Origin of the sequence: Azospirillum sp. INR13, assembly GCF_015390205.1 — a bacterium.
Classification (GTDB): Bacteria; Pseudomonadota; Alphaproteobacteria; order Azospirillales; family Azospirillaceae; genus Azospirillum.
This window is the reverse complement of record NZ_VUOI01000026.1, coordinates 1-51472: the sequence shown is the minus strand read 5'-3', so window position 1 is coordinate 51472 and position 51472 is coordinate 1. Positions and strand designations below refer to the sequence as shown.

Below are 51472 nucleotides of genomic sequence, written 5' to 3'. Positions count from 1 at the left end.
GCCGTCCGGGGACAGCTGCACGGCACCGGTGACCACCACGCCGATCCGCCGCACCTCCGCCAAGGTGGCGAAGGCCTCGGTGTTGGGCCAGGTCGCGGCGACCGCAGCGGCAAGCTCCCGCCGGAGGGCATCCAGCGAGAGCCCTGCGCGGTGACCGGACGCAGGTCGTCCACCACCAGCTGGCCGTTGCGATCGATGGCGAATCGCTTGGTGAAGGACTTCTGGCCGCGGAGGGTCACCGTCACTGCATCGCCGGTGTTCAGTACATAGTCGCCCTGAACCGCACCGGGTGCGCTCTCGTCGGTCGCCACCGACTCTCGTGCCGGAGCGAACAGGTCGTAGCCGAACTGACGCAGCGGTTCGGCGGCGCGTGCGGAAAAGGCGGCTTCCAGAGGTGAGGTGGAAGGCGGCAAAAAGAGCATCGCTTCGCGTCGGCCCGGCGGCCAACACGGCGCACGCCCACAGCAAAGGCACCGCCCCCGGTGCCAAACGGGCGAATATCCTGCACGCAGCAGTCAACATCGATGTCAAATATCCCGTCATTCACCCGCCCTAAGCGAGCAAAAACCGATGAACACTATCGAATGCATTCAACCGGAAGGCAATGCCCTGCATCCGAGGCGCCATGCAAAAGGGCGGCATCCGTGCGCTTGCGGGTGAGGCTATCATGCGCCGTCCGCCCGTCGCGCTGCCGCGACGGCACCGCGGAGCGGCAAAGCATCGGCAGATGGCCGGAAAACACAAGGATGCCAGTGGCGTGATCGTCATCCACAGCGAAGAGCACCGGCTGCAGGCCGGCCGGTCCGAACTCAACGACGGCCAACTCGTCCCCTGCTACGAGAAACCGGCGCGTGCCGACATCGTGCGGGCGCGGATCGAAGTGGTGGGGCTCGGGCCCATCGTCGAACCCACCCGTCACGGCCTCGCCCCGTTGGAGCGGGTGCATGACGCCGGCTACCTCGGCTTCCTCCAGACCGCCTGGGACGAGTGGGTGAAGGAGCATGGCGCCGACATCGACGCGCTGCCGCTCAACTGGGTGGCGCCGGGCATGTCGCGGCGGCGAGTGCCGCGGTCCATCGACGGGCGACTCGGCTTCTATTCCTTCGATGCCGGGACGCCGATCACCGCCGGCACCTGGAGGGCGGCGACCGCAGCGGCCGACAGCGCGCTGACCGGCGCCGACCGGCTGCGGGCCGGCGACCGCAGCGCCTTCGCCCTCTGCCGGCCGCCGGGCCACCATGCCGGGCATGCGTTCTACGGCGGCTACTGCTTCCTGAACAATGCGGCCATCGCGGCGCAGTGTTTGCACGACGGCGGGGCCGCGCGGGTGGCGGTGCTGGACGTCGATTACCATCACGGCAACGGCACGCAGGAGATCTTCTGGGAACGCGGCGATGTGCTGTTCGTGTCGATCCATGCCGATCCGATCGACGAGTTCCCGTATTTCTGCGGTCATGCCGACGAGACCGGCGCCGGGGCGGGCGAGGGGGCGAACCTGAACCTGACGCTGCCCTGGGGCACCGACTGGACCGGCTACGCCCAGGCGCTGGCCGCCGCCGCGGCGCGGATCCGGGAATTCGGGGCGGACGCCCTGGTCCTGTCGCTGGGGGCGGATACCTATGGCGGCGATCCGATCTCCCGCTTCCGGCTGCTGTCCGAGGATTTCCTGCGCATGGGGGCCGCCATCGCGGGATCGGCCTGCCGACGCTGTTCGTGATGGAGGGCGGCTATGCCGTCGACGATCTGGGCGTGAACGTCGCCAATGTGCTGACCGGCTTCGAGCAGGGTTGAGCGGAGCCGGCGGGGACGAACCGGCCTTGCCGTTGCCGTTGCCGGTGAGGCCGTTTCGTCCTAATTTGAACGGAGAACCGGACCCTTCTTGAGGATGTGGACGGTGGCCGCCGACCTTTCCATCTCCAGCCTGTCCATCGGGACCCACGCCACCCCGCGCAACCAGTCGCCTCGGGGCCAGCAGGCGCGGGACCAGGGGACGGGTGCGTCCGGCGCGAAGGACGGTGGTTCCGCCGGGGCGACCGACACGGTCACCCTGTCCGACGCGGCCCGGCAGCAAGTCCAGAAGCTCAAGCAGGTCGACGCCAACGTCCGCCAGCACGAGGCGGCGCATCAGGCGGCCGGCGGCAGCCATGCCGGCGGCGCGTCCTTCACCTACACGCGCGGGCCGGACGGCAAGAACTACGCCACCGCCGGCGAGGTGCCGATCGACGTCAGCGCCGAATCGGATCCGGCCGACACCGTCGCAAAGATGGAGCAGGTGAAGGCCGCCGCCCTCGCTCCCGCCGATCCGTCGCCGCAGGACATGCGCGTCGCCGCCCAAGCCGATGCGGCGAAGCTGCAGGCGCAGGCTGAGCAGCGCCGGCAGGGCGGGGACGCTGCGGCCGGACGCGCCGCCGCGGCCTATGGGGCGGCGCAGTCCCTGGGTTATGGCCAAGCCGGAAGGGGGCTGACGGTCTGAAGCGGTGCGGCAATGAGGCCGCCCGTGACGCTCCGCCCGTGATGCTCAGCGCCGCGGCGTGGTCTCTCCATCCAGCGTCAGCAAGGCGCCGTACAGTTCCGGACGGCGGTCACGGAAGACCCCCCAGGAGGCGCGCTGGGCGGCGATTCGGTCGAGATCGAAGGTCGCGGTCAGGACCGTGCGGCTTTCGCGGTCGGCCTGTGCCACGATCTCGCCCTGCGGCCCGGCGATGAAGGACGAGCCGTAGAAGGTCAGCGCGCAGCTTTCCCCCGGCTCCACCCCGACTCTGTTGGACGCGACGAGCGGCATCAGGTTGGCGCCGGCATGACCCTGCATCACCCGGGTCCAATGGCCCTGGCTGTCGATGGAGGAGTCCTGCGGCTCCGACCCGATGGCAGTCGGGTAGAGAAGGATTTCCGCCCCCTTCAACGCCATGACGCGGGCGGTTTCCGGGAACCACTGGTCCCAGCAGATGGCGCAGCCGACGGTGGCGTAGCGGGTCTTGAACACCGGGATGCCGGTGTCGCCGGGGCTGAAATAGAATTTCTCCTGATAGCCCGGTCCGTCGGGAATGTGGGACTTGCGGTAGATGCCCAGCAGGCTGCCGTCCGCATCGACCATGGCCATGGAGTTGTAATAGGCGTTGCGCGCCTTTTCGAAGAAGCTGACGGGGATCACCACCGACAGCTCGCGCGCCAGCGACCGCATGCGCTCGATCACCGGATGGCCTTCGGCCGGGGCGGCGAGTTCGAACAGCGACTGCTTCTGGTCCTTGCAGAAATAGGGGGTCTCGAACAGTTCCTGCGGCAGGATGATCTGCGCGCCCTTTGCAGCCGCCTCGCGAATCAGCGATTCGACGCCGTCGACGTTGGCGGCACGGTCCCAACTGCAAGCCATCTGAGTGGCGGCGACGGTGACGGTACGGGACGAGGGGACGGTCGGCGAAACGGTCATTGCGGTCGCTGGCTCCTGTTGCGGCGAGTGACTGTGGCGACTGACGTCTGTGTGACCAAAGGTCGCGTCGGATACAAGCGGCAGTGCGGGACTCTGCGGGATTTTAGCGAAATGTTCACATTTCACCGATCCGGTGGCACGATCTGCCAAATAAAACCGATCCAAAAGGCAATCTTCGCGCCCTCCATCATATGCGGATATGGCGGCCGGCGCCCGATTTGAAAAGAACGATTCCACACAAGGCGGCTATGCACCGTATCCGAGCCGCCGTTCTGCTTAAGTTGGATGAAATTTGCCGATCCTCTGACCGGCATATCATTGCATGCCTGCGACCGACGGCTGCGCAATTGATTTGCGCTTTGCACACAGCACGTTATGATTGGATGACGCAGCCAGGACCATTCGTGTCAAGGTGGTATCACCAGGAAGGCATGGATCCGACCGACGCTATGTCGCCAGGTACCCTAACGGGCAACGGCCCGGCGCTTGCACCCGGTGGGCGGGAATGGTTGTTGGATCGGTAACGACGGCAGAGAGATTGTCGGTATGGAGGCGTCTGTCAAGGGGTGGGAGCCGGAGCGCCCCGACGGTTCAGGGGATGCGGCCGGTTCGGCCGACGGTGCGTTATCGTTCGTCGTCCGTGACGTGAACCGCGCATTCGCCCGCGCTCTGCAGACGCGCATCGCGCGGTCGGGCGTCAGCATGGGGCAATGGTTCTTCCTGCGCGCCCTGTGGGAGGAAGACGGTCTGACCCAACGCGAACTCAGCCACCGCGTCGGCATGATGGAGCCGACCACCGTCACCGCCGTCAACGTGATGGAGGGGCAGGGGCTGGTCCAGCGGGTGCGCAACAGCCACGACCGCCGCAAGATGAACATCTTCCTGACCGACAAGGGGCGGGCGCTCCGCGATTCGATGATGCCCAGCGCGTCGGAAATCGCTCAGATCGCCATTGAGGGCATCACGCCGAACGAACTGGATCTGACGCTGGACGTGCTGCGCCGCGTCGGTGCAAACCTCAACGCCGCCGCGGCGTCCGCCCGCGACGGCGAGGAGGAGTGAACCGGACGGTCTCCCGCCGCCCCTTTCCATAGATGAAAAGCAACCTCAATCGTCATCCGGGTCGGGCGGCGGCGGCAGGCTGGCGCCGGTCAGGTTTGCTCCGGTGAATTTGGCGTCGCGGATGTTCGCATCGCTCAGGATCGCGCCGGTCAGGTTGGCGTCGGCGAAATCGCAGCCCGACAGGTTGGCTCCGCGCAGATTGGTGCGGATGCAGGACGCGTTGGTCAGCCGCGCGCCGGTCAAGTTCGCCGCCCACAGCCGGCCGGTCGGCTGGCCGTCCGGCCCCTTGATGTCGACCCAGCCGATGCCGGCCCCGTCCAGCCGCACCCCGTCCATGTTGGCGCCGCGCAAGGTGGCGCCATCCAGGATCGCCCCGCCGAGGTCGGCGCCGGCCAGCACCGCTTCGGAGATGTCGCACATGATCAGCAGCGCCTCGCGCAGCTTGGCGCCGCTGAGGTTGGCCCGCTTCAGGTTCGCGCCGGACAGGTTCACGCCGGACAGGTCGATGTGGCTGAGGTCGGCGCCGGTCAGGTCGGCCCGCGCGCCCATCGAGCCGTTGGTGTTGATCCAGGTGTAATGGCTGTGCAGGGCCTGCTGGATCTGGACCGAGAAATTGTCGGCCGACCGGGCCAGATTGGCGCCGGTGGTGTCGGCTCCGGCCAGATCGGCACCTTCCAGCTTGGCACCCTGAAGGTCGGCATTGCGCAGGTTGGCGCCGGCCAGCATCGCGCCGGTCAGGTTGGCGTCGCGCAGAACCGCCCCCTGCAGGTTCACGCCGGACAGATTGCTGCCGCGCAGGTCGGCGCGGGCGAGATTGCAGCTCTTCATGCTGGCGCGCATCAGCGTGGCGCCGGTCAGCAGCGCGCCCTCGCAATCGGCGCCGTTCATCGACACGTCGGTCAGATCGGCGCCCGACAGGTTGGCGTTGGTCAGCGACGCATCGTCGAAATCGCTGCCGGCCAGATCGGAGCGGACGAAATCCAGCCCCTTGCCCCCCTTGCCGCCGCCCTGCCCGCCATAGAGAAGGGCGCCGCCGCGCAGGTCGGCCTCCTTCAGGACGGCGCGCTTCATCTTGGCGCCGCGCATGTGGGCGCCGCGCAGGTCGGCGCGGTACAGATTGCAGCCGGACAGGTCGGCCTTGGTCAGGTGGGCGGCAAACAGGTCCGCGGTGCTGAGATTGGCATTGGACAGGTCGCAATGGGACAGGTTGGCGCCGGACAGCTTGCCCTGCGCCAGGTTCACCCCGGACAGGTTCGAGCCTTCCATGTTCGCCATGGTCAGGTTGGCGCGCGAACCGCCCGACTTGTTCTTCAGCCAGCGCTCGTGCTTTTCCAGCACGGCAACCAACTCGTGCGGTGTCATCGGTCCTGTCCGGTCTGTCTGGTTGCGTGGTCCATCGATAGACCAGTGTCCCGAAATAATCTATGCCAAAGGTTAAGGCCGCTTCCAGGGCGCTTCCGGTGCATCGGCGGCTTGGCGCGGCGGCGCCCGCCCCCCATTTCCGGGGCGTCGGGCACCGGACCGCCTGTCACAGCAAGGAGTTGGGGATCATGTCGGGTGGACACACGCTTGCGGCGTTCGACACCGAATTGGCGGCGCTGCGCACCGCCATCGACCGCATGGGCGAATTGGTGGAACGGCAGGTCGGGCTTGCGCTCGATTCGCTGGCCGGTCCGGACGCCGATATCGCGGGCGAGGTGCTGAAGGGCGACGCCGAGATCGACCGGCTGGAGATGGAGGTGGAGGCGATGACCGTCCGCCTGCTGGCTCTGCGCCAGCCGATGGCCAAGGACCTGCGCGAGATCGTCGCAGCGCTGAAGATCGCCTCCAATCTGGAACGGATGGGCGATTTCGCCGGCTCGGTCGCCAAGCGGGCGGTCACGCTGGCCACCCTGCCGGTTGCGCCGCCGGTCGCCTCGCTGGTCCGGATGGGCCGCATGGTGCAGGCGATGATCGGCGACATGCGCCGCGCCTACACCGTACAGGACGCCGATCTGGCCGCTTCCGTCCGCGACTGCGACGGGGAGGTCGACGCCGCCTACACCGCGCTGTTCCGTGAATTTTTGACCTACATGATGGAAACGCCGGCCCAGATCACCGGCTGTACCCATCTGCTGTTCGCCGCCAAGTCGATCGAGCGTATCGGCGACCATGCCACCAACGTGGCGGAGAACATCAACTTCCTGGTCAAGGGCCGTCTGCCGTCGGACGAACGCCGCAAGGAGGACCTCAGCAGCTACGCCGTCGCTCCGCCGCGCGAGGGTGCGTGAACGCAGGGGCTTGACAGCCGGCGGTGGCATGTGGTGCGCTTGTCGGCATGAACATGTCCTCGCCCCTCCTGTCGCAGCATTGGTGGTGGCCCGTCTCCAACGGGCCGGCCTGGCGACGCGTGTGAACGTGGATTGACGACAAAAGGCCGCCCGGTGCATCCGGAGCGGCCTTTTTCCTGACCTGTCAGCGGGTCACCCAAGGGAAGGACGGACAGGCGGAAGCACCGTGCGGCGTCACCGACAAGACGCCCGAACCGGAGCCCCGCCGCCATGACGCCCTCCCATCTGTATCCCTCCCACATCTTCCTGGCCGATCCCGCATTGCTCGACCCGTTCTCCGCCATCACCGGCGGCGGGCTTGGGCTGCGCCGCACCGCCGAGCCGGTGGGGATCGCCGAAGCGCTCGACACGCTCGCCGCCGCCCTGGACGAGCGTCGCGGCCTGCTGCTGTCGGGCGGGGTGGAGGCGACCGGCCGTTATCGTCGCCAGGCCATGGGATTCGTCGACCCGCCCCTGTCGGTGACCGCGCGCGGCCGGACGGTGCGCATCGACGCGCTGAATCCGCGCGGCCGACTTCTGCTTCCCGCCATCGCCGGCGCGCTCGACGGGCATGAGGCGATGGTCGGGCTGGAGGTGACGGCCGCCCGCGTCACCGCGCTGGTCCGCCGGCCGACGGGCGTCTTCGCGGAGGAGGAGCGCAGCCGGCAGCCGTCGGTCTTCAGCGTGCTGCGGTCGCTGATGGCGCTGTTCGCCTGCCCGGACGAGCCGTTCCTCGGCCTCTACGGCGCCTTCGGCTACGACCTCGCCTTCCAGTTCGAACCGATCCGGCGCCGGTTGGAGCGGCCGGACGACCAGCGCGACCTAGTGCTGTATCTGCCCGACCGGCTGCTGGTGGTCGACCATGGCGCCGGGGTGGCCCGCCGCTTCGCCTACGAGTTCGTGGTGGACGGCACTTCCACCGAAGGGGGTGCCGGCGGCGGCCGGGTCCACGCCTATCGCCCGGACACCAACGCCGCCGCGGAGTGCGACCATGCGCCCGGCGAGTACCAGCAGGTGGTGCTGGCGGCGAAGGAGGCCTTCCGTCGCGGCGACCTGTTCGAGGTGGTGCCCGGCCAGACCTTTGCCGAGCCCTGCGCCGACAGCCCCTCCACCATCTTCCGCCGGCTGCGCGCCGCCAATCCGGCGCCCTACGAGGCGTTGATCAATCTGGGGGACGGCGAGTTCCTGGTCGCCGCCAGCCCCGAGATGTATGTCCGCGTCGGCACCGGCCCAACGGCGGCGCGGGTGGAGACCTGCCCGATCTCCGGCACGGTGGCGCGCGGCGCCGACGCGCTGGGCGATGCCGCGCAGATCCTGACACTGCTGAACTCCGCCAAGGACGCGGCGGAGCTCACCATGTGCACCGACGTCGACCGCAACGACAAGGCGCGGGTGTGCGAGGCCGGTTCGGTCCGCGTCGTCGGCCGGCGGATGATCGAGCTGTACTCCCGCCTGATACACACGGTGGACCATGTGGAGGGGCGGCTGCGCGACGGATTCGACGCGCTGGACGCTTTCCTCACCCACAGCTGGGCGGTCACGGTGACCGGCGCGCCGAAACTCTGGGCCATGCAGTTCCTGGAGGACACCGAACGGTCGCCGCGGCGCTGGTACGGCGGAGCCTTCGGACGAATCGGCTTCGACGGCGGGATGGACACCGGCCTGACCCTGCGCACCATCCGCATGAAGGACGGGGTCGCCTTCGTTCGCGCCGGCGCGACCCTGCTGTCCGACAGCGACCCGGAGGCGGAAGACGCCGAATGCCGCCTGAAGGCCTCCGCCTTCCTCGACGCGGTACGGGGGGAGGGGACGCCGCCGCGGCTGGCGCTGGTTGCCGCCGCGGTGTCGTCCGCCGCCGGGCGGAGCGGGGAGGGGCGGCGGGTGCTGCTGGTCGACCATGACGACAGCTTCGTCCACACGCTGGCCGACTATTTCCGGCGGACCGGGGCAGCGGTGACGACGCTGCGCCACACCCATGCGCGGACAGCGCTGCGCGACGAGCCGCCCGACCTGCTGGTGCTGTCGCCGGGACCGGGGCGCCCGGCCGATTTCGATGTCGACGGCAGCCTACGGGCGGCGCTGGGCCTCGGCGTTCCGGTGTTCGGCGTCTGTCTGGGGCTGCAGGGGATGGCCGAGAGCTTCGGCGCGACGCTCGACCGGTTGCCGGAGCCGATGCATGGCAAGGCCTCGCCCCTGATTCACCAGGGCTGCGGGCTGTTCGAGGGGCTGCCGCAGGGAATGCGGGTGGGCCGCTACCATTCGCTGGTAGCGAAGCGCGACAGCCTGCCGCCGGAACTGCGGGTGACGGCGGAGACGGAGGACGGAACGGTGATGGCGATCGAGCACCGGACGCTGCCGCTGGCCGCCGTACAGTTCCACCCCGAATCGATCCTGACGCTCGACGGCGGCCATGGGTTGGCACTGATCGACACCGTGATGGCGACGCTGGCGACGCGCGGCGGCAGGCTGCCGGAACGGGAGGAAGCGGCCTGAGAGGGGACACCGGGGGAACATGGCGCCGCCCGCTCCCCCGGTCGCACTCCGTTACACCGGCAGCCGGATCACCGCGCGCAGGCCGCCATAGGGGCTGTCGTCCAGCGTGATGTCGCCGCCATGGCTGCGCGCCACGTCGCGGGCGATGGTCAACCCCAGGCCCGAGCCGCCGGTGTCCAGATTGCGGCTGCTGTCGACGCGGAAGAAGGGCTTGAACACGTCCTCGCGGAGATAGGCGGGGATGCCGGGGCCGTCGTCGTCGACGGTGATCTCGATCACGCCTTCCTTCGGTTCGGCCTTGACCCAGGCGGTGCCGGCATGGCGGCCGGCATTGACCAGCAGGTTGGCGATGCAGCGGCGGACCGCGTTGGGACGCAGCGGCACCACCAGACCCTCCGGCGCCGTCAGCGTCACCTCCGTCCCGTCGCGCCGCGCACCGGAGGCGACCTCGTTCAGAAGGCGGGTCAGGTCGGTCGGCTGCACCGCTTCCGTCCCTTCGCCGCGGGCGAAGGCGAGATAGCCTTCGATCATCTGTTCCATTTCGGCGACGTCGGCCTTCAGCTCCTCCACCTCGGGGTCGAGGTCGGGATGCTCGATCATGTCCAGCGCCAGCTTCATCCGGGTCAGCGGGGTGCGCAGGTCGTGGCTGACGCCGGCCAGCATCTCCGTCCGCTGGTTCATCTGGCGCTGGATGCGTTCGCGCATCAGCAGGAAGGCGGAGGCGGCCTGCCGCACCTCCGTTGCCCCTTCCATCTTGAAGTTGGAGACGTCGCGGCCCTTGCCCAGAGCGTCGGCGGCGATGGCCAGCCGCTTGATCGGGCGGATCTGGTTGCGCATGAACAGGATCGCCACGGCGAACAGCACGACGGCCGACCCGACCATCCACAGGATGAAGATGTAGCTGGTCGGGGTGAACAGGCGCCGCTCCGGCGACATCACCGACAGCACGCCGTCGGCCATCTGCACCCGGATCTCGTACCATTCCCGCGCGACGCGGGTGTTGATGGCGAAGGGGCGGCCGATCCGTTCGTCCAGCGCCTTGCCGAGCGTGCGCTCCAGCAGGCCGCTCAGCCGGCGGCGTTCATCCGGCAGCACCTGCCCCGGCTCCAGCGTGACGATCAGATCGGTGGTGCGGGCGACGGTGGCCAGCGTCCAGTCGCGCCCCTCCTGCGAGGGATCGTGTTCGATCATGGCGATCACGGTGGCGATGTCGCCGGCCACGGCATAGGCCAGCCGGTTGGTCACCGTGTCCCAGTGCCGGTCGTAGAAGATCCAGGTCGCCACCGCCTGCGCCAGGATCACCGGCGTGACGATGATCAGCAGCGTCCGGCCGAACAGGGTGCGCGGCAGGAACCGCTTCAGGAACGGCGTGCGCCGCCGCCGTTCGGCCCGCCGGGCCGCGACGCTGCGGTCCGATGCCGCCGTCAAGGATCGGGCCTCAGCACATACCCCTCGCCGCGGACGGTGTGGAGGTAGCGCGGCTCGCGCGGGTCGGCCTCGATCTTGCGGCGCAGGCGGGTGACCTGCACATCCACGGTGCGGGCGTTTCCGGCGACCTTGCTGCGCTCCGTCAACTCCTCGCGCGTGAAGGTGACGCCGGGGGACGCGGCGAGGATGCGCAGCAGGCTCGCCTCCGCCGTGGTCAGGCGGATCAACTCGTCGCCATGGCGCAGTTCGTCCCGGTCGGGCAGATAGGTCAGGGGGCCGAGCCGCACGGGCACCGCAGGCGGAGCCGCCGGTTCCGGTGGACGCGCGGCCTGCCGGCGCAGGATGGAGTTGATACGCAGCAGAAGCTCGCGCGGGTTGAAGGGCTTGGCGAGATAGTCGTCGGCCCCCGCCTCCAGCCCGGCGATGCGGTCGTCCGGCTCGTCGCGGGCGGTCAGCAGCAGGATCGGCAGGTCGCGCTCGCGCCGCAGCGACTCGGTCAGCGACAGTCCGGATTCGCCGGGCATCATGATGTCGAGCACCAGCAGGTCGAAGGCCAGCCCGCTCAACTGCGCGCGGGCATCCGCGGCGTCACGCGCGGTGCTGACCAGAAAGCCGTTGCCGGCGAGGTACTTGCGCAGAAGCTCGCGCAGGCGGGTGTCGTCGTCGACGACCAGGATGTGAGGCTGATCTTCGGTCATGGCGCGACTATAACGCGTGTCGCCGCAATCGACATAGTGGCACCATGCGTGACGCATCATGGGTGCGCATGGCGGGCAGTCGTGTAAGCGGTTGGCCGTTTCGCCCTCGTTCCGTGTTACCCTCCATATGTCCTCCTCAGAGGGCCGAGAGACACAGGAGCGATCACGATGGCCTACGACCACAGGTCCAACGACCCCCGGGACCTGGACGCCCAAGACCTCGCCGAAATGACCCGCAACTTCCTGGCGAAGGGCGGCAACATCGTTCAATGTCCGCCGGGTGCTTCGGAAAACGTGGTGTACCGCAAGGGCGGCTTCCGCCGCCGCACCCCCAACGACACGAAGGCCGCGGCCGACAAGCCGGCGGACACCAACACGGCAGAGGCCGGCTCCAAGGATGCCGGGCCGGCGGCGCCGGAGACGAAGACGGAGCCTAGCACCGGCTGAGGCGGTTGCAGCGTTTCGGTTTCAGCGTTTCGCGGCAAGACGGGCAGGGGGAACGGGCGGTGCGAATTTCGCGCGGTCCCCCTCGTCCAGCATGCCCATCATCACCTTGCGGAATCCCTCCACCGCCTCCGCACCGGCCATGCGGTAGGCGCGGGCGATGCGCTGGCGCTGTGTCTCGGACAGCTGGCGCTCCAGCTCCACGCCCTTTTCCGTCAGTTCCAGCAGACGCTGCCGCCGGTCGCGGGCGCCCGTCTGCTGGTCGATGAAGCCCTGGCGCACCAGTTCGCCCAGCACGCGCGACAGACTCTGCTTGGTGATCTTCAGGATCGCCAGCAGTTCCGAAACGGTGATCTTGGGATAGCGGCCGACGAAATAGATCACGCGGTGGTGCGCGCGGCCGAAGCCGATCTCCGCCAGAATTTCGTCCGGTTCGGCGGTGAATTCGCGATAGGCATAGAAAAGCAGCTCCATTCCGGTACGGAGTTCCTCCTCGCGGAGGAAGAGCTGGTTCACGCCCGCTTTCAGGTCAGCCATGGCGACGCGGTTGGTTCGATTTATTCTAATTAGGACAGCGGCTCAGACATAAACAATCGTGCGTCCGGTTACAAGAACAAGCTCGTTCCCGGACGCGGCTTTTCCTCCGCTGCTCAGGCGCTGCCGGTTGGCCGCCTTGGCATAGGCCGGGTGCTACACGATGTCCCTGATGGTCACCATGGGTGGGTGCGCCGGTCGGGTGAGTGGAAATTCGGCGGCGGGCTTGGTATGGGCTGTGGTCACGAGAGGCAAAGAACGTTCCACAAGTTCCCATATAAAGCCGAGACAAGAAGGAAACGACCATGACCGCACGCCGGAAGCTGATCGCCGGAAACTGGAAGATGAACGGGTTGAAGGCCGACGGGCTGGATCTCGCCTCCGACCTCGCCGGGCGGCTGAAGGGCGCCGGGCCGGTCGCCTTCGACATGCTGGTCTGCCCGCCCTTCCCGCTGCTGTTCCCGGTGGGAGAGGCGATCGCCGACAGCCCGCTGGCGCTGGGCGGCCAGGACTGCGCGCCCAAGACCTCCGGCGCCCACACCGGCGACGTGGCGCCGACCATGCTGAAGGACGCCGGGTGCCGCTTCGTCATTCTCGGCCATTCGGAGCGCCGCGCCGACCATGGCGAGAGCGATGCCGTGGTCAACGCCAAGGCCGTCGCCGCCCATAAGGAAGGTCTGGTCGCCATCGTCTGCGTCGGCGAAACGGAGGCGCAACGCGATGCCGGTCAGGCCGACGCCGTGGTGTCGGCCCAGCTCGCCGGCTCCATCCCCGCCGGTGCGACTGCCGATAACACCGTCATCGCCTATGAGCCGGTCTGGGCCATCGGCACCGGCAAGACCGCGACTCCGGACGACGTGAAGGCGATGCACGCCCATATCCGGGCCGAACTGGCCGGCAAGATCGCCGATCCGGACAAGGTCCGCATCCTCTACGGCGGATCGGTCAAGCCGGGCAACGCGGCGGAACTGATGGCGGTGGACAATGTCGACGGCGCACTGGTCGGCGGTGCGTCGCTGAAGGCCGACGATTTCTGGGGAATCGCCACCGCCTGCCGCTAATGCCCCTGCCGCATGTGACATGGCACCATCCGGTGTCAGCCATGCCGCCAATGGATACGGCATAGGTATTTTGGCGCTGGCATATCGCGCGGCTCCGCGGTACAAACAGTGGGCGCGCGCCACGGGCCCTTCAGACGGCCTGTGGCGCGCTATTCGATTTTTGGGATGGGTGTGGGGTGAGCATCGCATGGAATCGGTGATTCTGGTTATTCACCTGCTGATCGCCGTAGGGCTGGTCGGCGTGATCCTGATCCAGCGGTCGGAAGGCGGCGGGCTCGGCATCGGCGGCGGCACCATGGGTGGCATGATGAGCACCCGCGGAACGGCCAATCTGCTGACGCGGACCACCGGCATCCTGGCGGCCTGCTTCTTCGCCACCAGCATCGTGCTGGCGATCCTGGCCGGCGGCCATTCGCGCCCGGCGTCGATCATCGACAGCCTGCCGGCGGCGCCTTCGCAGTCGACCGCTCCGGCGGCCCCGGCGCAGCCTGCCGCTCCGGCCCAACCCGCGCCGCCGGTGGCCCAGTAAAGGGTCCATCCCAGCAGCGCACGGGTACGAGCGAACAGCGAGGCGGCCTCCCCGAAGCCGCCTCTTTCTTTTGAGGGCCGACGTTCGCGACGCCATGTCTCGGCGGCGACCCTTCGGGGGACGTTGAACATCTCTCCCCTCCGGGGAGACGGACAATCCGCCCCTATGGGGAAGGACAATACCGTTCCCTATGGGGATCGATTACTCCGTCCCCTATGGGGATCGATTACTCTGTCCCCTATGGGGACATCGGCCATCCGTCCCCCACGGGGACATGGAACAGCTCTCAAGCTCTTCGGACGGACATGACTCGCTACATCTTCATCACCGGTGGCGTCGTTTCTTCGCTGGGCAAAGGTCTGGCGTCGGCGGCGCTTGGGGCGCTTCTCCAGGCGCGCGGCTACAAGGTGCGTCTGCGCAAGCTGGACCCGTACCTGAACGTCGATCCCGGAACGATGAGCCCCTACCAGCACGGCGAGGTCTTCGTGACCGACGACGGGGCTGAGACGGACCTGGACCTCGGCCATTACGAGCGGTTCACCGGCGTGTCGGCCCGCAAGGGCGACAACATCACCACCGGCCGCATCTATTCCACCGTGATCGCCAAGGAGCGCCGCGGCGATTACTTGGGCGGCACTGTCCAGGTCATTCCGCACATCACCGACGAGATCAAGGAATTCATCCGCGCCGACGCCACCGACGAGGACTTCGTCCTGATCGAGATCGGCGGCACGGTGGGCGATATCGAGTCGCTGCCCTTCCTGGAGGCGATCCGCCAGTTCGGCAACGAGGTCGGGCAGGAGAATGTCCTCTACATCCACCTGACCCTGCTGCCCTACATCCCGACCGCCGGCGAGTTGAAGACCAAGCCGACCCAGCATTCGGTGAAGGAGCTGCTGAGCGTCGGCATCCAGGCCAACATCCTGCTGTGCCGCGCCGACCGTCCGATCCCGGAGAACGAGCGCAAGAAGATCGCGCTGTTCTGCAACATCCGTCCGGAGCGGGTGATCGCGGCGCTGGACGTCGATTCGATCTATCAGGTGCCGATCAGCTACCACGAGGAAGGCTTCGACACCCAGGTCCTGAGCTATTTCGGCCTGCCGGTCGACAAGGAGCCGGACCTGTCGCGCTGGACCCGCATCATGGACCGGGTGCGCAAGCCGCAGGGCGAGGTCACCATCGCGGTGGTCGGCAAGTACATCAGCCTGCTCGACAGCTACAAGTCGCTGGCCGAGGCGCTGACCCACGGCGGCATCGCCAACAACGTCAAGGTCAACCTCGACTGGATCGATTCGGAGATCTTCGAGGATGACGACGCGGCGGTGAAGCGGCTGGAGAACGTCCACGGCATCCTGGTGCCGGGCGGTTTCGGCTCCCGCGGGACGGAAGGCAAGATCCGCGCGGCCCAGTTCGCCCGCGAGCGGAAGGTGCCCTATTTCGGCATCTGCTTCGGCATGCAGATGGCGGTGATCGAAGCCGCCCGCAACATGGCGAAGATCGAGGATGCCGGCTCCACCGAGCTGGGCAAGCCGGGCAACCCGGTCGTCGGCCTGATGACGGAGTGGATGCGCGGCAACACGCTGGAGCGTCGTGCTGAGGTCGGCGACCTGGGCGGCACCATGCGGCTGGGCGCCTATCCGGCCAAGCTGCTGGAAGGCAGCAAGGTCGCCGAGGTCTACGGCACCACCGACATCTCCGAACGGCACCGTCACCGCTATGAGGTGAACGTGTACTACAAGGAGCGTCTGGAGCGCTGCGGCATGAAGTTCAGCGGCCTGTCGCCCGACGGGGAACTGCCGGAGATCGTCGAGATCCCCGATCATCCCTGGTTCATCGGCGTGCAGTTCCACCCGGAACTGAAGTCCAAGCCGTTCGAACCGCACCCGCTGTTCACTGCCTTCATCAAGGCGGCCATCGACCAGAGCCGGTTGGTCTGAGGGGCAGGGGGTAACGTCCCCTGGGAGCCACATAGCCATGAAAAAGCCCCGCCCCCCAAATGCGGGGCTTTTTCATGCCCGCCACCTTCCCTATACGTCACCTTCCTTGCACCCCCGAAATCCCTGTGCGACGATCCGCTGAAAATCGCTTAAGCGAACAAATTGACCGGGGGAAGGACCATGAACCGCGCCAGGATCGCCGCGCTTGCCACCTGTCTGACCGCGCTCACCGCTGTCCCGGCTGCCGCGGCGGACTATTCCTCCACCATCTTCTTCGGCGACAGCCTGACCGACAGCGGAGCGTTTCAGTCGCTTCTGCCGGTCGGTGGCAAGTTCACCACCAATCCCGGCCCGGTGTGGGCGGAGAACCTCGCCGGTGCGCTCGGCACCTCAGCCGTCACGGCAGCGCGGGGCGGCACCGACTATGCGGTCGGCGGGGCGCGGGTGAATACCTCGGTCGGCGTGCCGGCGACCGGTCCGACGTCTCTGGCGCCCAGCGTGGCGACGCAGATCTCCGGCTATCTCGCCTCCACCGGCGGGCGGGCCGATCCGAATGCGCTCTACACCGTCTGGGGCGGTGCCAACGACATTCTCGCCTCGCTGAGCAGTCCGGCAACCGCCCAAGCGACGGTGACCCAGGCGGCGTCCGATCTGGTGACGCAGGTCGCACGGCTGCGCGCCGCCGGTGCGCGCACCATCCTGGTTCCCACCGTGCCGGACATCGGCTCGACTCCGTTCGGACAGGCGCAGGGCGCCGCCGCGGCCGGGCAGATCTCGCAATTGGTCAGCGGCTATAACCAGCTGGTCACGCTGGGACTGGCCAATGCCGGCGTCTCGGTCATCCCGATCGACACCTATTCGCTGCTGCGGGCCGCAGTGGCGAATCCGGCATCCTTCGGCTTCACCGACGTAACGGGAACCGCCTGCACCACCAGCAGTTCGCTGCTCTGCACCTCCGCCACCCTCGTGGCGCCGAACGCGGCGGAGAGCCACCTGTTCGCCGATGGCGTCCATCCGACGACCGCCGGACATCGCGCCGTGTCCGACTTCGTGCTGAATGCACTGACGGCGCCCGGCAACGTCGCCCAGCTCGCCGAATCGCCGCTGCGCACGCGCGACCGGGTGACCGCGACGATCCTCGCCCAGGCGGCGACCGGCCTGTGGAGCCGCAAGCCCGGCGAGACGGGCGCCTGGATCAGCGGCGGGGCAGGGCGCTTGACCAGCGACCGCACCGGCGATCCCGGTGCCGGCGGGCAGGCGGAGGTGCGCGGCACGCCGCTGTCGGTCAGCATCGGCATCGACCAGCGCTTCGGCGAAAACCTGCTGCTGGGCGTGGCCGGGACGGTGTCGCATTATCGCGGCAGCTTCTCCACCGGCGGCGAATACAAGCAGCGCGACTATGTGCTGAGCGGCTACGGCGTCTACCGCATGGGCGGTGCCTTCGTGAACGGCGTCGGGTCCTTCGGCTTCACCGATTACGACCTGCGCCGCGGTGTCACCATCAACGGCACCGATCATTCGACCGGCGGCAACACCGAGGGTATCAACGCCTCCATCGGTGTCGAGGGCGGCTACGACTTCACCATGGGCGGCCTGACCCACGGTCCGGTGCTTGGCCTGCGCTATCAGCATGTGGAGGTGGAAGGCTTCAGCGAGGACAGCAGCCTGTTCGGCTTCACCTACCGGTCGCAGACCCGCAACTCGCTGGTCGGCAGCGTCGGCTATCAGGCGGCCTATGATTTCGGCAGCGTCCTGCCCTATGCCAAGGTGACGCTGAACCGCGAGTTCAAGGACGACCAGCGCAGCATCACGGTGGAAAGCCGTAGCATCTCCACGCTGGCCTACGAGGTGGCTGTGGCGAAGCCGGATCGTAGCTATGTCGATCTGACGGCCGGGGCTTCCTTCCGGCTGGCGGCGTCGGTGACCGGCACGCTCGGCCTGAATGCCCGGTTGGGTGACGAGGACCGCCGCGACTATGGCGGCTTCATCGGCCTCAACGTCGGCTTCTGACCAAAGGCGGGGTGAACGGGTCCGAGTCCGCTCCATATCAGAGGCGGATTTGCCAACGGGAGGATAAGAACGCCATGTCCGAGGTGATGATCGATGCAGCCGACGGCGGCCGTTTTTCGGCTTATGTCGCCAAGCCCAAGGTGATTTCGGCCGGCGGGCTGGCCGGCGGACTGGTGGTGATCCAGGAGATCTTCGGCGTCAACGCGGTGATGCGCGAGCTGTGCGACTGGTACGCCTCGCAGGGCTTCCTGGCAGTGTGCCCCGACCTGTTCTGGCGCCAACAGCCGGGCGTGCAGCTCACGGACAAGACCGAAGCGGAGTGGAACCGGGCCTTCGCCCTGATGAACGGCATGGACCAGGACAAGGCGGTGGAGGACCTGAAGGCGGCGCTGGACTGGGTGCGGGGGCAGGAGGGCTGCACGGGCAAGGCCGGCAGCGTCGGCTACTGCCTTGGCGGCCGGCTGGCCTTCATGATGGCGACGCGGTCGGACGCCGACGCCAACGTCGGCTATTACGGCGTCGGGCTGGAAGGGCTGCTGGGCGAGGCCGGCAAGATCGCCAAGCCGCTGCTGCTGCACATCGCGGAGAACGACAAGTTCTCCAGCCCCGACAAGCGCGACGCCGTGGTGGCCGGGCTGAAGGGCAACAGGTGGGTGACCGCCAAGGTCTATCCCGGCATGGACCACGCCTTCGCCCGGCCGGGGGGCGAGCACTACGACCGGGATGCGGCCGACGAGGCGAACCGGCTGACGGTGGAGTTCTTCCGGACGCATCTGGGGTGATAGCCCCCACCCTAACCCTCCCCCGTTGGGCGGGGGAGGGGACAAGTGCTTAGGCGGGAGAGTGGCGGCAGTCCCTCCCCCGCCCAGCGGGGGAGGTTGGGAGGGGCATTCGGCAGGCGCCTAAGTGGCTTGCAGCTCTCGGCGCCGCCCGCCATTGACCGTCCCTCCATTTAATGGGATGCAAAGGTCCACGGGCGCCCTCTCGCCCGTTTTCGTTTTGGAGCACTCCGATGACCACGCCGCGCGCCGTTCAGATCGGCGACCTGACCATTGCCAACGACCGCCCCTTCGTCCTGATCGCCGGCCCCTGCCAGATGGAAAGCCGCGACCATGCGCTGGAGACCGCGTCCGCGCTGGTGGAGATGACCAAGGCGCTGGGCATGGGGCTGATCTACAAGTCGAGCTTCGACAAGGCCAATCGCACCTCCATCGCCACCGCGCGCGGTCTGGGCATGGACAAGGCTCTGCCGATCTTCGCGGAAATCCGCGAGCGCTTCGGCTGCCCGGTCATCACCGACGTGCATGAGTCCAGCCAGTGCGCCCCGGTCGCCGAGGCGGTGGACGTGCTGCAGATCCCGGCCTTTCTCTGCCGGCAGACCGACCTGCTGATCGCCGCCGCGGAGACCGGCCGGGCGGTGAACGTCAAGAAGGGCCAGTTCCTGGCGCCGTGGGACATGAAGAATGTCGCCGCCAAGCTGGTCGCCTCTGGCAACGAGCGCGTGCTGCTGTGCGAGCGCGGCGCCAGCTTCGGCTACAACACGCTGGTGTCGGACATGCGGTCCCTGCCGATCATGGCGGAGACCGGCTTCCCGGTGGTGTTCGACGCCACCCACTCCGTCCAGCAGCCGGGCGGGCAGGGCACCACCTCGGGCGGGCAGCGGGAATTCGTGCCGGTTCTGGCGCGTGCGGCCATTGCGGTCGGCGTCGCCGCCGTCTTCATGGAAACGCACGAGAGCCCGGACTGCGCCCCCAGCGACGGCCCGAACATGGTCCCGCTGACGGACATGCCGACACTGCTGGCGAAGCTGCAGGCTTTCGACCGTCTGGCGAAGTCCTAAAAACGCTTAATTTGGCAGGGAAGCGGCGCCGTGCTTGACTGGCGCCTCTTCCGCTTCAGCCGTTCGGGGGCGAGCATGACATTCGGTCGGGGTTTTCGGGGTGCCGTCATGGCGCTCCTGCTGCTGGTGGCCGCCTTTCCGGCGGTGGCGCTGGAAAGCTTCCAGAAGTCCAAGCTGACCGTGGAGACGGCGGGCGGCGGCAAGTTCCGCTTCACCGTCGAACTGGCCTTGACCCCCGGCCAGCAGGCGCAGGGCCTGATGTACCGCCAGTCGATGCCGGCCGATGCCGGAATGCTGTTCGTCTACGACCGGGTGCAATCGGCCAGCTTCTGGATGAAGAACACGCTGATCCCGCTGGACATGCTGTTCATCGCCGCCGATGGCCGCATCGTGAACATCCATGAGCGCGCAGTGCCGGAATCACTGGATTCCGTCAGTTCCGACGGCCCGGTGAAGGCCATCCTGGAATTGAACGGCGGCATGGCGGCACGGCTGGGCATCCGCGCCGGCGACCGCGTGGTGTCGCCCGACATCACGAAGCCGTAAGCGGAAAGACGATCCCCCGCCCATGACTTTCGCTTAAACTCCCCCAGATTGATCGCGCGGAGTATGGCGCGGAGGGCAGGCATGGCGAGGGGTGCAGGCAGGCGGGCGGCGATCGTGATCGGAGTGGCGCTCAGCGCCGCGGCCGGCCTGTCCGCCTATGTCGTGCTGGCGCGTGCCGAGCCTGGACCATCCTACCGGCTGGCAAGGGTCGAGCAGGGGCACCTGATCAGCGCCATCACCGCCACCGGCACCATGAGCGCCCTGGTGACGGTGGAGGTCAGCTCCCAGCTCTCCGGCCAGATCGCGGAGCTTTACGCCGATTTCAACAGCCGCGTCACCAGTGGCCAGATCCTCGCCCGCCTGAACGGCGACCAGCTCGCCGCAAGGCTGGCCCAGGCGGGCGCCGACGTCGATTCCGCCAAGGCAACCCTGATCCAGCAACAGGCCCTGCAGGACAAGGCGCGGGCAGACCTCGCCAGCGCCAAGGCCAGCGTCGCCAATGCCGATGCACAGATCCTGCGCGCCGACCTCGCCCAGCGCGATGCGGAGCGGGACCTGCGGCGGCGGCGCGACCTGCAGGGCCGCGGCGTGGTCGCTGCCGCCGATCTGGAAAAGGCGGAAACCGCGGCCCACAGCGCCCAGGCCCAGCTGGTCGCCGCCCGCGCCCAGAAGCGGCAGGCGGAGGCGGCGGAATCCTCCGCGCAAGCATCGCTGGCCGTCGCCGCCGCCCAGGTAGAGGTCGCCCGCGCCCAGGTGGCTCAGCGCGAGGCCGCCCTGCAATTGGTTCGCGTCGACCTGAACCGCTCCGTCATCCGCTCCCCCATCGACGGGGTGGTGGTGAACCGCGCGGTCAGCACCGGCCAGACGGTGGCGGCCAGCCTGTCCGCGCCCACCCTGTTCACCATCGCCCAGGATCTGCGGCAGATGGAGGTGCTGGCCAACATCGACGAGGCCGACATCGGCCGGGTGCGCGAAGGCATGCCGGTGCGTTTCACCGTGAACGCCTTCCCCGGCGACAGCTTCACCGGGCGGGTGGCCCAGGTGCGGCTGGCGCCGAAGGAGGATTTGACCGTCGTCACCTACATCGTCGTCATCACGGTCGAGAATCCGGAACTGCGGCTGCTGCCGGGCATGACCGCCAATCTGCGCATCACGGTGGACGAGCGCCCATCGGCGGTGAAGCTGCCCAACGCCGCCCTGCGCTTCCGCCCGCCGGGCGTGGAGATGGCGGTCGATGCGCCGGCCCCCACCACCGGCGGTCCGAGCGGAGGCCGCGGCGCCGCGGCGCTGGAGGCCGCTGCCAAGCGGGTGATGGACGGGCTGAAGCTGGACGAGGGCAAGCGCCGCGACATCGTCGCCCTGGTCGCCGAGGCGCGCGAGCGCTTTACCGCGCTGGACGCCGAAGGCGGCGATCCCGAGCGCCGCCGGGTCGAGGCGAATGCCATCCGGACCGCGACCCTGGAAAGGATTGCCGCTCTGCTGGAGCCTGCGCAGCGCAACCACTTCGATGCGCTGGTGGAGCCCGGCCGGGCGGCGGAAGCCGCGCGCGCCGTCTGGATTCCCGGCCCCGGCAACGGCAGCCCTGTCGGCGTGCCGGTCCGGCTCGGCATCGGCGACGGCAGCTATACCGAAGTGGTGTCCGGCGATCTGCGCGCCGGGCAGGAGGTCATCACCGGCATCCTGTCCCCCGACCGCGACACCCGCCGGGGACCGCGTCTTGGGTTTTGATCCTCCCCTGCCCCTGATCGCCGTCGAGAGCCTCTCCCGCCACTACCGCATGGGACCGCAGACCGTCCATGCGCTGGACGACGTCACCGTCACCATCGCCCGCGGCGAGTTCGTAGCTGTGATGGGACCCTCCGGATCCGGCAAATCCACCTTCATGAACCTGCTGGGTTGCCTGGACCGTCCCGATTCCGGCCATTACCGCCTGGACGGGCGCGAGGTCGCCGGCCTGTCCTCCGACGCGCTGGCGGCGGTGCGGAACCGCAGCATCGGCTTCGTCTTCCAGTCCTTCAACCTGCTGCCGCGGCAGACGGCGCTCGCCAACGTCATGCTGCCGATGGTCTATGCCGGCGTCGGCCATGCCGAGCGGTCGGAGCGGGCACTCGCCGCGCTCGACGCGGTGGGCTTGCGGGAGCGGGCAGGGCATCGGCCGACCCAGCTTTCCGGCGGACAGCAGCAGCGGGTCGCCATCGCCCGCGCCCTGGTCAACGACCCGCTCCTGCTTCTGGCCGACGAGCCGACCGGGGCGCTCGACAGCGCCACCAGCCTGGAGATCATCGCCCTGTTCCAGCGGCTGAACCGCCGCGGCATCACCGTGGTGCTGGTGACCCACGAACCGGAGGTGGCGCGCTTCGCCGCCCGTGTCCTGCAGTTCCGCGACGGCCGGCTGATCGACGACCAGCGCCAGGAGCCGGAGGTGGCGGCATGACGGCATGGGACGCCCTGCGCGCCGCATTCGATTCGCTCAGAGCCAACCCGTTGCGCAGCGCGCTGACCATGCTCGGCATCGTCATCGGTGTCGCCGCGGTGATCGCCATGGTGGCGGTCGGAGCCGGTGCGCGGGACCAGGTACTGCGCCAGATCGCCAGCCTGGGCACCAACCTGATCATGGTGGGGCAGGGCAGCATCGTCCGCAGCGGGGTGAAGCTGGGCGCCGGCACCGCATCGACACTGACGGAGGACGATGCGCTGGCGGTGCTGAGCGAGATTCCCGGCGTGGTGGTGACGGCGCCATCGGTGCGCTGGGGATTGCAGATCGTCGCCGGCAACCAGAATTGGGGCACAGTGCTGTTCGGCATCACGCCCGACTACATGGACGCCCGCGACTGGACCGTGGCGACCGGCCGGGGTTTGTCGGACGAGGATGTGGCCCAGGCCAACAAGGTGGTCGTGCTGGGCCAGACGGTCGTGCGCAACCTGTTCGGCGGCGGCGATCCCATCGGCGAGCCGGTCCGCGTCCTTTCCACGCCGCTGACCGTCGTCGGCGTGCTGGCGGAGAAGGGCCAGAACACCCAGGGGCAGGACCAGGACGACGTCATCTTCGTGCCGCTGTCCACCGCCAAGCGCAACATTCCGGGCATGGCGAAGAGCAACCCGCGCTTCATCCACACCATGGTGGTGAAGATGCGGGACGGCGCCGACATGGCGGAGGCGCAGGCCCAGATCCGCGACTTGCTGCGCCAGCGCCACCGGCTGATTCCCAGCCAGGACGACGATTTCTGGATGCGCGACCTGTCGGAGGTGTCGGCGACCCGCGATGCCTCCTCGCGGGCCCTGTCCCTCCTGCTGGCGGCGGTGGCCGCCGTGTCGCTTCTGGTCGGAGGGATCGGCATCATGAACATCATGCTGGTGTCGGTGACCGAGCGCACGCGGGAGATCGGGCTGCGGCTCGCCATTGGGGCGCGGCGGCGCGACATCCTGGTGCAGTTCCTGATCGAATCGACCACCCTGTCGCTGATCGGCGCTGCGGTGGGGGTGGCGCTGGGGATCGCGACCGCCATGGGGGTGGCCGCCCTTGCCGGCTGGCCGACTTTGATCCGGATCGACTCCGTCGTGCTGGCCGTGGTGGTCAGCGGATTGATCGGCGTCTTCTTCGGCCTCTACCCGGCCCGGCGGGCGGCGCTGCTCAATCCCATCGAGGCGCTGCGGCACGAATAGCCGCAAAGTCGGCCGCCGCGTCGCCAGCCAAGGCCACCATCCGCGCGTCGCTGCGCGCAAGCCACAGCGCCGCGCGGGCGATCCATGCCGCCTCCCGCGGTGCGGCGAGCAGTCCCGGCCGTCGTTCCGCCGCCATTCGAGCCAGCGCCAGGACGGAGGTTGCGGCGTGCCGCTTGGCGAGGTCGATCTGCCCGATGGCGGGATCGAGGGCAGCGCGCAAGGGACCGCCGCCCATCGGCGCCACGACATCCACCGCCGCACCGGCGCGCAGCAGGCGGTGGGAGAGCTCGACCGCCGCCTGCCGGTCCGGCCGGTCGCCCAGGTCGGGCAGGAAGAGGGCGACGACGAGCGGGGCAGGGGTGAGCGATGGCAACGAACGGACCCGGAAATTTGTTGAAGGGATGATGTTCAGCGACCGAACGCCGCACCGGATGCCCGGCACGGCAGGCGGGATGGAGAAAGACCGCGAAAGCGGTGCGCCCTTCGCTTGCCGTGGGCGTGGCGTTCGTGTATCTCACATCGCGGCGACGGGGCGTAGCGCAGTCTGGTCAGCGCGCCAGTTTTGGGTACTGGAGGCCCCCGGTTCGAATCCGGGCGCCCCGACCATCGCCGAGGGACAAAACCGCGTCCAAGCCGCAAGCGCCAGGACGCAATCGCAGCATTTGGGGAGACGAGCGAGCCATGAACGTCCGGATCTATCAGCCGAGCAAGACGGCCATGCAGTCCGGCCGGGCCAAGACTCACCGTTGGATGCTGGATTACGAGATCGAAACCCCGCGGCGTCCGGAGCCCTTGATGGGCTGGACCAGTTCCGGCGACACGCTGAACCAGGTGCGCCTGTCCTTCGAGACGAAGGAAGAGGCCATTGCATTCGCGGAGCGGGAGGGCTGGAACTACACCGTTCAGGAAGCCCCGGTCCGCCGCGTCCGTCCGCGCAACTACGCCGACAATTTCCGTACCGACCGCCCGCGTTTCTGACCGCAACTCCGTCCGCCGAGGCCGGGATCCGAGATAAGGCCCCATAGCTCAGTTGGATAGAGCAGCCGCCTTCTAAGCGGCAGGTCGCTGGTTCGAATCCAGCTGGGGTCGCCATCTCGGCAAGCCAATCCAGTACATAAAAGCCCCGCTCCGGCGGGGCTTTCTTTGCGTTGACCCGATCAAATTCCGGATTCCTCGTCCAAGTTCTTGGCGGGGCGAGGCTGGAGTGTATGCTATCGGCTGGTATGGCGTGAGGCTGGCGTATTCCCAAGCCGCCATATGCGTCCAGCAGAGCCGCTTGTAGCAGCCCCCGCCTCCAACACCTAACCCATTTGCGGAGCTTCCAGACCCTTCGCCTGCGGCTGCGGCACGGTGTCCCGGGCAAGCGCGCGGCTTCGTGCCCCAAAATGCTCCCCGGAACGCAGAAGGGGCCGCCGAAGCGACCCCTTGAGGAAGGCTAGAGCCTTGAATTGGTTGGTGATCCGGGTGGGATTCGAACCCACGGCCACATGATTAAAAGTCACGTGCTCTACCGACTGAGCTACCGGATCATCCAGCGCGGCGGTGGGAAACTGGCCCCCGCCGGAAGTGGGCGCACCATAGAAAGACGCGCCCGAAAGGTCAACCATGGCTTGATGGCGAATGCAGGATTTTGCCATCAAGCCCGCCAATCAAGCCCATGGTGTCAGGATCAGGTCTGGTTGGTCGTCGGGGTGGTGCCGTTGCCGGCCTCCAGCGCGAAACGTTCGGCCAGCCGTTCGGCGACGCGGGGCGAGACGAAGTGGCGGATGTCGCCGCCCAGACGCCCGATCTCCTTCACGAAGCGGGAGGAGATGAACTGGTGCTTCTCCGACGACATCAGGAAGATCGTCTCGACCTTCGGATTCAGCCGCGCGTTCATGCCCGCCATCTGGAACTCGTATTCGAAGTCCGAGACGGCGCGCAGGCCGCGGATGATGACTCTGGCGTTCATCTCGATGGCGAAATGCATCAGCAGATTGTCGAACGCCCGCACCTCGATGCTGGCCCCGCCGGCGTTCAGCGCGGCCACGTCCTCACGAACCATGGCGACCCGCTCGTCCGTGGAGTAGAGCGGCCCTTTGCCGGCATTCCGGGCGACGCCGATGATCAGGTGGTCGACCTGACGGGCGGCGCGCTGGATGATGTCCATGTGACCGTTGGTGATCGGATCGAAGGTGCCGGGATAGACACCGATTCGATGAGCCTTGCTGGTCTCGGTCTGGCTGGTCGCCATGGGTTCCCCTTTAGGCCCGTCCGTTATTCGTTCGGCGCGGCGGCGCTGCCGGCATCGCCGACGGAACCGTCCGAACCGTTGGCGTCACCGCCGGTCTCAACGCCCGTGTCGACACCAGTCTCCCCGGTGCCGTTCTCGCCCACACCATTCTCGCCGTCTTCCTCGGCGATGGTGGCGACGGAGACCACGCGCTCTTCCGCCCCCACGCGGAACAGCGTGACGCCCAGCGTCTTCCGGCCCGCCACCCGCACGTCGTGCAGGGGCATGCGGATCACCTGGCCGCCATTGGTCACCATCATCACCTGATGGTTCGATTCGACCGGGAAGGCGGCGACGATGGACCCGTTGCGCTCGCCCATCTCCATGTTCCAGATGCCCTGGCCCCCGCGACCGGCGGTGCGATACTCGTAGGACGAGCTGCGCTTGCCATAGCCGCGGTCGGAGACGGTCAGAATATACTGCTCCTTCTGTTTCAGTTCTTCGTACCGCTCCTGCGTCAGGGTGACGCTGTCCGCCGGGACCTCATCGGCTTCCGGCGCGGCCTCACCCTCCATCTCCAGCCCTTCGTCGCGCTTCATCTTGAAGAAGGCGGCGCGCTCCTCGGGCGTGGCGTCGACATGGGTCAGGATCGACAGCGACACCACCTCGTCCCCATCGGCCAGCTTGATGCCGCGAACGCCGGTGGAGGTGCGGCCGGCGAAGACGCGCACGTCGTCCACGGGGAAGCGGATGCACTTGCCGCCGCGCGTCGCCAGCAGGACGTCGTGTTCGGCCTCGGAGCAGGTGTGAACGCCGATCAGCCGCTCGCCTTCCTCCTCCAGCTTCATGGCGATCAGGCCGTTGGAGCGGATGTTGGCGAAGTCCGACATGCGGTTGCGGCGCACATTGCCCTTCGACGTGGCGAAGACGACGTGCAGATCGGCCCAGGCGGCCTCGTCCTCCGGCAACGGCAGGACGGTGGTGATGGTCTCCCCGTCGATCAGCGGCAGCAGGTTGACGAAGGCCTTGCCGCGCGCCTGCGGGTTGCCCAGCGGCAGGCGGTAGACCTTCAGCTTGTAAACCATGCCGCGGTTCGAGAAGAGCAGCAGCGGCGTGTGGGTGTTGGCGACGAACAGGTCGCTGACCGCGTCCTCCGCCTTCATCGACATGCCGGCGCGGCCCTTGCCGCCGCGCTTCTGCGCACGGTATGTGGACAGCGGCACCCGCTTCACATAGCCGGACTGGCTGACGGTGACGACCATGTCCTCGCGCTGGATCAGGTCCTCGATGTCGGCCTCGAACTCCAGATCCTGGATTTCGGTGCGGCGTGGATTGCCGAACCGCTCCTTCATCTCGACCAGCTCTTCGCGCAGGATCCCCATCAGCTTCGGCCGGTTGGCGAGCGTGGCGAGGAAATCGGCGATCTGGTCGGTGACGTCGGTCAGCTCGGCGCCGATCTTGTCGCGCTCCAGCCCGGTCAGGCGGTGCAGACGCAGGTCGAGGATAGCGCGGGCCTGGACCTCCGACAGGCGGTAGGTACCCTGTTGGCTGACACCGCGGCCGGGTTCGTCGATCAGCTCGATCAGCGGCCCGACGTCATGAACCGGCCATTCGCGGTTCATGATCTCCTCGCGCGCCCAGACCGGATCGGGGGCGCTGCGGATCAGCTGGATCATCGCGTCGAGGTTGGCGACGGCGACCGCCAGACCGACCAAGGTGTGCGCCCGCTCGCGAGCCTTGCCCAGCAGGAACTCGGTCCGGCGGGTGATGACCTGCTCGCGGAAGCGGATGAAGGCGGCGATGATCTGAAGCAGATTCATCAGTTCCGGACGGCCGCCGTTCAGCGCCAGCATGTTGACGCCGAAGGAGGTCTGGAGCTGGGTGTGGCGGAACAGCTGCGCCAGCACCACGTCCGGCACCGCGTCGCGCTTCAGCTCGATCACCACGCGCACGCCGTCGCGGTCCGATTCGTCGCGCAGGTCGGAGATGCCTTCGATGATCTTGTCGTTCACGACCTCGCCGATGCGCTCCATCAGCTTGGCCTTGTTGACCTGATACGGGATCTCGGTCGCGACGATGGCGGTGCGGTCCTTGCGCACCTCCTCGAAATGGGTCTTGGCGCGCAGGATGACCGAGCCGCGCCCCTGCAGAAGGGCCGCGCGGCTGCCCGACCGGCCGAGGATCAGGCCGCCCGTCGGGAAATCGGGGCCGGGCACATGCTCCATCAACTCGTCGAGCGTGACATCGGGGTTGTCGATGTAGGCGCAGCAGGCGTCGATCACCTCGCCCAGATTGTGGGGCGGGATGTTGGTCGCCATGCCGACGGCGATGCCGCCGGCGCCGTTCACCAGCAGGTTCGGGAATCGGGCGGGGACGACGGTCGGCTCGCGGCCCGAATCGTCGTAGCTCGCCTGGAAGTCGATGGTGTCCTTGTCGATGTCGTCCAGCAGCGCTTCCGCCGCCTTGGCCAGACGCGCCTCGGTGTAGCGCATCGCCGCGGCCGGATCGCCGTCCATCGAACCGAAATTGCCCTGGCCGTCGATCAACGGCAGGCGCATGGAGAAGTCCTGCGCCATGCGGACCATGGCGTCGTAGATCGCACTGTCGCCGTGCGGGTGGTATTTACCCATCACGTCGCCGACGATGCGCGCCGACTTCTTATAGGGCTTGGTCGAGTCGTACCCGCCCTCCTTCATCGCGTAGAGGATGCGCCGGTGCACCGGCTTCAGCCCGTCGCGGACGTCGGGCAGGGCACGGCTCACGATCACGCTCATCGCGTAGTCGAGATACGATTTCCGCATCTCGTCTTCGATGTTGATCGGCGCGATGTCGGAGGCGGGAGGAAGGGGCGTATTGCTCAAGCAGGACACTCATTCTTCGAATGCGCCGCCGCTTTAGGAATCCGCGGCAGTCACTGGCCTTGCGGGCCGAAGGTTTTGCCCAGGAAATATAGCAACTCTCGCAATTGCACACAACGATTCGGGGCCGAAAAGCCCCGTCAATGTCGGCTCAGCGCCGGCTCAAACGCGCGAATCGCAGCGACAGGATCGTCACCGATACCAGGCTGGCGATCAGGATTCCCTCGAAAAGCCCATGGGCGCCGTGGCCGAGACCGAAGACGAGGAACGCCGACACCGGAATCATCACCACCGCGTAGGACAAGAAATGCAGCGCGGTCGGGACCCAGGCGTCATGCCGGCCGCGCAGCGCGTTCGCCATCACCGTCTGCCCGCCGTCGGCGATCAGGATCCAGGCGGCGAAGGCGATCAGCGGCACCACCGCCTCCAGCAGTTCGGGGTCGTTGGTGTAGATGGCGCCCAGGGCCTCGGGCAGGCTGCGGTAGAGGATCCCGACGCAGGCCAGGATGGCGCTGGTGACGCCCAGCCCGGTCCAGCCCGCCAGCACCATGTCGCTGCGGTCGCCGCGGCCATAGGCCACGCCCACCCGCACCGCCGTCGCCGACGCCAGTCCGACCGCCGCCATGAAGGGCAGGGCGGTCAGGTTCAGGCCCACCGTGTAGGCGGCCAGCGCCAGCGGGGAGATCATGCCGGCGAACAGGCCGAGTGCGGCGAAGGCGCCGCTCTCCACCCCGATGCTGAGCCCGGCGGCATAGCCGAGATGGCGCTGACGGGCCGCGCCGCTCCACCAGTCGGACACCGGCAGCCGGACCTGCCAGCGGACATGGTCGCGCATCCACCAGGCATAGGCGACCAGCCCGAGCCCCATGCCCCAGCGCACGATGGAGGTCGCCCAGGCGGACCCGACGGCGCCCAGCGGCTCCAGCCCGACATGGCCCCAGACCAGCGCCCAGGCGAGGGCGGCATTGACGATGTTGCCGATCACCATGGCGACCATGCCCGGCAACGGCCGCTTGACGCCCTCCAGGAAGAATCCGGTGGTGATGTACAGCATCATGCCGGGCGCCCCGAGCCCCAGCACCGCCAGCACATGGGCGCCGCCCGCCGCCATGTCCGGCGTCTGCCCGCCCGCCTGGAACAGCGGGTCGCCCAGCAGCGAGACCAGCGCGAACAGCACGCCCAGCAGCAGCGCGTAGGGAACGGACCGGCGCCATGCCCGCCCGCACTCCGCATCGTTGCCGGCGCCGAAGGCGTGGGCGGTGATCATCACCGTACCCATCAGCAGGCCGACGCCGGTGCCGACCATGATGTTGCCCGGCAGATGGGCCAGCCCGTAATAGGCCAGCTCCTGCGCCGAATAGCGGCCGACGATGGCCGTATCGACCGCCATCATTACCATCAGCCCGGCGCGGGAGACGATGACCGGCGCCGCCAGCCGCAGCAGCTCGCCGATGTGGGCGGCGAGGCGCACGCGCAACGGCTCGGGCGAGGGCAGGGTGGCGGTGCTCATGACGGGGACCTGTGTCGGCATTGGAGGATGCGGCCTTGGCCGCGCCGCCGGACCGTACTGGCTGGCCGGAAAGCGGGCAGGCTGCGCAAAAGCCGGTCATCTTGCCCGGTGGGCGTACCGCGTCAAGGTTTTCGGGCGCCTCGAAAGGACCGTTGCATTCCCTGCATGGCCGGAGGGGCCTCCGCGGAACCAAGCCGCCGCCGCCCCGTTGTCAGAAACAGAGACGAACGACGCCCGGACAGCCACCCATCCCCCCTTCACACCGGAGAGACGCCATGCACCACGCCAAGAACCGCCGGCAGCGCGCAGCCGCCCGCGCGATCCCGTTCCCCGCGCGTGAACTGGTGATCCTGACGTTCCTGATGGCACTGGCGGCAATGCTGACCGGCTGCAACACGGTGGAAGGCGCCGGGCAGGATGTGCAGGCCGGCGGCCGGGCGATTGAACGGACGGTAGATTGAACGGACGGTAGATTGAAGCGTTATCCCAGGGCCGTCCCCGACCTAGGAGTTTCCGAATGAGCGATCAGCAGAAGCCGTCGACCCCCGGCGAGATTCCGCCGCCCTCCAACCCGAATCCGCCGCAGCCCGGCCAGCCGACCACGCCCGATCCCTATCCGGTGCCCGACAACCCCGACGTGTTGCCGGAAATCCCGCCGCCCGCCGACGAGCCGATGCCGGGCATGCCGAACCCGACAACGGCGTGAAGGGCGGCGTGAAGGGCGGCGTGAAGGACGTGAGGGGGCGCACTCGCCCCCTCAACCCACCTCCGCCATCACCGTCGCGGAGACCCATTGCTCGACCCGCTCGGCGACCGTCTGCCAGTCCTTTTCCAGCATCATCGCGTGCCCCATCCCCGGCATGAAGACCGGCTGTGTGCATAGCGCCATGGCGGTGGCGATCACCTCCGCGTGCGGGAACAGCAGATCCTCCTCCGCTCCCATCACCATCACCGGCGTGTCGCGCGGCGGCAGCACGGGGAAGGGGATCCAGCCGCCGATGTCCAGCAGGACGCGGCGAGACTCCTCCTGCAGATAGGCCTCGTACTTGGCGGCCTCGTCGCGCGGCATCTTGTCGGAGAACATCGCCCGGCGGATTGCGTCCGGATCGATGGCCTTCTCGCCGAAGGTGGTCAGCATCGCCATCTGCTGGAACACATAAGGCGACCGCCAGGCGAGACCCATGGTGGAGGACCACAGGCCATAGGGCGGGGCGGACGCCATCAGTACGCCGCCCGCAAAGCGGCGCTGGGCCAGCGCGCGTTGCACCACCATGCCGCCCATGGAATGGCCGATCAGCACAGGCGGTGCCGACAGCCCATCCGCGGCCTGCAGCACGTCATCCACATAATCGGCGATGCCGAACTCATGCAGCCGGTCGCGCCCCTCGCTGTTGCCATGGCCGCGCAGGGAGACGGCATGCGCCTCCCACCCGCGCGCGGCGAACCAGGGCAGGAACTTGGCGTCCCAGATCCAGGCGCCGCTGAAGGCACCGTGAACGAACAGGAGCGGCGGCGCTTTGGGCGTGTCGGCGGGACGGCGGCTGATGATTTCCAGGCTGGGCATCGGATCGCAGGTTGTGATTTCGCAGTGCGATAAGCATGGTGGGCGAGGGGGCGCCTGTCCAGCCGCGGCCCCTTCAACCCTGATCCGCAACCCTGATCCGCAACCCTGATCCGTCGGGGGACTTGCACAGTTTGACGCAGCCCACCCGGTTTGCGACAGTCCGGACCCGCAAAGCCAATCCGGAGACCGCCCGTGCCGAATCCGCCGGTCATCGATCCAGCCACTCTGACTGCCGACACCGGCGCTACCGACTACCCGCAGCCCTTCCGGGCGCAGGTGGCCGGGCGGCACCGGGTTGCGCTTGGGGATCCGCTGGGGCTCACCAATTTCGGCGTCAACCTGACCCGGCTGGCGCCCGGCGCGTCGTCGGCTCTGCGGCACTGGCACAGCCGGCAGGACGAGTTCGTCTATGTAGTCGAGGGCGAACTGACCCTGGTCACCGACGCGGGCGAGACCGTGTTGACCGCCGGCATGTGCGCCGGTTTCCCGCATGGCGTTGCCGATGGGCATCGCCTGATCAACCGCAGCAGCCGGCCGGCAAGCTACCTGGAAGTCGGCGACCGCAGCGGCGGCGATGAGATCGACTATTCCGACGAGGACATGGTCTGGCGCGACGGCGCCTATCACCACCGCGACGGGACCCCTTGGGAATGACGGCCGCCGGCGTGAGTTTAGACCTGACCCTCGTGCTTGGCGGCGCCCGCTCCGGCAAGAGCCGCTATGCCGAGGGGCTGGTGACGGCGCTGGGCGGACCGCGCGTCTACATCGCCACCTCGCAAGTGTGGGACGCGGAGATGGCGGAGCGGGTGGCCAAGCACCGCGACGACCGCGGCCCCGACTGGACGACGGTGGAGGAGCCGCGGGACCTGACCGGTGCGCTGAGCCGCCACGCCGCCGCCGGCACCGGCGTGCTGGTCGACTGCCTGACCCTGTGGCTGACCAACCTGATGATGGCGGAGGCCGATGTCGCCGCGGAGTCCGCGGCGCTGGTGGACATGCTGCCAGCTCTGCCGGGCCGGGTGGTCCTGGTTTCCAACGAGGTCGGGCTCGGCATCGTGCCTGACAACGCGCTGGCGCGCCGCTTCCGCGACCATGCCGGCCGCCTGCACCAATCAATCGCGGCCGTGGCGCCGCGCGTCGTGCTGACCGTCGCCGGTCTGCCGATGTTCGTGAAGGGAACCCCCGCATGACCGACAACACGGTCGATACCGATGACCTGAACCGCCGGCACGCCGAGAAGATGAAGCGGCGCAAGGCGCTGCAGGAGCGGGCGCTCGCCTCCAAGACGGTGGAGAAGGGACTGCTGATGGTCCACACCGGCAAGGGCAAAGGCAAGTCGACCGCCGCCTTCGGCCTGATGATGCGCGCCGTCGGCCACGGCATGCGCGTGGGCATGGTGCAGTTCGTCAAGGGCGCCTGGTCCACCGGCGAGACGGTGGCGCTTGAACGTTTCGAGGATCTGGTCGATTTCCACACGATGGGCGAGGGCTTCACCTGGGACACCCAGGACCGCGCCCGCGACATCGCCGCCGCCGAGGCCGCCTGGGCCAAGGCGAAGGAGCTGATGGCCGACCCGCGTTATCGCCTGATCGTGCTGGACGAGCTGAACATCGTGCTGCGCATGGACTATCTGCCGTTGGACGAAGTTCTGGTCACCCTGGCCGCCCGCCGGCCGGATCTGCATGTCTGCATCACCGGCCGCAACGCCAAGCCGGAACTGATCGCCGCCGCCGACCTCGTCACCGAGATGACGCTGGTCAAGCACCCGTTCGAGGCCGGGGTGAAGGCCCAGGCCGGCATAGAGTTCTAAAGCCATGCGATCGCGCGCGATCATGCTGCAGGGCACCGGCTCCGACGTCGGCAAGTCGCTACTGGTGGCGGGACTGTGCCGGGCGCTGGTGCGGCGCGGGCTGACCGTCCGGCCGTTCAAGCCGCAGAACATGTCCAACAACGCCGCGGTGACGGCCGACGGCGGCGAGATCGGCCGCGCGCAGGCGCTGCAGGCGCGGGCCTGCGGCGTGGCGCCCAGCGTCCACATGAACCCGGTTCTGCTGAAGCCGCAGTCGGACATCGGCGCCCAAGTGGTGGTGCGTGGCGTGGTGGTGGGCACCGCACGCGCCGCCGATTATCAGGCGCGCAAGCGCGAACTGCTGGGCACCGTCCTGGACAGCTTCGAGCGGCTCAAGGCTGAGGCCGACATCGTGGTGGTGGAGGGCGCCGGCAGCCCGGCCGAGGTCAATCTTCGGGCTGGCGACATCGCCAACATGGGCTTCGCCACTGCCGCCGACGTGCCGGTTCTGCTGGTCGGCGACATAGACCGCGGTGGGGTGATCGCCAGTCTGGTGGGCACCCACGCACTTCTACCGAAATCTGAGCAGGAGCGGATCAAGGGCTTTCTCATCAACAAGTTCCGTGGCGATGTTCGCCTGTTCGATGAAGGGCTGCGGATCATCGAGAGCTACACCGGCTGGCGCGGGTTCGGCGTGGTGCCCTGGCTGAAGGAGGCGGCGACCCTGCCGGCGGAGGATGCGGTGGCGCTCGACCGGCCGCGTGATGCCGGCGACGGGGCGTTGCGGATCGCGGTGCCGATGCTGTCGCGCATTGCCAACTTCGACGACTTCGATCCGCTGGCGCAGGAGCCCGGCGTCGCCCTTACCATGGTGCGTCCGGGCCGGCCGCTGCCGGGCGACGCGGATCTGGTGATCCTGCCCGGCACCAAAGCGACGATTGCCGACCTCGCCTTCTTGCGGGCGCAGGGCTGGGACATCGACCTGCTGGCCCACTGGCGGCGCGGCGGCCGTGTGCTGGGGATCTGCGGCGGCTATCAGATGCTGGGGCGGCGGATCGCCGATCCGGACGGCATCGAAGGCCCGCCGGGCGAGGCCGCGGGGCTTGGCCTGCTGGATGTCGAGACGGTGCTGAAAGGCCCGAAGGTGCTGGAGGAAGCCCGCGGGCGTGAGCGCCGCACCGGCGCGGCGGTGGCGGGCTACGAGATGCACATGGGCCGGACCGAAGGACCGGACCGGGCACGGCCGATGCTGGAGTTTGCGGGCGGCGTGACGGACGGCGCGGAGTCGGCCGACGGGCGCGTCGCCGGCTGCTACCTGCACGGGCTTTTCGGTGCCGACGGCTTTCGCGCGGCGTATCTGCAGGCGATGGGCGGCGGGCTGAGCTGGCCTACCAGGTGGCCGTGGAGCGGGCACTCGACGCGGTCGCGGATCGGCTGGAGAGCGTGGTGGATGTGGACGGACTTCTGGCGGTGGCGGAGGGGGCGTAAGGAAGGCGTTAGCCCCCCCATCCCACCCAAGCCCTCGGCCGGCCAAAGGCCAGTCCGATCGCAGGGGAGGGATTGGAGCTTTGTCGGCGTATGGCGGCAGTCTCCTCTCCCGCCCGGCCGGGGGAGGATTCAAGGTGGAGGTCTAACTCCGCATTTGACGTGTGCTACACATTCACCCCCCGCATCCCCTCCGCCGTATAGCGGTCGCCTGCCGCCACGCCCGGCGGCAGAGCATCACCCAGCGCCTTCACCTCCGCATCGGTCAACGTCACCGCGGCGGCGGCGACATTCTCCTCAAGATACTTGATCCGCTTGGTCCCCGGGATCGGCAGGATCTCCGGTCCCTGTGCCAGCAGCCACGCCAGTGCCACCTGCCCCGGCGTGCAGCCCTTCCTCACCGCCAGTGCCTTCACCTGCTCGACCAGCGCCAAGTTGCGGTCGAAACTCTCGCCGGCGAAGCGCGGTGCGATTCGGCGAAAGTCGTTCTCGGCGAACTGATCGGGGCTGCTGACGGCACCGGTCAGCATGCCGCGGCCCAGCGGGGCATAGGCGACCAGCGAGATCCCCAACTCCCGGCAGGCCGGCAGAACCGCATCCTCCATGTCGCGGGTCCACAACGAATATTCGCTCTGCACCGCGGCGATTGCGTGGACGGCATGAGCGCGGCGCAGGGTGGCGGCCGACACCTCCGACAGGCCGAGCGCGCGGACCTTGCCGGCCTTCACGAGATCGGCCATGGCGCCGACCGTCTCCTCCACCGGGATGTCCGGGTTCAGCCGGTGGGCGTAGTAGAGGTCGATGGTCTCAACCCCCAGCCGCTTCAGCGAGGCGTCGCAGGCCTGCGCCACATAGGCCGGGCTGGTGTCGATGCGGCGGGCGTATTCGCCGGGTTGGCGGACGATGCCGAACTTCGTGGCGATCACCACCCGGTCGCGCTTGCCGGCCAGAAAGCGGGCCAGAAGCGACTCGTTGTGGCCGCCGCCGTACATGTCGGCGGTGTCGTAATGGGTGACGCCCAGTTCGAACGCCCGTTCCAGTGTCTCCAGCGACTGGGCGTCGTCGGTCGGTCCGTAGAACTCCGACATGCCCATGCAGCCGAGGCCGATTTCGGAAACCGAGAGAATGCTGCCGATGTTGCGCTGTTTCATCGCTTTACCCCTCCCGTGCCGCGGCCGGGCGGATTACCCCTGGGAGCCTGCGGCCGTAAATACACTACACGGTGCAGTGTATTTGGTGGCCGGCGAATGTCAATGTCTCGGGAGGGGAATGCTGTGCGCGGTTCGGCGAAGCGGGATGCGGTGGTGGAGGCGGCGACCCGTGCCTTCCTGACCCACGGGTACGAGGCGTCGTCGATGGACGCCATCGCCGCCGACGCCAACGTGTCAAAGCGCACCGTCTACAATCATTTCCCAGGCAAGCGCGAGCTGTTCCAGGCCGTCGTCTCCGGCCTGTATGAGGGGTTCCACAGCGACGGCGACCAGAGCCTTCGCCATGACCAGCCGCCGGAGCAGGCGCTTCCCGCCTTCCTGCGGTCGCTGTTGGTCCATATGGGCCGGCCGGAGGTGCGCGGGCTGCTGCGCCTCGTCATCGCCGAGCATCAGCGCTTTCCCGAGCTGTCGCAGATTTATCTGGAAGGCGGGAAGGGGCAGGCCTATGCGCTGCTCGACGACTATATCGCCGCCCAGCATGCGCGCGGCCGGCTGAACGCCCCCGATCCGCATGTGGCGGCGACCCAGTTGATGGGCGGGCTGAAGGAGGTGCTGTTCTGGCCGACCATGCTGGGACTGCCGGTCACCGCCGATCCGGAGCGGGTGATCGCCGAGTCGGTGGCGGCGTTGGAGCGGGCCCACGGCACGGTGCCGGTCAGCGGTCGCGAAGGTCCGACGGGTTGACGCCGACGGCCGCGCGGATGCGCCGGGCGAAGTGGGACCGGTTGGCGTAGCCGCAGGCCTCCGCCGCCTCCTGCACGCTCAGCCCCTCGCGTTCGAGGAGATCGCGGGCATGGGCGACGCGTTCCTCGACCAGGATGCTGCGGACCGAGCAGCCCTCCTCGGACAGACGGCGGCGCAGCGTCCCGGTGCTGAGGTTGAGCGCGTCGGCGACGCTGTCCGCCGTCCAGGCGGTATCCGGCCGGATGCGCAGCAGCTGGCGGACCGCATCGGCGGTGCCGGTCGGTGCGACCGGACCCAGCCACCACACGCCATCCTCCAGCAGGGCCAGAAGCACCTCCATGCAGCGATGCTCGGCCAGCTTGGACGGCAGCGGCGGATCGGCGATAAGGCCGGTGGCGGCGTGGTGGATGGCGTCGGTCAAGGCCGGCGTGAGGGCGACATGCCAGTCGCCCGGCTGGGCTCGCGGAGAGAGCCCCTCGCTGCCGTGCGCGCGCAGCAGGCGCCGCACCATCTCCGCCGGGAATTCCAGCACCAGGGCGCGGTAGCGGCCGGCGGTGCCGGGATCGTTCACCACCGACCCGCACCAGCCCGGCGGCAGCAGCATGGCCGTTCCGGCGGGAAAGTTGCGGGTGGTGCCGGAGGCGTCGGTCAGTTCCTTGACTCCCTCCAGCACGGCGATCAAGGCGGTGCGCTCTATCCGCACCTCCGCCAGCCTCTCGCAGTCATGGGCGACGAAGGCCCACAGCTCCGGCCGGTGCGGACGGTCGCCCGCTCCGGGACGCTGGTCGCGGGCGGCGAAGCGGGACAGGCGGGCGAGGAGGTCTGGACCCATGGGCACCATCCTAAGGCGAAGGCCGGCGGGCGATCAACGGCCGTAGCGGGCGGTCAGCGTCGCCTTCGCCAGCGTGGCGGCGTTCAGGTTGAAGCCGACCATGGCGCCCGACGCATCGGCCGGCAGGGGCAGGCTGTCCACCTTCAGCGCGTGAACGGTGACGACATAACGATGGGGCGTGTCGCCCTGCGGCGGGCAGGGGCCGCCATAGCCCGTGGTGCCGAAGTCGGTGCGGCTCTGTACCGCGCCGGCAGGCAGCATCGGCTTCGCCGGATCTCCGGCGCCGGCGGGCAGGTCGCGGATGTCGGCCGGGAGGTTGTACAGAAGCCAGTGCCACCAGCCGCTGCCGGTCGGGGCGTCGGGATCATAGATGGTGATGGCGAGGCTGCGGGTGCCGGCCGGCGGTTCGGTCCAGCTCAGGGCTGGCGACCGGTTGCCGCCACTGCAGCCGAATCCGGCGAAGACGTTGCGCTCCGGGATCGGCGACTCGTCGGTGAAGTCCGGGCTGTGCAGCTCGAAGGCGGCAACGGGAGCGGCGGTCATCAGCAGGGCTGCCAGCATGGCCGGGCGGGCGATAATGGTCGGGTTCATCGGGGCGTCTCCGCTGGGTGGGATGCCCCCGACGATAAAGGGCCGCGGATCGCTCCGCGGCCCCGGACGGCTCAAAGATGGCCCCGAACTGCTCAGCCCTGCTTGAGCAGCTTCGCGGCGTCCACCGCGCCATAGGTCAGGATGGCGTCGCAGCCGGCGCGCTTGAAGCCCATCAGCGTCTCCAGCAGGGCCTTGTCGTAGTTCAGCCAGCCATTGGCCGATGCGGCGCGCAGCATCGCGTACTCGCCCGACACATGATAGGCGAAGGTCGGAACCGCGAACTGGTCCTTCACCCGGCGGATGATGTCGAGATAGGGCAGCCCCGGCTTCACCATCACCATGTCCGCCCCTTCCTGCAGGTCGCAGGCGACCTCGCGCAGGGCCTCGTCGGTGTTGGCGGGGTTCATCTGATAGGTGGTCTTGTCGCCCTTCAGGAACCCGCCGGAGTTCACCGCGTCGCGGAACGGGCCGTAGAAGGCCGAGGCGTATTTGGCGGCATAGGAGCAGACGCGGGTCAGATGGTAGCCGTCCTTGTCGAGCGCGTCGCGGATGGCGCCGATGCGGCCGTCCATCATGTCCGATGGGGCGACGATGTCGACGCCGGCCTCCGCCTGCGACAATGCCTGGCGGATCAGGACGTCGACGGTCTCGTCGTTCTGGATGTATCCGTCGCGCAGGAGGCCGTCATGGCCGTGGCTGGTGTAGGGGTCCAGCGCCACGTCGCCCAGGATGCCGACTTCCGGCGCCGCCGCCTTGACCGCGCGGATGGCGCGGTTCATCAGGTTTTCCGGGTTGTAAGCCTCCGCCGCGTCTTCCGACTTGCCATCCGAGCCGACGACCGGGAACAACGCGATGCAGGGAATGCCGAGCGAGCCGGCCGACGCCACCGCTTCGCAAAGCAGGTCGATGGTCAGGCGCTCCACGCCGGGCATCGAGGCGACGGCCTCCCGACGGTTCTCGCCCTCGATGACGAAGACCGGCCAGATCAGATCGTCGACGGTCAGCGTGTTCTCGGCGACCAGACGGCGGGTCCAGGCGTCGGCGCGGTTGCGGCGCAGACGGGTGCGCGGGAAGGCGGCGGGGAGGGAGATCGGCATCGGGAAGACCATGCACTTAGAACGAGTGCGGCGATCCTACGCCTTCCCGCATAGTGAACTCAAGCCATGGGGGCGCCCGCGGTCCTTTGGGATGGGCCGGCAGCCTTGCGCAGGCCTCATGCCCTGTCCCGTTCGTGTCCGCTTGAAAGGCGGTCGGCCGTTTCCCAGGCTGCGGCGACCGTGTCGCCGGTCACGGGACGGAATCCGGTGTCCTGTGCCTGCAGGGTCCAGCGGTGTCCCTGCTTGCGGTAGGTGGACACCAGCCCGCCGGCGAAGGCAGCACCCTCCCACGACCGCACTTCGAAGGTCACGGTCGGCTGGTCGACGGTGATCAGGTTGTAGGCGTTGGTCTCGTTCCGCAGCCGGGTGGAGGTCGCGGTGGAGGCCTGGGCCACCAGGATCGAGCGGGCGATCTGGGTGTGGAAGCTCATGATGTCGCCGGAATAGGCCTTGTGCAGATGGCCGGCCAGCAGCAGGTCGACGCCGCAGCTCTCCAGCGCCGGCAGGGCCAGCTTGTGCCGTCCGACCAGCTGGGTCTTCGGCAGGTCCGGCGGCGGCAGGAAGGGGTGGTGTGTGAACAGCACCTTGAACACGGTGTCCGGCATGCCGCAGAAGACCTCGCGCACGCGGGCGATCTGCCTCCTGTTCATCCGCCCCTCGGAAAAATCCATGATGACGGGGCGTGCGGTGTTGATGCCCAGCACGGCGATCTCGTTGTCGATATGCAGCGGGCTGAAATCGCTGGTGATGTAGCGCCGGTAATGGCCGAACGGGTCGGTGAAGCGCTTGAACACATTATAAACCGGGATGTCATGGTTCCCCGGTACGGCCACGTAGGGAAAGGGTAATTTCTGCAGGAAGGCGCGCGCTTCCTCGAAGTGGCGTGCTTTCGCCCGCTGCACGAAATCGCCGGAGATGACGATCAGGTCGGGTGCCTGGGCCGTCAGATCGGCCAGCAGGCCGTCGACCACACGGGCGTCGATTCGCCCGAAATGCAGGTCGGAAATGTGAGCGAGCCGTTTCACGCCAGCTTCATCCTTTCTCTCAGCCGGGGGCCAGAACCTTCAGGGCTCCTGGGCGAATCCGGTAGTGAAGCGGCGCGTGCAGCTTCCGGATCTCGCCGTCGTTGACCATCTTCAGGCGATGGCGGCGGCTGTGGACCGTCAGGCTGGTGACCGCATAGGTGTCGAGCGCCTCGTCCTGCTTCCAGGATCCGGCGACCAGCCGTCCCATCAACCGAAGCATCGCGAAGGCGTTCCGTTCGCGGGCGACGTAGACCCCGAGTTTTCCGGCATCCAGCGACTGGCGAGTCAGGACCAGACCGAAGCCGTCATCGTAGACATTGTTGGAGACGACCAGGATCGGCGTGCGCATGCGCTTCGGCCCTTCGCCCCAATCCAGGCGGACGTCGAGCAGCGGCAGCTTGTACAGCGTTTTTGCCAGGGCCAGCGCGGCCCCCGGCCATTTCAGCAACCGGTGCTGCTTGCGCTGGCGTTCGCGCTCCTGCACCACCTGGGGGTAGAAGCCGAGGATGGAGCTGTTGGTGTAGGGCTCGCCATTCACCTCGGCGACGTCGATGACGCGAACCCGGCCGGCGGCGAGCGCCTCAGCCGCGGCTTCCAGTTCGAGCGGAATGTGAAGATCGCGTGCCAAGAGGTTGAGAGTGCCCAATGGAATCACCCCCAGCGTCTTGCCGGTGGGCAGAGCCAGCTTCACCGCGCTGTGCAGCGTGCCGTCGCCGCCGCCGACCACGACGATCTCGGCGTCCGAGTCCAACACGCGCCGGATCGTCTCCGTGCATTGGGCGCCATCGACGCTGTGCAGGTCCACCTCGGCGCCACGCCGCTCGAAGGCGGCGCGGATCGCCTGCTTGGCCCCGTCCAAGGGGCGGTCGACCAGCGAGCCGGCCTGCTGGTTCAGGATGATACCGACCTTCATGGCTGACCGGCCGGATTGTGAAGCGGCATGGCGTCGAACCTTCTGTGGAACTGCCAACGGATCTGCGTCTCGGGGCTGTGCAAAACAGATGAGAGCGTGAGCGCAACGGTCCAAGGGGGGCGAAGTTCCTTATTCGGCTGAGCGGCGGCACCTGCGAACATCCGGCACCGTATGGCCGGTTTGACAGGGGCGCAGGCTCCCGTATCATCTGCGGCGGCCGCAAGCCTCGCCCGATGCATCGGGAGTGGACGGAGCAGGCGGCCCGTCACCGCCCGATTTCCAACGATAATCGAGAAAATACAAGACGATGAGCGACGCTGCTGAGATTCTGTTCGAACGCCGGGGCGCGATCGGCCTCGTCACGCTCAACCGGCCGAAGGCCCTGAACGCCCTGACGCTGGGCATGATCAGGCTGTTCGATCCGCAGCTGCGGGCCTGGAACGCCGACCCGGAGGTCAAGGCCGTCGTGATCCGCGGCGCGGGAGAGAAGGCCTTCTGCGCCGGCGGCGACGTCGTCAGCCTGTACGAGGCCGGCAAGGCCGCGAAGGAGGGACGCGGCGACACGGCGCCGGTCCGCGCCTTCTTCAGCGAGGAATATGTGCTGAACCGGCTGATCAAGCGGCTGTCCAAGCCCTATGTCGCGCTGATCGACGGCATTTCCATGGGCGGGCGGTGTCGGCCTGTCGGTGCATGGCAGCCACCGCATCGTCAGCGAACGCACCCTGTTCGCCATGCCGGAGACGGGCATCGGCCTCTATCCCGACGTCGGCGGTACCTATTTCCTGCCGCGGCTGCCGGGACAGGCCGGCATCTGGCTCGGCCTGACCGGCGACCGGCTGAAGGCAGCCGACATGCTGGCGATCGGTGCAGCCGACGCCTTCGTGCCGAGCGGGAAGATCGACGCGCTGATCGACGATCTGGCAGCCGGCGTCCCGGCGGACGAGGCGGTCGCGGCCCGTCGCGGCGAGGCCGGCGAGGCGTCGGTGACCGCGATTCGCGGCGCCGTCGACCGCTGCTACGCCTTCGACAGCGTCGAGGCGATCGTCAAGGCGCTGGAGGCCGAGGGGACGGAGTGGGCGGCCGGGCAGGTCGCCACCTTGCGCCGGGTGTCTCCGACCAGCCTGAAGGTGACGCTGGCGGCCCTGCGCCGCGGGGCCAAGCTGGATTTCGAAGCCTGCATGGTGCAGGAACTCCGCCTCAGCCTCGCCTGCCTTGCCGGGGACGACTTCTACGAAGGCATCCGCGCAGTCCTGGTCGACAAGGACAAGAATCCGAAATGGAAGCCGGCCGATCTGGTCGATGTCGGACCGTCCGACGTGGAGCGTCATTTCGCGAACCCGCGGGCGGCGATCTCGTGTTCCGCGACTGACGCAATGGCTGTGGGAGCGGCCCCGGCGCGGACTTCGGGGCCACTCCGTTCCGGCTATGCCGGAGCCTCCACCCGGTCGAAAACATTCGGATGAGGGCACCCGGCGAAAGGGGCCTGTACAGACGGGTTGTGCCAGACTTTTTCCGGAATTATTAGGATGATTGCCGACGAATGATCGGTTAATCTCGCTTTAAGGTCCCGGTATCGTCCTTGCGCGGGGAACGGCCGGTTAGAGCCAAAGGAGACCGCGGTGCGCAAACCCTATTACGAGAGCATTCTGTTGATCGAGCGGCTTCACCGCCACTTTCTCGAAGTGCTCAAGACCGAACTCGACCGGCTTGGGATTCAGGACATCAACAACGTCCAGAGCCTGATCCTCTACAATATCGGTGAAGACGAGATGACGGTCGGCGAACTGACCGCGCGCGGCTATTACCTGGGTTCCAACGTCTCCTACAACGTCAAGAAGATGGTCGAGAACGGCTATCTCGGACAGGAACGCTCTCCGCACGACCGCCGGTCCGTCCGCGTCCGCCTGTCGGAAAAGGGCCTGGACCTGCGCGAGAAGATCAGCGTCATGTTCGAACGTCATCTGGCCGCCCTGGAAAAGGCCGGTTTCAGCGACGAGGAACTGACCAAGGCGAACGAGACCCTGCGCAAGCTGGAACGCTTCTGGTCGGCGTCGCTCGACTACAGCGGCTTTCCGATGACGTCTGCGGCCTGAAAAAGGGCTGGTTTTTGCGACGGCCCCCGCGGCTCCGGCTCCCGCGGGCGGCATGCTGGCACGCTTCCCATCCCTTCGCACTCCCTTGTGTAGATTTGGACGTTTCCCGTTGAACACCGGCGGGACGGGGCAGGGAAGCAAAGCCGAACGAGCCGGCATCTTCGCAGTCTTTCCGCAGTGTTCCATTTTTGTCGCTGAACCCTTCAACGTCTTTTCGCGTTGACGGGATTCGGTTCCTGCACGCCCGGACGATGTCCAGACAGCAGACCGTTTCGGGGGCATTTACTGGAACAGGCGGCGCATGTCCTACATCGTCCTCTTGATTGGGCTCGGTTTCCTGATCCTGTTGGTGGCCTGGCTGCCGATGGTGCTGAAGGAATTGCCGCTGTCGCTGCCGATCATCTGCGTGGCGCTGGGATTCGCGGTCTTCAGCCTTCTGCGGCTGGACAATCCGGTGCCGCTGGCCTTCCCGGAGGCGACGGAGAGATTGACGGAAATGATCGTCATCATCTCGCTGATGGGGGCAGGGCTGAAGCTGGACCGCCGCATCGGCTGGCGGCGCTGGATCATCACATGGCGGCTGCTGGGCATCACCATGCCGCTGTCGATCCTGATGATCTCCTTGATCGGTTGGTATTGGCTGGATTTCCCGCTGGCGGCGTCGATCCTGCTGGGGGCGGCGCTGGCGCCCACCGATCCGGTTCTCGCCTCCGACATCCAGGTCGGCCCGCCCCAATCGGGGGAGGAGGACGAGATCCGCTTCAGCCTGACGTCGGAAGCCGGGCTGAACGACGGGCTGGCCTTTCCCTTCGTCCATCTCGCCATCGGCGTCGCCCTGCTCAACAACAACCCGCCCTGGGACATGCTGACGCACTGGGCAATGCTGGACGTCCTTTGGCGGCTGGCCGCCGGGGTCGGCGTCGGCTGGCTGATCGGGCGGTTCCTCGGCTATGTCACCTTCAGGGTGCCGAATCGGGCCAACCTGTCGCGGACCGGCGACGGCTTCGTATCGCTCGGCATCACGCTGATCGCCTATGGGGTGACCGAACTGGCCAGCGGCTATGGCTTCGTCGCCGTGTTCGTCGCCGCGGTGGCTCTGCGCGATGCCGAGCGGGACAGCGAGTATCACGAGCGACTGCATGACTTCGTCGAGCAGACCGAGCGGCTGATGATGATGCTGATGCTCGTCCTGTTCGGCGGCACGCTCGTCCACGGGCTGATCGACGCGCTGTCCTGGAGCGCGGTCGGTGCGGCCGTGGTGATCCTGTTCCTGGTGCGGCCGGTGGCGGGGGTGGCCGGGCTGGCCGGCGTGCCGATGCCGTTGGGGGAGAAGCTGGCCATCGGCTTCTTCGGCATCCGCGGCATGGGCAGCATCTATTACGTCGCCTACGCCCTGAACACCGCCGAGTTCGACGTCCCGAACGCATTGTGGGCGGTGACCGGGCTGATCGTGCTTCTCTCGATTCTCGTCCACGGCACGACGGTGACGCCGATCATGCGACGGATCGATCGGCGCCGGAAGGGCATGGAGCCGCCTCCGGTTTCGTCCATACACCCCCGAATGGAAAAAGCGGGTGTTTCGCCCGACCCTTGATGAAAATTGTTTGCGAAGCTGAAATTCCGCTTCGCTTACAACGTGATGCCCCTGCATAGTGGTTGGGAAGCGGCGGCGCGGATGGCCAGACGGTTCCGGAAAACCGGACGGATCGGCCGGCGCGACCGCGCGGGGAGGCCGCCTGACGAACCGGTCCGGCAAGTCACCCGAAACCACGCGCAACGCAACGCTGAGGGGGAGGAATTCACGCATGATCGCACGTCTTTTGGCCGGTGCCGCCCTGGCCGCCCTGACCATCGGTGTCCTGTCCACGGGACCGGCCAATGCCCAGCAGGGCAAGCTGTCCGGCGACATGGTCAAGATCGGTGTGCTGAACGACCGCTCCGGCCTCTATGCCGATCTCGGCGGCGAAGGATCGGCGGTCGCCGCACGCATGGCGGCGGAGGAGTTCGGCAACAAGATCCTGGGAAAATCGATCCAGATCATCACCGCCGACCACCAGAACAAGCCCGACATCGGATCCAACCTCGCCCGCCAGTGGATCGACCAGGACGGGGTAGACGTGATCGTCGACGTGCCGAACTCCGGCGTCGCGCTGGCGGTCCAGGAAGTGACGAGGGAAAAGAAGACGATCTTCCTGATGGAAGGCCCGGCCACGTCGCGCCTGACCGGCGACGCCTGCTCTCCCACCGGCTTCCATTGGCCTTACGATACCCGCGCGCTGGCCGTCGGCACCGGTCAGGCCATCGTGAAGGAGGGCGGCGACAGCTGGTTCTTCATCACCGCCGACTATGCCTTCGGCCACCAGCTGGAGGCGGACACCTCGGCCCAGGTGAAGAAGGCCGGCGGCAAGGTGGTGGGATCGGTGAAGGCGCCGCTGAACACCGCCGATTTCTCGTCCTTCCTGCTGCAGGCGCAGGCGTCGGGCGCCAAGATCGTGGGGCTCGCCAACGCCGGCGGCGATACCATCACCTCGATCAAGCAGGCGTCGGAATTCGGCCTGACGCAGAGCGGGCAGCAGAAGCTGGCCGGCCTGCTGATCTTCCTGTCCGACGTGCATGCGCTGGGGTTGCAGGTCGCCCAGGATCTGGTGCTGACCACCGGCTTCTACTGGGATCGCAACGACGAGACCCGCGCCTGGTCCAAGAAGTTCTTCGATCGCCACGGCAAGATGCCGACCATGGTGCAGGCCGGCAGCTATTCCGCCGTCCGCCATTACCTGAAGGCCATCGAGGCCGCCGGCACCGACGACGGGCCGACCGTCGCCGCCAAGATGAAGGAAATGCCGGTCAACGACATGTTCGCCCGGAACGGCACCATCCTGCCCAACGGCCGCATGGTCCACGACATGTATCTGGCGCGGGTGAAGAAGCCTTCGGAATCGAAGGGGCCGTGGGACTATTACGAAATCCTGCGCACCATCCCCGGCAAGGAGGCCTTCGCCACCTTCGAAGAGAGCGGTTGCAAGCTGCCCAAGTAAAAGGGCGAGACGAGTAAAGGCATGACGTGAGTCAGAGCATGACATGACGGGGCCGCACCCCCGACGCCGCATCGGTCGTAAGGCCGGCGCAGCGGCGGAGGGCGGCAGGGGGAGCGACGCTCATGATGGGGACGATTTTCGGCATTCCGCCCCAGGCGCTGTTCGGACAGCTTCTGCTGGGGCTGATCAACGGGTCTTTCTACGCGCTGCTCAGCCTCGGGCTGGCGGTCATCTTCGGCATGCTGAACGTCATCAACTTCGCCCACGGCGCGCTGTACATGATGGGCGCCTTCGTGTCCTGGCTGCTGCTGACCCAGCTCGGCATCGGCTATTGGTGGGCGCTGCTGCTGGCGCCGCTGATCGTCGGGCTGTTCGGGGTGGTGCTGGAAAAGACGCTGCTGTCGCGGCTGTACAAGCTGGACCATCTCTATGGCCTGCTGTTGACCTTCGGCCTCGCGCTGATCGTGGAGGGGGCATTCCGCCACCAGTACGGCGTATCGGGCCAGCCCTATCCCATTCCCGACGCGCTGAAGGGCGGCCAGAATCTGGGCTTCATGTTCCTGCCCAACTATCGCGGCTGGGTCGTGGTGGCGTCGCTGGTCGTCTGCCTCAGCACCTGGATCGCCATCGAGAAGACGAAGCTGGGTGCCTATCTGCGGGCGGCGACGGAGAACCCGGTGCTGGTCCAGGCCTTCGGCATCAATGTGCCGCGCATGGTGACGCTGACATACGCCTTCGGCGTCGCGTTGGCCGGGCTGGCCGGCGTATTGGCGGCACCTATCTATCAGGTATCGCCGCTGATGGGATCAAACCTGATCATCGTGGTGTTCGCGGTCGTGGTCATCGGTGGCATGGGGTCGATTCTGGGGGCGGTGTTGACCGGCTATGGTCTGGGCCTGTTGGAAGGGCTGACCAAGGTCTTCTATCCGGAGGCCTCGAACATCGTGGTCTTCGTCATCATGGCGGTGGTGCTGATGATCAAGCCCGCCGGCCTGTTCGGACGGGAAAGGTGAGCGCATGAGCCTTCATTCGCAAAGCGGCGGCCGGGCGTCCGCCAAGGCTCCCCGTACCGCCGCACGGGTGTCCGTCCCCGACAGGGGCCTGACGCCGGCAAGGATCGGCGCGCTGGTGGTTCTCGCCGGCCTGCTGGCGGCACCCTTACTGCTCTATCCCGTCTTTTTGATGAAGGTGCTGTGCTTCGCGCTGTTCGCCTGCGCCTTCAACCTGCTGATCGGCTTCGGCGGCCTGCTCAGCTTCGGCCACGCAGCCTTCTTCGGAAGTTCCGCCTATGTCACCGCCCATGCAGTGAAGGTCTGGGGGCTGCCGCCGGAACTCGGCATTTTGCTGGGCACCGCGGCCTCGGCCTTTTTGGGGCTGGTGTTCGGCGGCATCGCCATCCGGCGCCAGGGGATCTATTTTGCCATGATCACGCTGGCGTTGAGCCAGATGGTCTTCTTCCTGGCACTGCAGCTTCCCTTCACCCATGGCGAGGACGGCATCCAGGGCGTGCCGCGCGGCGTGCTGTTCGGGATGTTCGACCTGAACAACCCGATGGCGATGTATTACACGGTGCTTGCCGTGTTCCTGATCGGCTTCGCCATCATCTGGCGAGCGGTCCATTCGCCCTTCGGACAGGTGTTGAAGGCGATCCGCGAGAACGAGCCGCGCGCGGTGTCTCTCGGCTACCGCACCGACCGCTACAAGCTGGTCGCCTTCGTGCTGTCGGCGACGCTGACGGGCCTCGCCGGCGGGACCAAGGCCATCGTCTTCCAACTCGCCAGCCTGACCGACCGTGACGTGGCAGATGTCGGGCGAGGTGGTGCTGATGACGCTGCTGGGCGGCATGGGAACACTGTCCGGCCCCGTGATCGGTGCGGCGCTGGTCGTGACGCTGGAAAACTATCTCGCCGCCACCAGTCTGCCGGTGCCGGTGGTGATCGGCTGCATCTTCGTCGTCTGCGTTCTGGTCTTCCGTCGAGGCATAGCCGGCGAAATCCAGGCGAGGCTGGGGAAGAAGCACTGAATCGGAAAAGATATTGGACGAGAGTGCCAGGTGAAGTAAGGACTGTTTCGAAAGAAAGACACTACGGTTTCAAGATACCGCATACCTCGAAATAATGGGTGCGGAATTATTATTTTGCGCCATGGAACGTTCTGCTTGTCGGGTGTTATACGACTCAACGCGTGCGGCGGTGCAGCAAAATGACCGACGCGGGCTTTGGGAAGAGGCGTCCACCCGGACGAACGTATTCGAGGAGCATCCGCATGGCCACGGACAAAGACATCACGACCACCACGCGTGACACCGCCAACCGTGCGAAGGGCACGGTGGACGAGATGACCCGCGCTGGGGAAACCACCACCCGCCGCGCCGCCGACGCCGCCCGCTCGATGGGCGACGAGGCGGCCGAGACCGGCCGTCAGGCCGCCGATGCCGGCGCGGAAGCCGGCCAGAAGGCGATGGGCGCCGGTGCCGACATGACCCGCCGCACTGCCGACACCGCCCGTACCGTCATGGGGACGGCCAGCGACGTCGCCGGACGCACGTCGGAGCAGTTGCAGCGCGCTCTCGGCCTGTCCAAGGAAGCCCAGGGCGAGGTCGCCAGCCAAACGCGCGAGACCATGGATGTCATGGTGCAGTGCGGCGGCGTGCTGGCCGATGGCTGGCAGAACGCTTGGCGCGAATGGATGGGGCTGGCCCAGGAAGTCGCCAGCCGCAATGCCGAGGGCATGAACGCGCTGATGCGCAGCCGCACGGTCCCGGATTTCTACGCGACGCAGAGCCGGATGCTGAAGGACAACATGCAGCTGGTGCTGAGCCGCAGCGTCAAGATTTCCGAGCTGTCGGCGAACACCGCCAGCACCGCCATCGGCAAGCTGAACGCCCGCCTCGAAGGGGCGGCCCAGCAGACGGAACGCCGCTTCTAGGCATCCACCAATCCAAAAAGGAACGGTCTCCATCCTGACCTGAACCCCGGCCCGCAAGGACCGGGGGCTTTTTCTGCGCCGGATGCCTCCATTACGACGCCTCCGGCCTTGCTCGGTCAGGAAGCCTCCGGCGTCAGCCAACTCACCGACGCGCCGCCGCCGGTGGAGGGCAAGGCGTCGTGCAGGGCCGGCAGCATGGCGCGCAACGTCTCGTCCAGCCTCCAGGGAGGGTTGACGATCAGCAGGCCGGAGCCGTTCAGGCGCAGGTGGGTGTCCTCGGGATGCCATGTCAGCTCGGCGATCAGCACCTTGGGAATGCCGGTCTTTTCCACCGCGTCCTGGAACCGCCAGACCGCCGCCCGCTCCTTGATCGGATACCACAGCGCGAAGATGCCGGTGGACCAGCGGCGGTGGGCCAACGCCAGCCCTTCGGCCATGCGGGCGAACTCGTCCGGCTGTTCGAAGGGCGGATCGATCAGGACGAGTCCGCGCTTTTCCTTGGGCGGCAGATGGGCCTTCAGCGCGGTGTAGGCGTCCGATTGGTGGACGGAGACGGCGCGGTCGCCGGCGAACTCCGCCTTCAGGCTGTGGGCATCGTCGGGATGGAGTTCCACCAGGACCATGCGGTCCTGCGGACGCAAGGCGGCGCGGGCGATGCGAGGAGAACCGGGATACCAGCGCAGAGAGCCGTCCGGGTTCAAAGCCTGCACGGCGTTCAGATAGGGCGCCAGCCCCGGGTGGGATGCCGGCCGTCCCCACAGGCGGCCGATGCCGTCGTCGCTTTCCGCGGTCTTGCGGGCCGGTTCGGATGTCAGGTCGTAGCGCCCGATCCCGGCATGGGTGTCGAGCACGCAGAAGGGCGCCGGCTTGGCGCGCAGATGATCCAGGATCAGCGCCAGGACGGCGTGCTTCATCACGTCGGCCGGGTTGCCGGCGTGGAAGATGTGGCGATAGTTCATGCGCCGGGGTTTACCCGATCACGCCGCTTCGCGCCAGCGGTCATGGCGGCGCCATTGTCGATGCGGGTGTGGATGCGGGATCTGAACGAGCGATTCGGGCCGGAGATCAGTTGATCGCGGCGACCTGCTGGGCATTGCGGAAGCTGCGGCGGGTGCCGGGGGCAACGCTGACCGGATCGGTATCTTCACAACGGGAGGAGGCGAGCAGCTTCGCGCTCTGCGTATCCAGTTCGGACAGGCTCTGCCAGATCTTGCAGACATAGGCCTGGGCACGGCGTCCCGAACTGCCGTTGTAGCGGGCCAGCGCGGTCTTCCAGTTGCCTTCCTCGCCATGGAAGCGGACCAGAAGCTGGCCGGCGTAGAACACGTTGTCACGCGGCTCCACGATCTTTTCCAGCGGCTGGAACTCGCCGCGGTGCGAGGCGACGGACAGCTGCATGCAGCCGACATAGGTGTTGGAGCGAAGCTGCCCGCGATGGTCGCGCAGGTGCCGGGCGGCATCGTTGACGTTGCGGGCGTAGTAGGGACGGCCCTGCACGCTCATCGCGAAGGGATGCGGCGCACCGTCCTGACCGCTTTCGACCAGGGCGATCGCCACCAGCATGCCCGAGGGAATGCCGAGCTTCTGTTCGGCATCCACCGCGTGGGTGACGCAGCTTTCCTTGGCAAGCGACGGGGTCGCGGTCTGGGCCTGGGCGGGGTTGC

47 protein-coding genes, 3 tRNA genes and 3 pseudogenes are annotated in these 51472 nt (G+C 67.6%); 34 read left to right on the top strand and 19 right to left on the bottom strand.

Translation table 11 applies throughout. The features are described 5' to 3' along the window. Window positions 1–727: 727 nt before the first annotated feature. Window positions 728–1717 carry a histone deacetylase family protein gene (locus F1643_RS17130; protein ID WP_304488776.1) on the top strand — a complete coding sequence of 330 codons (990 nt, stop codon included), beginning with the start codon at window positions 728–730 and terminating at the stop codon, window positions 1715–1717. 168 nt (window positions 1718–1885) lie between these two features. Next, window positions 1886–2473 carry a putative metalloprotease CJM1_0395 family protein gene (locus F1643_RS17125; RefSeq protein WP_194914450.1) on the top strand — a complete coding sequence of 196 codons (588 nt, stop codon included), beginning with the start codon at window positions 1886–1888 and terminating at the stop codon, window positions 2471–2473. A gap of 45 nt (window positions 2474–2518) precedes the next feature. On the opposite strand, the gene aguB is transcribed toward F1643_RS17125, so the two are convergent. Beyond that, complete coding sequence (gene aguB, locus F1643_RS17120; RefSeq protein WP_194914444.1) at window positions 2519–3427, bottom strand: N-carbamoylputrescine amidase; 909 nt, start codon at window positions 3425–3427, stop codon at window positions 2519–2521. Window positions 3428–3973: 546 nt separating this feature from the next. Between aguB and F1643_RS17115 the strand changes: the two genes are divergently transcribed. Then, entirely contained in the window at window positions 3974–4489 is a 516-nt protein-coding gene (locus F1643_RS17115) for a MarR family winged helix-turn-helix transcriptional regulator (protein ID WP_194914442.1), read from the top strand. Between the two features lie 45 nt (window positions 4490–4534). On the opposite strand, the gene F1643_RS17110 is transcribed toward F1643_RS17115, so the two are convergent. Next, a complete protein-coding gene (locus F1643_RS17110) occupies window positions 4535–5851 on the bottom strand; it encodes a pentapeptide repeat-containing protein (protein WP_194914441.1) in 1317 nt (438 codons plus the stop codon). 188 nt (window positions 5852–6039) lie between these two features. On the opposite strand from F1643_RS17110, the gene phoU reads away from it, so the two are divergent. Beyond that, window positions 6040–6759, top strand: coding sequence for a phosphate signaling complex protein PhoU (phoU, locus tag F1643_RS17105; RefSeq protein WP_194914440.1), 720 nt, complete (start codon window positions 6040–6042; stop codon window positions 6757–6759). A 270-nt stretch (window positions 6760–7029) separates the two neighbouring features. Next, window positions 7030–9291, top strand: coding sequence for an anthranilate synthase (locus tag F1643_RS17100; RefSeq protein WP_194914439.1), 2262 nt, complete (start codon window positions 7030–7032; stop codon window positions 9289–9291). A 51-nt stretch (window positions 9292–9342) separates the two neighbouring features. Here the strand turns inward: F1643_RS17100 and F1643_RS17095 are convergent, their stop codons facing one another. Both F1643_RS17095 and F1643_RS17090 read right to left on the bottom strand, forming a co-directional pair. Beyond that, a complete protein-coding gene (locus tag F1643_RS17095) occupies window positions 9343–10719 on the bottom strand; it encodes an ATP-binding protein (protein ID WP_194914438.1) in 1377 nt (458 codons plus the stop codon). Beyond that, on the bottom strand, window positions 10716–11417 hold the full coding sequence (locus tag F1643_RS17090; RefSeq protein WP_194914437.1) for a response regulator: 702 nt from the start codon (window positions 11415–11417) through the stop codon (window positions 10716–10718). The genes F1643_RS17095 and F1643_RS17090 overlap by 4 nt, the downstream gene beginning before the upstream one ends. Before the next feature lie 168 nt (window positions 11418–11585). Here F1643_RS17090 and F1643_RS17085 point away from each other — a divergent pair, with 168 nt between their 5' ends. Continuing rightward, window positions 11586–11864, top strand: coding sequence for a hypothetical protein (locus F1643_RS17085; protein WP_149223510.1), 279 nt, complete (start codon window positions 11586–11588; stop codon window positions 11862–11864). Window positions 11865–11885: 21 nt separating this feature from the next. Here the strand turns inward: F1643_RS17085 and F1643_RS17080 are convergent, their stop codons facing one another. Next, window positions 11886–12398, bottom strand: coding sequence for a MarR family winged helix-turn-helix transcriptional regulator (locus F1643_RS17080; protein WP_149223511.1), 513 nt, complete (start codon window positions 12396–12398; stop codon window positions 11886–11888). A 302-nt stretch (window positions 12399–12700) separates the two neighbouring features. On the opposite strand from F1643_RS17080, the gene tpiA reads away from it, so the two are divergent. The 10 genes from tpiA (at window position 12701) to F1643_RS17030 (ending at window position 23981) form a co-directional block, all read left to right on the top strand. Continuing rightward, a complete protein-coding gene (gene tpiA / locus F1643_RS17075) occupies window positions 12701–13456 on the top strand; it encodes a triose-phosphate isomerase (RefSeq protein WP_194914436.1) in 756 nt (251 codons plus the stop codon). Between the two features lie 187 nt (window positions 13457–13643). Then, a complete protein-coding gene (secG, locus tag F1643_RS17070) occupies window positions 13644–13985 on the top strand; it encodes a preprotein translocase subunit SecG (RefSeq protein ID WP_149223514.1) in 342 nt (113 codons plus the stop codon). A gap of 305 nt (window positions 13986–14290) precedes the next feature. Further along, on the top strand, window positions 14291–15922 hold the full coding sequence (locus tag F1643_RS17065) for a CTP synthase (RefSeq protein ID WP_194914435.1): 1632 nt from the start codon (window positions 14291–14293) through the stop codon (window positions 15920–15922). A 180-nt stretch (window positions 15923–16102) separates the two neighbouring features. Continuing rightward, window positions 16103–17932, top strand: coding sequence for an autotransporter domain-containing protein (locus tag F1643_RS17060; protein WP_194914434.1), 1830 nt, complete (start codon window positions 16103–16105; stop codon window positions 17930–17932). Window positions 17933–18006: 74 nt separating this feature from the next. After that, window positions 18007–18714 carry a dienelactone hydrolase family protein gene (locus tag F1643_RS17055; protein ID WP_194914432.1) on the top strand — a complete coding sequence of 236 codons (708 nt, stop codon included), beginning with the start codon at window positions 18007–18009 and terminating at the stop codon, window positions 18712–18714. Between the two features lie 230 nt (window positions 18715–18944). Then, window positions 18945–19772, top strand: coding sequence for a 3-deoxy-8-phosphooctulonate synthase (kdsA, locus tag F1643_RS17050; protein ID WP_194914431.1), 828 nt, complete (start codon window positions 18945–18947; stop codon window positions 19770–19772). Window positions 19773–19880: 108 nt separating this feature from the next. Further along, on the top strand, window positions 19881–20318 hold the full coding sequence (locus F1643_RS17045) for a DUF192 domain-containing protein (protein ID WP_255542929.1): 438 nt from the start codon (window positions 19881–19883) through the stop codon (window positions 20316–20318). A gap of 81 nt (window positions 20319–20399) precedes the next feature. Next, window positions 20400–22046, top strand: coding sequence for an efflux RND transporter periplasmic adaptor subunit (locus F1643_RS17040; RefSeq protein WP_194914427.1), 1647 nt, complete (start codon window positions 20400–20402; stop codon window positions 22044–22046). Beyond that, window positions 22036–22752, top strand: a complete 717-nt coding sequence (locus tag F1643_RS17035) for an ABC transporter ATP-binding protein (RefSeq protein WP_304488775.1) — start codon at window positions 22036–22038, stop codon at window positions 22750–22752. The genes F1643_RS17040 and F1643_RS17035 overlap by 11 nt, the downstream gene beginning before the upstream one ends. Then, the gene (locus tag F1643_RS17030; RefSeq protein ID WP_194914425.1) at window positions 22749–23981 is read left to right on the top strand and encodes an ABC transporter permease; all 1233 of its coding nucleotides are present in this window, start codon (window positions 22749–22751) and stop codon (window positions 23979–23981) included. The genes F1643_RS17035 and F1643_RS17030 overlap by 4 nt, the downstream gene beginning before the upstream one ends. Here the strand turns inward: F1643_RS17030 and F1643_RS17025 are convergent. Then, window positions 23950–24354 (bottom strand): hypothetical protein, encoded by a 405-nt coding sequence (locus F1643_RS17025; protein WP_194914423.1) that lies wholly within the window; start codon window positions 24352–24354, stop codon window positions 23950–23952. The two genes, F1643_RS17030 and F1643_RS17025, sit on opposite strands and share 32 nt — an antisense overlap. 155 nt (window positions 24355–24509) lie before the next feature. On the opposite strand from F1643_RS17025, the gene F1643_RS17020 reads away from it, so the two are divergent. The 3 genes from F1643_RS17020 to F1643_RS17010 all read left to right on the top strand — a co-directional run bounded on the left by F1643_RS17020 (window position 24510) and on the right by F1643_RS17010 (window position 25073). Then, window positions 24510–24587, top strand: a tRNA-Pro gene (locus tag F1643_RS17020). 75 nt (window positions 24588–24662) lie between these two features. After that, window positions 24663–24959: an ETC complex I subunit gene (locus F1643_RS17015; RefSeq protein ID WP_014247573.1), complete on the top strand. Its 297-nt coding sequence runs from the start codon at window positions 24663–24665 to the stop codon at window positions 24957–24959. 37 nt (window positions 24960–24996) lie between these two features. Next, window positions 24997–25073 (top strand) — tRNA-Arg (locus F1643_RS17010). Between the two features lie 361 nt (window positions 25074–25434). Here the strand turns inward: F1643_RS17010 and F1643_RS17005 are convergent. The 4 genes from F1643_RS17005 to F1643_RS16990 all read right to left on the bottom strand — a co-directional run bounded on the left by F1643_RS17005 (window position 25435) and on the right by F1643_RS16990 (window position 30561). Continuing rightward, window positions 25435–25510, bottom strand: a tRNA-Lys gene (locus F1643_RS17005). 140 nt (window positions 25511–25650) lie between these two features. Continuing rightward, window positions 25651–26214, bottom strand: coding sequence for a pantetheine-phosphate adenylyltransferase (gene coaD / locus F1643_RS17000; RefSeq protein WP_194914421.1), 564 nt, complete (start codon window positions 26212–26214; stop codon window positions 25651–25653). Between the two features lie 23 nt (window positions 26215–26237). Further along, complete coding sequence (gyrA, locus tag F1643_RS16995; protein ID WP_194914419.1) at window positions 26238–29054, bottom strand: DNA gyrase subunit A; 2817 nt, start codon at window positions 29052–29054, stop codon at window positions 26238–26240. Window positions 29055–29202: 148 nt separating this feature from the next. Further along, window positions 29203–30561 (bottom strand): MATE family efflux transporter, encoded by a 1359-nt coding sequence (locus F1643_RS16990; protein WP_194914417.1) that lies wholly within the window; start codon window positions 30559–30561, stop codon window positions 29203–29205. Window positions 30562–30836: 275 nt separating this feature from the next. On the opposite strand from F1643_RS16990, the gene F1643_RS23645 reads away from it, so the two are divergent. Continuing rightward, on the top strand, window positions 30837–31022 hold the full coding sequence (locus F1643_RS23645; protein WP_194914415.1) for an entericidin A/B family lipoprotein: 186 nt from the start codon (window positions 30837–30839) through the stop codon (window positions 31020–31022). 56 nt (window positions 31023–31078) lie between these two features. Continuing rightward, complete coding sequence (locus F1643_RS16980) at window positions 31079–31267, top strand: hypothetical protein (protein WP_194914413.1); 189 nt, start codon at window positions 31079–31081, stop codon at window positions 31265–31267. A gap of 51 nt (window positions 31268–31318) precedes the next feature. Here the strand turns inward: F1643_RS16980 and F1643_RS16975 are convergent, their stop codons facing one another. After that, entirely contained in the window at window positions 31319–32125 is an 807-nt protein-coding gene (locus F1643_RS16975; protein ID WP_194914411.1) for an alpha/beta hydrolase, read from the bottom strand. A 192-nt stretch (window positions 32126–32317) separates the two neighbouring features. On the opposite strand from F1643_RS16975, the gene F1643_RS16970 reads away from it, so the two are divergent. The 4 genes and pseudogenes from F1643_RS16970 to F1643_RS16955 all read left to right on the top strand — a co-directional run bounded on the left by F1643_RS16970 (window position 32318) and on the right by F1643_RS16955 (window position 35402). Further along, window positions 32318–32779, top strand: a complete 462-nt coding sequence (locus F1643_RS16970; protein ID WP_194914409.1) for a cupin domain-containing protein — start codon at window positions 32318–32320, stop codon at window positions 32777–32779. Beyond that, window positions 32776–33315: a bifunctional adenosylcobinamide kinase/adenosylcobinamide-phosphate guanylyltransferase gene (cobU, locus tag F1643_RS16965; protein ID WP_194914408.1), complete on the top strand. Its 540-nt coding sequence runs from the start codon at window positions 32776–32778 to the stop codon at window positions 33313–33315. The genes F1643_RS16970 and cobU overlap by 4 nt, the downstream gene beginning before the upstream one ends. Continuing rightward, on the top strand, window positions 33312–33935 hold the full coding sequence (cobO, locus tag F1643_RS16960) for a cob(I)yrinic acid a,c-diamide adenosyltransferase (protein ID WP_194914407.1): 624 nt from the start codon (window positions 33312–33314) through the stop codon (window positions 33933–33935). The genes cobU and cobO overlap by 4 nt, the downstream gene beginning before the upstream one ends. 4 nt (window positions 33936–33939) lie before the next feature. Next, window positions 33940–35402: pseudogene (locus tag F1643_RS16955) on the top strand (cobyric acid synthase). 164 nt (window positions 35403–35566) lie between these two features. Here the strand turns inward: F1643_RS16955 and F1643_RS16950 are convergent. Beyond that, window positions 35567–36550, bottom strand: coding sequence for an aldo/keto reductase (locus F1643_RS16950; protein WP_194914405.1), 984 nt, complete (start codon window positions 36548–36550; stop codon window positions 35567–35569). 123 nt (window positions 36551–36673) lie between these two features. Here F1643_RS16950 and F1643_RS16945 point away from each other — a divergent pair, with 123 nt between their 5' ends. Continuing rightward, window positions 36674–37294 (top strand): TetR/AcrR family transcriptional regulator, encoded by a 621-nt coding sequence (locus tag F1643_RS16945; RefSeq protein ID WP_370540662.1) that lies wholly within the window; start codon window positions 36674–36676, stop codon window positions 37292–37294. Here F1643_RS16945 and F1643_RS16940 read toward each other — a convergent pair. From F1643_RS16940 to F1643_RS16920, 5 genes are all read right to left on the bottom strand, one after another. Next, window positions 37266–38126: a helix-turn-helix domain-containing protein gene (locus F1643_RS16940; protein WP_194914401.1), complete on the bottom strand. Its 861-nt coding sequence runs from the start codon at window positions 38124–38126 to the stop codon at window positions 37266–37268. The genes F1643_RS16945 and F1643_RS16940 overlap by 29 nt on opposite strands. Window positions 38127–38159: 33 nt before the next feature. After that, the gene (locus F1643_RS16935) at window positions 38160–38669 is read right to left on the bottom strand and encodes a YbhB/YbcL family Raf kinase inhibitor-like protein (protein ID WP_370540663.1); all 510 of its coding nucleotides are present in this window, start codon (window positions 38667–38669) and stop codon (window positions 38160–38162) included. Window positions 38670–38809: 140 nt separating this feature from the next. Then, complete coding sequence (hemB, locus tag F1643_RS16930; protein ID WP_255542925.1) at window positions 38810–39814, bottom strand: porphobilinogen synthase; 1005 nt, start codon at window positions 39812–39814, stop codon at window positions 38810–38812. A gap of 116 nt (window positions 39815–39930) precedes the next feature. Further along, window positions 39931–40839 (bottom strand): metallophosphoesterase, encoded by a 909-nt coding sequence (locus F1643_RS16925; RefSeq protein ID WP_194914395.1) that lies wholly within the window; start codon window positions 40837–40839, stop codon window positions 39931–39933. Between the two features lie 19 nt (window positions 40840–40858). Continuing rightward, window positions 40859–41752 (bottom strand): diacylglycerol kinase family protein, encoded by an 894-nt coding sequence (locus F1643_RS16920; protein WP_194914393.1) that lies wholly within the window; start codon window positions 41750–41752, stop codon window positions 40859–40861. A gap of 307 nt (window positions 41753–42059) precedes the next feature. Between F1643_RS16920 and F1643_RS23640 the strand changes: the two are divergent. The 8 genes and pseudogenes from F1643_RS23640 to F1643_RS16885 form a co-directional block, all read left to right on the top strand. Next, window positions 42060–42368 (top strand): annotated as a pseudogene (locus tag F1643_RS23640) (enoyl-CoA hydratase/isomerase family protein); the annotation flags it as partial. Window positions 42369–42438: 70 nt separating this feature from the next. Further along, window positions 42439–43215, top strand: a complete 777-nt coding sequence (locus tag F1643_RS23635; RefSeq protein ID WP_370540661.1) for an enoyl-CoA hydratase/isomerase family protein — start codon at window positions 42439–42441, stop codon at window positions 43213–43215. A gap of 156 nt (window positions 43216–43371) precedes the next feature. After that, the gene (locus F1643_RS16910) at window positions 43372–43845 is read left to right on the top strand and encodes a MarR family winged helix-turn-helix transcriptional regulator (protein ID WP_012974024.1); all 474 of its coding nucleotides are present in this window, start codon (window positions 43372–43374) and stop codon (window positions 43843–43845) included. 301 nt (window positions 43846–44146) lie between these two features. Beyond that, window positions 44147–45439: a sodium:proton antiporter gene (locus tag F1643_RS16905; protein WP_194914391.1), complete on the top strand. Its 1293-nt coding sequence runs from the start codon at window positions 44147–44149 to the stop codon at window positions 45437–45439. A 211-nt stretch (window positions 45440–45650) separates the two neighbouring features. Beyond that, window positions 45651–46880: an ABC transporter substrate-binding protein gene (locus F1643_RS16900; RefSeq protein ID WP_194914390.1), complete on the top strand. Its 1230-nt coding sequence runs from the start codon at window positions 45651–45653 to the stop codon at window positions 46878–46880. Window positions 46881–47005: 125 nt separating this feature from the next. After that, window positions 47006–47893, top strand: coding sequence for a branched-chain amino acid ABC transporter permease (locus F1643_RS16895; RefSeq protein WP_194914446.1), 888 nt, complete (start codon window positions 47006–47008; stop codon window positions 47891–47893). Window positions 47894–47897: 4 nt separating this feature from the next. Next, a pseudogene (locus F1643_RS16890) lies at window positions 47898–48903 on the top strand (branched-chain amino acid ABC transporter permease). A 242-nt stretch (window positions 48904–49145) separates the two neighbouring features. Then, window positions 49146–49808, top strand: coding sequence for a phasin family protein (locus F1643_RS16885; protein WP_194914389.1), 663 nt, complete (start codon window positions 49146–49148; stop codon window positions 49806–49808). Between the two features lie 116 nt (window positions 49809–49924). Here the strand turns inward: F1643_RS16885 and F1643_RS16880 are convergent, their stop codons facing one another. After that, the gene (locus F1643_RS16880; protein WP_194914387.1) at window positions 49925–50767 is read right to left on the bottom strand and encodes a 23S rRNA (adenine(2030)-N(6))-methyltransferase RlmJ; all 843 of its coding nucleotides are present in this window, start codon (window positions 50765–50767) and stop codon (window positions 49925–49927) included. 106 nt (window positions 50768–50873) lie between these two features. After that, window positions 50874–51472: lytic transglycosylase domain-containing protein (locus F1643_RS16875; RefSeq protein WP_194914386.1), on the bottom strand; the 599-nt coding region annotated here is incomplete at its 5' end.

Bases quoted from the DNA above. Each gene is read 5' to 3' on its own strand.
- F1643_RS17130 (WP_304488776.1), top strand. From the start codon at position 728: ATGGCCGGAAAACACAAGGATGCCAGTGGCGTGATCGTCATCCACAGC.
- F1643_RS17125 (WP_194914450.1), top strand. From the start codon at position 1,886: ATGTGGACGGTGGCCGCCGACCTTTCCATCTCCAGCCTGTCCATCGGG.
- aguB (WP_194914444.1), bottom strand. From the start codon at position 3,427: ATGACCGTTTCGCCGACCGTCCCCTCGTCCCGTACCGTCACCGTCGCC.
- F1643_RS17115 (WP_194914442.1), top strand. From the start codon at position 3,974: ATGGAGGCGTCTGTCAAGGGGTGGGAGCCGGAGCGCCCCGACGGTTCA.
- F1643_RS17110 (WP_194914441.1), bottom strand. From the start codon at position 5,851: ATGACACCGCACGAGTTGGTTGCCGTGCTGGAAAAGCACGAGCGCTGG.
- phoU (WP_194914440.1), top strand. From the start codon at position 6,040: ATGTCGGGTGGACACACGCTTGCGGCGTTCGACACCGAATTGGCGGCG.
- F1643_RS17100 (WP_194914439.1), top strand. From the start codon at position 7,030: ATGACGCCCTCCCATCTGTATCCCTCCCACATCTTCCTGGCCGATCCC.
- F1643_RS17090 (WP_194914437.1), bottom strand. From the start codon at position 11,417: ATGACCGAAGATCAGCCTCACATCCTGGTCGTCGACGACGACACCCGC.
- F1643_RS17085 (WP_149223510.1), top strand. From the start codon at position 11,586: ATGGCCTACGACCACAGGTCCAACGACCCCCGGGACCTGGACGCCCAA.
- F1643_RS17080 (WP_149223511.1), bottom strand. From the start codon at position 12,398: ATGGCTGACCTGAAAGCGGGCGTGAACCAGCTCTTCCTCCGCGAGGAG.
- tpiA (WP_194914436.1), top strand. From the start codon at position 12,701: ATGACCGCACGCCGGAAGCTGATCGCCGGAAACTGGAAGATGAACGGG.
- secG (WP_149223514.1), top strand. From the start codon at position 13,644: ATGGAATCGGTGATTCTGGTTATTCACCTGCTGATCGCCGTAGGGCTG.
- F1643_RS17065 (WP_194914435.1), top strand. From the start codon at position 14,291: ATGACTCGCTACATCTTCATCACCGGTGGCGTCGTTTCTTCGCTGGGC.
- F1643_RS17060 (WP_194914434.1), top strand. From the start codon at position 16,103: ATGAACCGCGCCAGGATCGCCGCGCTTGCCACCTGTCTGACCGCGCTC.
- F1643_RS17055 (WP_194914432.1), top strand. From the start codon at position 18,007: ATGTCCGAGGTGATGATCGATGCAGCCGACGGCGGCCGTTTTTCGGCT.
- kdsA (WP_194914431.1), top strand. From the start codon at position 18,945: ATGACCACGCCGCGCGCCGTTCAGATCGGCGACCTGACCATTGCCAAC.
- F1643_RS17045 (WP_255542929.1), top strand. From the start codon at position 19,881: ATGGCGCTCCTGCTGCTGGTGGCCGCCTTTCCGGCGGTGGCGCTGGAA.
- F1643_RS17040 (WP_194914427.1), top strand. From the start codon at position 20,400: ATGGCGAGGGGTGCAGGCAGGCGGGCGGCGATCGTGATCGGAGTGGCG.
- F1643_RS17030 (WP_194914425.1), top strand. From the start codon at position 22,749: ATGACGGCATGGGACGCCCTGCGCGCCGCATTCGATTCGCTCAGAGCC.
- F1643_RS17015 (WP_014247573.1), top strand. From the start codon at position 24,663: ATGAACGTCCGGATCTATCAGCCGAGCAAGACGGCCATGCAGTCCGGC.
- coaD (WP_194914421.1), bottom strand. From the start codon at position 26,214: ATGGCGACCAGCCAGACCGAGACCAGCAAGGCTCATCGAATCGGTGTC.
- F1643_RS16990 (WP_194914417.1), bottom strand. From the start codon at position 30,561: ATGAGCACCGCCACCCTGCCCTCGCCCGAGCCGTTGCGCGTGCGCCTC.
- F1643_RS23645 (WP_194914415.1), top strand. From the start codon at position 30,837: ATGCACCACGCCAAGAACCGCCGGCAGCGCGCAGCCGCCCGCGCGATC.
- F1643_RS16980 (WP_194914413.1), top strand. From the start codon at position 31,079: ATGAGCGATCAGCAGAAGCCGTCGACCCCCGGCGAGATTCCGCCGCCC.
- F1643_RS16975 (WP_194914411.1), bottom strand. From the start codon at position 32,125: ATGCCCAGCCTGGAAATCATCAGCCGCCGTCCCGCCGACACGCCCAAA.
- cobU (WP_194914408.1), top strand. From the start codon at position 32,776: ATGACGGCCGCCGGCGTGAGTTTAGACCTGACCCTCGTGCTTGGCGGC.
- cobO (WP_194914407.1), top strand. From the start codon at position 33,312: ATGACCGACAACACGGTCGATACCGATGACCTGAACCGCCGGCACGCC.
- F1643_RS16950 (WP_194914405.1), bottom strand. From the start codon at position 36,550: ATGAAACAGCGCAACATCGGCAGCATTCTCTCGGTTTCCGAAATCGGC.
- F1643_RS16940 (WP_194914401.1), bottom strand. From the start codon at position 38,126: ATGGGTCCAGACCTCCTCGCCCGCCTGTCCCGCTTCGCCGCCCGCGAC.
- F1643_RS16935 (WP_370540663.1), bottom strand. From the start codon at position 38,669: ATGACCGCCGCTCCCGTTGCCGCCTTCGAGCTGCACAGCCCGGACTTC.
- hemB (WP_255542925.1), bottom strand. From the start codon at position 39,814: ATGCCGATCTCCCTCCCCGCCGCCTTCCCGCGCACCCGTCTGCGCCGC.
- F1643_RS16920 (WP_194914393.1), bottom strand. From the start codon at position 41,752: ATGAAGGTCGGTATCATCCTGAACCAGCAGGCCGGCTCGCTGGTCGAC.
- F1643_RS16905 (WP_194914391.1), top strand. From the start codon at position 44,147: ATGTCCTACATCGTCCTCTTGATTGGGCTCGGTTTCCTGATCCTGTTG.
- F1643_RS16900 (WP_194914390.1), top strand. From the start codon at position 45,651: ATGATCGCACGTCTTTTGGCCGGTGCCGCCCTGGCCGCCCTGACCATC.
- F1643_RS16895 (WP_194914446.1), top strand. From the start codon at position 47,006: ATGGGGACGATTTTCGGCATTCCGCCCCAGGCGCTGTTCGGACAGCTT.
- F1643_RS16885 (WP_194914389.1), top strand. From the start codon at position 49,146: ATGGCCACGGACAAAGACATCACGACCACCACGCGTGACACCGCCAAC.
- F1643_RS16880 (WP_194914387.1), bottom strand. From the start codon at position 50,767: ATGAACTATCGCCACATCTTCCACGCCGGCAACCCGGCCGACGTGATG.